At 55.1% G+C, this 56,103-nt stretch carries 57 protein-coding genes and 1 tRNA gene (2 of these 58 running past the window's edge); 23 read left to right on the top strand and 35 right to left on the bottom strand.

The features are described from left to right. On the top strand, positions 1-835 hold the 3' portion of the coding sequence (locus OC597_RS21940; protein ID WP_261425266.1) for a LysR family transcriptional regulator. Its footprint begins 89 nt before the window's first position; the window shows 835 of its 924 coding nt (coding positions 90-924); its start codon lies beyond the left edge, outside the window; its stop codon occupies positions 833-835. On the opposite strand, the gene OC597_RS21935 is transcribed toward OC597_RS21940, so the two are convergent. Both OC597_RS21935 and OC597_RS21930 read right to left on the bottom strand, forming a co-directional pair. After that, the gene (locus OC597_RS21935; protein WP_099063793.1) at positions 825-1,979 is read right to left on the bottom strand and encodes an MFS transporter; all 1,155 of its coding nucleotides are present in this window, start codon (positions 1,977-1,979) and stop codon (positions 825-827) included. The genes OC597_RS21940 and OC597_RS21935 overlap by 11 nt on opposite strands. A gap of 317 nt (positions 1,980-2,296) precedes the next feature. After that, positions 2,297-3,205, bottom strand: a complete 909-nt coding sequence (locus tag OC597_RS21930; RefSeq protein ID WP_261258613.1) for a LysR family transcriptional regulator — start codon at positions 3,203-3,205, stop codon at positions 2,297-2,299. A gap of 114 nt (positions 3,206-3,319) precedes the next feature. On the opposite strand from OC597_RS21930, the gene OC597_RS21925 reads away from it, so the two are divergent. Together OC597_RS21925 and OC597_RS21920 are read left to right on the top strand one after the other, a co-directional pair. Then, entirely contained in the window at positions 3,320-4,204 is an 885-nt protein-coding gene (locus OC597_RS21925; protein WP_261258615.1) for an MBL fold metallo-hydrolase, read from the top strand. A gap of 199 nt (positions 4,205-4,403) precedes the next feature. Further along, the gene (locus OC597_RS21920) at positions 4,404-5,054 is read left to right on the top strand and encodes a DsbA family protein (RefSeq protein WP_112347254.1); all 651 of its coding nucleotides are present in this window, start codon (positions 4,404-4,406) and stop codon (positions 5,052-5,054) included. A 48-nt stretch (positions 5,055-5,102) separates the two neighbouring features. On the opposite strand, the gene OC597_RS21915 is transcribed toward OC597_RS21920, so the two are convergent. Next, positions 5,103-5,810, bottom strand: coding sequence for a tetratricopeptide repeat protein (locus OC597_RS21915; RefSeq protein WP_262210475.1), 708 nt, complete (start codon positions 5,808-5,810; stop codon positions 5,103-5,105). Positions 5,811-6,001: 191 nt separating this feature from the next. Between OC597_RS21915 and OC597_RS21910 the strand changes: the two genes are divergently transcribed. After that, the gene (locus OC597_RS21910; protein WP_262210474.1) at positions 6,002-7,738 is read left to right on the top strand and encodes an ABC transporter ATP-binding protein/permease; all 1,737 of its coding nucleotides are present in this window, start codon (positions 6,002-6,004) and stop codon (positions 7,736-7,738) included. A 39-nt stretch (positions 7,739-7,777) separates the two neighbouring features. On the opposite strand, the gene agaF is transcribed toward OC597_RS21910, so the two are convergent. Genes agaF through agaR form a run of 6 tightly spaced genes read right to left on the bottom strand, consistent with a single transcriptional unit; the run spans position 7,778 to position 12,458 of the window. Continuing rightward, positions 7,778-8,212 carry a PTS galactosamine/N-acetylgalactosamine transporter subunit IIA gene (agaF, locus tag OC597_RS21905; RefSeq protein ID WP_261425269.1) on the bottom strand — a complete coding sequence of 145 codons (435 nt, stop codon included), beginning with the start codon at positions 8,210-8,212 and terminating at the stop codon, positions 7,778-7,780. 10 nt (positions 8,213-8,222) lie between these two features. After that, on the bottom strand, positions 8,223-9,116 hold the full coding sequence (locus OC597_RS21900; protein ID WP_262210473.1) for a PTS system mannose/fructose/sorbose family transporter subunit IID: 894 nt from the start codon (positions 9,114-9,116) through the stop codon (positions 8,223-8,225). After that, positions 9,106-9,885 (bottom strand): PTS N-acetylgalactosamine transporter subunit IIC, encoded by a 780-nt coding sequence (gene agaW / locus OC597_RS21895; RefSeq protein ID WP_085118640.1) that lies wholly within the window; start codon positions 9,883-9,885, stop codon positions 9,106-9,108. Before agaW ends, OC597_RS21900 begins: the two co-directional genes overlap by 11 nt. 14 nt (positions 9,886-9,899) lie before the next feature. Continuing rightward, on the bottom strand, positions 9,900-10,376 hold the full coding sequence (gene agaV / locus OC597_RS21890; protein ID WP_085118642.1) for a PTS N-acetylgalactosamine transporter subunit IIB: 477 nt from the start codon (positions 10,374-10,376) through the stop codon (positions 9,900-9,902). 1 nt (position 10,377) lies between these two features. Continuing rightward, positions 10,378-11,661 carry a D-tagatose-bisphosphate aldolase, class II, non-catalytic subunit gene (locus OC597_RS21885; protein WP_207979403.1) on the bottom strand — a complete coding sequence of 428 codons (1,284 nt, stop codon included), beginning with the start codon at positions 11,659-11,661 and terminating at the stop codon, positions 10,378-10,380. A gap of 23 nt (positions 11,662-11,684) precedes the next feature. Further along, the gene (gene agaR / locus OC597_RS21880; protein ID WP_112347259.1) at positions 11,685-12,458 is read right to left on the bottom strand and encodes a transcriptional repressor AgaR; all 774 of its coding nucleotides are present in this window, start codon (positions 12,456-12,458) and stop codon (positions 11,685-11,687) included. A gap of 514 nt (positions 12,459-12,972) precedes the next feature. Between agaR and OC597_RS21875 the strand changes: the two genes are divergently transcribed. Continuing rightward, on the top strand, positions 12,973-14,193 hold the full coding sequence (locus OC597_RS21875) for a CynX/NimT family MFS transporter (RefSeq protein WP_262210472.1): 1,221 nt from the start codon (positions 12,973-12,975) through the stop codon (positions 14,191-14,193). Here the strand turns inward: OC597_RS21875 and OC597_RS21870 are convergent. The 3 genes from OC597_RS21870 to OC597_RS21860 form a co-directional block, all read right to left on the bottom strand. After that, entirely contained in the window at positions 14,183-14,356 is a 174-nt protein-coding gene (locus OC597_RS21870) for a YciX family protein (RefSeq protein WP_262210470.1), read from the bottom strand. The genes OC597_RS21875 and OC597_RS21870 overlap by 11 nt on opposite strands. An 11-nt stretch (positions 14,357-14,367) precedes the next feature. Then, entirely contained in the window at positions 14,368-14,481 is a 114-nt protein-coding gene (locus OC597_RS21865; RefSeq protein ID WP_085118647.1) for a YmiA family putative membrane protein, read from the bottom strand. Positions 14,482-14,883: 402 nt separating this feature from the next. After that, on the bottom strand, positions 14,884-16,536 hold the full coding sequence (locus tag OC597_RS21860) for a multidrug ABC transporter permease/ATP-binding protein (protein WP_262210468.1): 1,653 nt from the start codon (positions 16,534-16,536) through the stop codon (positions 14,884-14,886). 153 nt (positions 16,537-16,689) lie between these two features. On the opposite strand from OC597_RS21860, the gene OC597_RS21855 reads away from it, so the two are divergent. The 3 genes from OC597_RS21855 to lldD all read left to right on the top strand — a co-directional run bounded on the left by OC597_RS21855 (position 16,690) and on the right by lldD (position 20,700). After that, positions 16,690-17,610: a LysR family transcriptional regulator gene (locus OC597_RS21855; RefSeq protein WP_261462010.1), complete on the top strand. Its 921-nt coding sequence runs from the start codon at positions 16,690-16,692 to the stop codon at positions 17,608-17,610. Positions 17,611-17,945: 335 nt separating this feature from the next. Next, positions 17,946-19,526, top strand: coding sequence for an L-lactate permease (locus OC597_RS21850; RefSeq protein ID WP_262210467.1), 1,581 nt, complete (start codon positions 17,946-17,948; stop codon positions 19,524-19,526). Between the two features lie 34 nt (positions 19,527-19,560). Beyond that, entirely contained in the window at positions 19,561-20,700 is a 1,140-nt protein-coding gene (gene lldD / locus OC597_RS21845; RefSeq protein ID WP_261462012.1) for an FMN-dependent L-lactate dehydrogenase LldD, read from the top strand. Here the strand turns inward: lldD and OC597_RS21840 are convergent, their stop codons facing one another. From OC597_RS21840 to OC597_RS21830, 3 genes are all read right to left on the bottom strand, one after another. Then, positions 20,701-21,510 carry a MoaF C-terminal domain-containing protein gene (locus tag OC597_RS21840; RefSeq protein WP_261425276.1) on the bottom strand — a complete coding sequence of 270 codons (810 nt, stop codon included), beginning with the start codon at positions 21,508-21,510 and terminating at the stop codon, positions 20,701-20,703. Between the two features lie 35 nt (positions 21,511-21,545). After that, positions 21,546-22,811, bottom strand: a complete 1,266-nt coding sequence (locus OC597_RS21835) for an MFS transporter (RefSeq protein ID WP_262210466.1) — start codon at positions 22,809-22,811, stop codon at positions 21,546-21,548. Between the two features lie 532 nt (positions 22,812-23,343). Then, on the bottom strand, positions 23,344-24,297 hold the full coding sequence (locus OC597_RS21830) for a LysR family transcriptional regulator (RefSeq protein WP_262210492.1): 954 nt from the start codon (positions 24,295-24,297) through the stop codon (positions 23,344-23,346). Positions 24,298-24,437: 140 nt separating this feature from the next. Between OC597_RS21830 and OC597_RS21825 the strand changes: the two genes are divergently transcribed. Continuing rightward, positions 24,438-24,827 carry a tautomerase family protein gene (locus tag OC597_RS21825; protein WP_261258643.1) on the top strand — a complete coding sequence of 130 codons (390 nt, stop codon included), beginning with the start codon at positions 24,438-24,440 and terminating at the stop codon, positions 24,825-24,827. A gap of 45 nt (positions 24,828-24,872) precedes the next feature. Here the strand turns inward: OC597_RS21825 and OC597_RS21820 are convergent, their stop codons facing one another. Continuing rightward, positions 24,873-26,639 (bottom strand): ABCB family ABC transporter ATP-binding protein/permease, encoded by a 1,767-nt coding sequence (locus OC597_RS21820; RefSeq protein WP_262210490.1) that lies wholly within the window; start codon positions 26,637-26,639, stop codon positions 24,873-24,875. A 214-nt stretch (positions 26,640-26,853) separates the two neighbouring features. Between OC597_RS21820 and OC597_RS21815 the strand changes: the two genes are divergently transcribed. The 4 genes from OC597_RS21815 (at position 26,854) to cspE (ending at position 30,176) form a co-directional block, all read left to right on the top strand. Continuing rightward, positions 26,854-27,423: an HdeD family acid-resistance protein gene (locus tag OC597_RS21815; RefSeq protein ID WP_261258645.1), complete on the top strand. Its 570-nt coding sequence runs from the start codon at positions 26,854-26,856 to the stop codon at positions 27,421-27,423. Positions 27,424-27,578: 155 nt separating this feature from the next. Beyond that, complete coding sequence (gene cbpA / locus OC597_RS21810) at positions 27,579-28,508, top strand: curved DNA-binding protein (protein WP_261285211.1); 930 nt, start codon at positions 27,579-27,581, stop codon at positions 28,506-28,508. Further along, positions 28,501-28,806 carry a chaperone modulator CbpM gene (cbpM, locus tag OC597_RS21805; RefSeq protein ID WP_085118661.1) on the top strand — a complete coding sequence of 102 codons (306 nt, stop codon included), beginning with the start codon at positions 28,501-28,503 and terminating at the stop codon, positions 28,804-28,806. Before cbpA ends, cbpM begins: the two co-directional genes overlap by 8 nt. A gap of 1,157 nt (positions 28,807-29,963) precedes the next feature. Then, positions 29,964-30,176, top strand: coding sequence for a transcription antiterminator/RNA stability regulator CspE (gene cspE / locus OC597_RS21800; RefSeq protein ID WP_085118662.1), 213 nt, complete (start codon positions 29,964-29,966; stop codon positions 30,174-30,176). Positions 30,177-30,342: 166 nt separating this feature from the next. Here the strand turns inward: cspE and OC597_RS21795 are convergent, their stop codons facing one another. Together OC597_RS21795 and OC597_RS21790 are read right to left on the bottom strand one after the other, a co-directional pair. Next, positions 30,343-31,683, bottom strand: a complete 1,341-nt coding sequence (locus OC597_RS21795) for an anaerobic C4-dicarboxylate transporter (RefSeq protein ID WP_112347272.1) — start codon at positions 31,681-31,683, stop codon at positions 30,343-30,345. 288 nt (positions 31,684-31,971) lie between these two features. Next, positions 31,972-32,913 (bottom strand): aromatic alcohol reductase, encoded by a 942-nt coding sequence (locus OC597_RS21790; protein WP_262210462.1) that lies wholly within the window; start codon positions 32,911-32,913, stop codon positions 31,972-31,974. An 87-nt stretch (positions 32,914-33,000) separates the two neighbouring features. Between OC597_RS21790 and OC597_RS21785 the strand changes: the two genes are divergently transcribed. Beyond that, entirely contained in the window at positions 33,001-33,438 is a 438-nt protein-coding gene (locus OC597_RS21785; RefSeq protein ID WP_261285213.1) for a winged helix-turn-helix transcriptional regulator, read from the top strand. 125 nt (positions 33,439-33,563) lie between these two features. After that, a complete protein-coding gene (locus OC597_RS21780) occupies positions 33,564-33,692 on the top strand; it encodes a hypothetical protein (RefSeq protein ID WP_255409002.1) in 129 nt (42 codons plus the stop codon). Positions 33,693-33,732: 40 nt separating this feature from the next. On the opposite strand, the gene OC597_RS21775 is transcribed toward OC597_RS21780, so the two are convergent. After that, the gene (locus OC597_RS21775) at positions 33,733-34,674 is read right to left on the bottom strand and encodes an AraC family transcriptional regulator (protein ID WP_261425413.1); all 942 of its coding nucleotides are present in this window, start codon (positions 34,672-34,674) and stop codon (positions 33,733-33,735) included. Between the two features lie 161 nt (positions 34,675-34,835). Between OC597_RS21775 and OC597_RS21770 the strand changes: the two genes are divergently transcribed. The 3 genes from OC597_RS21770 to OC597_RS21760 all read left to right on the top strand — a co-directional run bounded on the left by OC597_RS21770 (position 34,836) and on the right by OC597_RS21760 (position 37,688). Then, on the top strand, positions 34,836-35,669 hold the full coding sequence (locus OC597_RS21770; RefSeq protein WP_261285214.1) for an oxidoreductase: 834 nt from the start codon (positions 34,836-34,838) through the stop codon (positions 35,667-35,669). Positions 35,670-35,883: 214 nt separating this feature from the next. Next, positions 35,884-36,462, top strand: coding sequence for a 2OG-Fe dioxygenase family protein (locus OC597_RS21765; protein WP_261425419.1), 579 nt, complete (start codon positions 35,884-35,886; stop codon positions 36,460-36,462). Beyond that, entirely contained in the window at positions 36,459-37,688 is a 1,230-nt protein-coding gene (locus OC597_RS21760) for a cysteine desulfurase-like protein (RefSeq protein WP_262210459.1), read from the top strand. Before OC597_RS21765 ends, OC597_RS21760 begins: the two co-directional genes overlap by 4 nt. A 14-nt stretch (positions 37,689-37,702) precedes the next feature. Here OC597_RS21760 and OC597_RS21755 read toward each other — a convergent pair. The 3 genes from OC597_RS21755 to prfB form a co-directional block, all read right to left on the bottom strand. Beyond that, positions 37,703-37,776, bottom strand: a tRNA-Gly gene (locus tag OC597_RS21755). Positions 37,777-37,944: 168 nt separating this feature from the next. Next, the gene (lysS, locus tag OC597_RS21750; RefSeq protein ID WP_207979420.1) at positions 37,945-39,462 is read right to left on the bottom strand and encodes a lysine--tRNA ligase; all 1,518 of its coding nucleotides are present in this window, start codon (positions 39,460-39,462) and stop codon (positions 37,945-37,947) included. Positions 39,463-39,471: 9 nt separating this feature from the next. Continuing rightward, positions 39,472-40,570 (bottom strand): peptide chain release factor 2 gene (gene prfB, locus OC597_RS21745; protein WP_099063837.1). Its coding sequence is split into 2 segments (ribosomal slippage): positions 39,472-40,494 and positions 40,496-40,570, totalling 1,098 coding nucleotides; the frame shifts between segments, so codons are not numbered across the junction. Between the two features lie 254 nt (positions 40,571-40,824). Between prfB and OC597_RS21740 the strand changes: the two genes are divergently transcribed. Together OC597_RS21740 and OC597_RS21735 are read left to right on the top strand one after the other, a co-directional pair. Further along, positions 40,825-41,211 carry a type II toxin-antitoxin system RelE/ParE family toxin gene (locus OC597_RS21740; protein ID WP_262210457.1) on the top strand — a complete coding sequence of 129 codons (387 nt, stop codon included), beginning with the start codon at positions 40,825-40,827 and terminating at the stop codon, positions 41,209-41,211. Further along, complete coding sequence (locus OC597_RS21735) at positions 41,204-41,551, top strand: helix-turn-helix domain-containing protein (protein WP_085118688.1); 348 nt, start codon at positions 41,204-41,206, stop codon at positions 41,549-41,551. The genes OC597_RS21740 and OC597_RS21735 overlap by 8 nt, the downstream gene beginning before the upstream one ends. 45 nt (positions 41,552-41,596) lie before the next feature. Here OC597_RS21735 and recJ read toward each other — a convergent pair whose 3' ends face one another. From recJ to xerD, 3 genes are read right to left on the bottom strand one after another with little or no spacing between them, the layout of a single operon-like run. Further along, positions 41,597-43,330 (bottom strand): single-stranded-DNA-specific exonuclease RecJ, encoded by a 1,734-nt coding sequence (recJ, locus tag OC597_RS21730; RefSeq protein ID WP_261462023.1) that lies wholly within the window; start codon positions 43,328-43,330, stop codon positions 41,597-41,599. A 6-nt stretch (positions 43,331-43,336) separates the two neighbouring features. After that, positions 43,337-44,053 carry a bifunctional protein-disulfide isomerase/oxidoreductase DsbC gene (dsbC, locus tag OC597_RS21725; protein WP_099063839.1) on the bottom strand — a complete coding sequence of 239 codons (717 nt, stop codon included), beginning with the start codon at positions 44,051-44,053 and terminating at the stop codon, positions 43,337-43,339. Between the two features lie 27 nt (positions 44,054-44,080). Continuing rightward, positions 44,081-44,980, bottom strand: a complete 900-nt coding sequence (gene xerD / locus OC597_RS21720) for a site-specific tyrosine recombinase XerD (RefSeq protein WP_261258666.1) — start codon at positions 44,978-44,980, stop codon at positions 44,081-44,083. A gap of 107 nt (positions 44,981-45,087) precedes the next feature. Here xerD and fldB point away from each other — a divergent pair, with 107 nt between their 5' ends. Beyond that, positions 45,088-45,606 carry a flavodoxin FldB gene (gene fldB / locus OC597_RS21715; RefSeq protein ID WP_112347289.1) on the top strand — a complete coding sequence of 173 codons (519 nt, stop codon included), beginning with the start codon at positions 45,088-45,090 and terminating at the stop codon, positions 45,604-45,606. A gap of 40 nt (positions 45,607-45,646) precedes the next feature. Here the strand turns inward: fldB and creD are convergent, their stop codons facing one another. The 5 genes from creD to sdhE all read right to left on the bottom strand — a co-directional run bounded on the left by creD (position 45,647) and on the right by sdhE (position 49,873). After that, positions 45,647-47,011 carry a cell envelope integrity protein CreD gene (gene creD / locus OC597_RS21710; protein ID WP_262210456.1) on the bottom strand — a complete coding sequence of 455 codons (1,365 nt, stop codon included), beginning with the start codon at positions 47,009-47,011 and terminating at the stop codon, positions 45,647-45,649. Between the two features lie 82 nt (positions 47,012-47,093). Next, positions 47,094-48,512 (bottom strand): two-component system sensor histidine kinase CreC, encoded by a 1,419-nt coding sequence (creC, locus tag OC597_RS21705; protein ID WP_262210455.1) that lies wholly within the window; start codon positions 48,510-48,512, stop codon positions 47,094-47,096. Beyond that, entirely contained in the window at positions 48,509-49,204 is a 696-nt protein-coding gene (creB, locus tag OC597_RS21700; protein WP_261258674.1) for a two-component system response regulator CreB, read from the bottom strand. The genes creC and creB overlap by 4 nt, the downstream gene beginning before the upstream one ends. Next, positions 49,204-49,626, bottom strand: coding sequence for a protein YgfX (locus OC597_RS21695; RefSeq protein ID WP_099063843.1), 423 nt, complete (start codon positions 49,624-49,626; stop codon positions 49,204-49,206). Before OC597_RS21695 ends, creB begins: the two co-directional genes overlap by 1 nt. Next, positions 49,607-49,873 carry an FAD assembly factor SdhE gene (sdhE, locus tag OC597_RS21690; RefSeq protein ID WP_037418284.1) on the bottom strand — a complete coding sequence of 89 codons (267 nt, stop codon included), beginning with the start codon at positions 49,871-49,873 and terminating at the stop codon, positions 49,607-49,609. Before sdhE ends, OC597_RS21695 begins: the two co-directional genes overlap by 20 nt. Positions 49,874-50,196: 323 nt before the next feature. On the opposite strand from sdhE, the gene ygfZ reads away from it, so the two are divergent. Next, positions 50,197-51,189 (top strand): tRNA-modifying protein YgfZ, encoded by a 993-nt coding sequence (ygfZ, locus tag OC597_RS21685; protein ID WP_262210453.1) that lies wholly within the window; start codon positions 50,197-50,199, stop codon positions 51,187-51,189. 37 nt (positions 51,190-51,226) lie between these two features. Here the strand turns inward: ygfZ and OC597_RS21680 are convergent, their stop codons facing one another. Next, on the bottom strand, positions 51,227-51,724 hold the full coding sequence (locus OC597_RS21680; RefSeq protein WP_261258677.1) for a DUF2165 family protein: 498 nt from the start codon (positions 51,722-51,724) through the stop codon (positions 51,227-51,229). A 162-nt stretch (positions 51,725-51,886) separates the two neighbouring features. Further along, positions 51,887-52,561, bottom strand: coding sequence for a PAQR family membrane homeostasis protein TrhA (gene trhA / locus OC597_RS21675; protein ID WP_129937049.1), 675 nt, complete (start codon positions 52,559-52,561; stop codon positions 51,887-51,889). A gap of 183 nt (positions 52,562-52,744) precedes the next feature. Between trhA and OC597_RS21670 the strand changes: the two genes are divergently transcribed. Then, a complete protein-coding gene (locus OC597_RS21670) occupies positions 52,745-53,353 on the top strand; it encodes an HD domain-containing protein (RefSeq protein WP_261285219.1) in 609 nt (202 codons plus the stop codon). A 50-nt stretch (positions 53,354-53,403) separates the two neighbouring features. Here the strand turns inward: OC597_RS21670 and OC597_RS21665 are convergent, their stop codons facing one another. The 3 genes in view from OC597_RS21665 to OC597_RS21655 are tightly spaced (at most 51 nt apart) and all read right to left on the bottom strand, a layout consistent with a single transcriptional unit that may run on beyond the window. Continuing rightward, positions 53,404-54,729, bottom strand: coding sequence for an MFS transporter (locus OC597_RS21665; protein WP_261285220.1), 1,326 nt, complete (start codon positions 54,727-54,729; stop codon positions 53,404-53,406). After that, positions 54,726-55,379 (bottom strand): ABM domain-containing protein, encoded by a 654-nt coding sequence (locus OC597_RS21660; RefSeq protein WP_262210437.1) that lies wholly within the window; start codon positions 55,377-55,379, stop codon positions 54,726-54,728. Before OC597_RS21660 ends, OC597_RS21665 begins: the two co-directional genes overlap by 4 nt. Positions 55,380-55,430: 51 nt before the next feature. After that, on the bottom strand, positions 55,431-56,103 hold the end of the coding sequence (locus tag OC597_RS21655; RefSeq protein WP_262210436.1) for an amidase. 677 nt of this gene lie beyond the right edge of the window; 673 of the gene's 1,350 nt are visible here — the last part of the coding sequence; its start codon lies off the right edge, out of view — the gene reads right to left on this strand; the stop codon is at positions 55,431-55,433.

Raw genomic sequence — 56,103 nt, 5'->3', positions numbered from 1 at the left:
CTCGCAACCCACCGTCAGCCGTGAACTGGCGCGCTTCGAAAAGCTGATCCAACTGCAATTGTTCGAGCGGGTGCGTGGCCGGTTATCCCCGACGGTGCAGGGCCTGCGGCTGTTAGAGGAGGTGCAACGCTCCTATTACGGTCTGGATCGCATCGTCAATGCCGCCGCCGGTATCCGCCAGTTCCAACAGGCGCAGCTGTCAATTGCCTGCCTGCCGGTGTTCTCACAGTCACTGCTGCCCGCCGTGTGCAAACCCTTTATTGATCGCTATCCCGAAGTGAGTTTCAGCGTGATACCGCAGGAATCACCGCTGCTGGAGGAGTGGCTGTCGGCGCAGCGTCACGATTTGGGGCTGACGGAAAATACCCTGACCCCGGCGGGAACCGAGCGCATGACACTGATGACCTTGAACGAGGTCTGCGTGCTGCCGGCCGGGCATCCCTTGCTGGCAAAGGCGGTGCTGACACCGCAGGACTTTGCCGGGCAAAACTTTATCAGCCTGTCGAATACCGACAGTTACCGTCAACTGCTGGATTCGCTATTCAGTGAGGAAGGCGTTAACCGCCGTCTGGTGATGGAAACCCACAGCGCCGCGTCGGTCTGCGCCATGGTTAAAGCCGGTGTGGGTGTGTCTATCGTTAACCCGCTGACGGCGCTCGATTACGCCAGTGATGGCCTGCACGTGCGACCCTTCAGCGTTGAAGTGCCCTTTACCGTCAGTCTGATCCGGCCGCTGCACCGCCCATCGTCGGCGCTGGTCACGGCCTTTACTCAGCACTTGCAGCAGCAGGCGCAGACACTCCCCGCCCGCCTGGCTGCGGTAATTACACGCTAGCCGGGCGCTTGGCGCGGCTGAAGGTCACCATGCAGAGCAGCAGCCCCAGCAGCGCAATCCCCGCAGCGGCCAGCGGTACGCTGGTCAAGCCCAGCCCCTGCGCAATCACCACGCCACCGACCCAGGCACCAATGGCATTACCGACGTTAAAGGCGGCAATGTTCAGCGTAGAGACCAGGTTAGGGGCCTTTTTACCGTAGGTCACCACGTTGATCTGCAACGCCGGTACGGCGGCAAACGCGGCGGCGGCCCACAGGAACAGGGTGATCTCCGCCGGGACCATCGAATGGCTGGTCCAACTGAACAACGCAGCAAAGCAGGCGATCACCAGGAAAGTACAGGTCAGCGTCAGCGGCAAGCGCCAGTCTGCCAGACGACCGCCCAGGATATTCCCCAGCGTCAGACCTACCCCCATCAGCAGCAGCGTCCAGCTCACCCCATGCGAAGAAACGCCAGTTACTTCGGTCAGCAATGGCGCAATGTAGGTAAACAGGGCGAACATCGATGCGGCAAAGGCCACGGTCATCAGCAGCGAAAGCCAGATGCCAGCGCCACGCAGCGCCGCCAGTTCTTTTTTCAGGTCGGTCGGTGCCTCATCCTTCACCGTGGGCAGCTTGCTATACAGCGCCAGCAGGGAGAACACACCGATCACCGCCACCGCCCAGAACGTCGAGCGCCAGCCCAGTGCCTGTCCCAACGCGGTACCGAGCGGCACCCCCAGCACGTTAGCCAGCGTCAGGCCGGTGAACATCAGCGCCACGGCAGAGGCCCGACGGTTTGGCGGAACCAGATTGGCCGCCACCACGGCACCAATGCCAAAGAACGCACCGTGACACAGGGCGGTGATAATACGTGCCAGCATCAGGAAGTCGTAGCTGTAACCCAGGGCGCACATAATATTGCCGAAGATGAAAATCACCATCAGCAATAACAGGGTCTTTTTACGCGGTAGCTTCGCCGTCAACAGCGCCATGATCGGTGCGCCGATAGCCACGCCAAGCGCATAGCCGCTGATCAACCAGCCGGCAGAAGGAATAGAAACCTGCAGATCTCTGGCGACCTCAGGCAGCAACCCCATAATCACGAACTCGGTGGTGCCGATAGCAAATGCACTTAATGCCAGTGCGAGCAGAGAAACAGGCATGCGTAACGCTCCCAATTAACAAAGCCCCGGCGTCAGGCGCGTGAGGCCGATAAAAACACACGAAATTATCGGGCAACCTGACAGGCTGCCCGTGAAAAAGGTCAGAGAGGGTGTTCCAAGAGCTAGGAAAATGTATTTAACCCTATAATTATTAAGTCTTATTCACTCTTTTCACGTTACAGAAATTACACCTCGTCCCACGAGTTAACCAGTGAGAAAGCCAGAATAGCGCACAAAAAGCCCCCATGAGCCGGCTAACCGCTTGAATGCGCTACCGATGAAAAATGTGTGAAAATGTTACTGCTGTGTTAACGATATCAGCGCAGCGTCGCCCGCCAGTCAGCATCGGTGGCAAACCACTCAACCAAAAAGTCCAACATGGTTCTCAGGGTCGCCGGCATCTGTCGGCGTGAAGTATAAATGCCGTAAATGCCCATCGACTGAGGCCGATACTCCGGCATCAATTCAATCAGCTCACCACTGGCCAGCAGCGGTGCCGCCGAATAGTAAGGTTGCATCGAAATACCCGCCCCCTGCACCGTACCCGCCATCAACACCACCGACTCATTGGCACTCAGGTTGCCGCTGACCGCGACCGCCGACTTCACCCCCTGGTGATCAAAATGCCACAGGCTTTTACCGAAGTAGGAATAGGTCAGGCAGTTGTGTAACGCCAGATCCTGCGGATGACGTGGTGTGCCATGCACCGCCAGATAAGCCGGAGAAGCGCAGATCACCGAGGCGCAGGAGGACAAGGGGCGGGCGATCAGATTGGGATCCAGCTCATTGGTAATTCGCAGCGCCAGGTCGATACGCTCTTCCACCAGATTCACCGTGCGATTATTCATCTGCAGATCCACCGCGACCTGTGGATGGCGCTTTAGATATTGCGCTACCGCGCCCACCAATACCGTCTGGCCCAGGGATTGTGAGCAGGTGATACGCAGCAGGCCACGCAGTTCATCGCTCTGCTCCCCTTCGACCAAATCAATCTCGCCCGCCAGCGCCAGCATCTGCCGACAACGCTCCAGAGTACGCTCACCGGCGTCAGTCAGACTAAGCTTACGGGTAGTGCGATGCAGTAAACGTGCACCGGCCCATTGCTCCATCTGAGCCAGATAGCGCGTCACCATGGCTCGTGACATTTCCAACGTTTCCGCTGCCGCAATCATGCTGCCACGGTCAACGATGGTGATAAAAACCTCAGCTGCGGTAATGCGATCCATGATTCGTCCGATTTACGCAATGAATAATTGCTCATTATCCGGTTTTTCTATCGCTTTATGCAACCTAACATCTACTCAACATTTAATCTAATCGCTACCCAAGGACCTCTGCCCATGTTTAACAAATCATTACTGACCCTGGCCTTCGCCAGCATCACTACCTTTAGCGCTTACGCCACTGCGGCTAACACTCTTACCATGGAAGTGTACAACCCAGGTGAGAAAAGCGTTTTCCCGGTGTCCTCTGAAATCATCAGCGGCAAGCACGAAGTGGCACTGATCGACGCCCAGTTCCAGCGTAATGACGCTGAAGAGTTGGTGAAGAAGATCAAGGCGACCGGCAAAAAGCTGACCACCGTTTATATCAGCCATTCAGATCCGGATTTCTACTTCGGTCTGGACGTGATTAAAGCCGCTTTCCCACAGGCAAAAATCATCGCCTCCCCAGGCACCATCGAAGAAATCAACGCAACTAAAGACGGCAAAGTGGCCTACTGGGGTCCAATCCTGAAAGACAACGCACCGAAAGCGGTGGTGGTCCCACAGGCGTTGCAGGGTGACAGCTTTACCGTTGACGGCCAGAAAGTCGAAGTGAAAGGCCTGACCGGTCCAACTCCGGATCGCACCTATGTGTGGATCCCGGCGCTGAAAGCGGTAGTGGGCGGTGTTCCGGTCGCGGGCGACAATATCCATCCGTGGGTTGCCGATAACCAGACCGTTGAATCACGCGCACACTGGCAGCAAACGCTGGAAGGCATCAAGGCATTGAAACCGAAAGTCGTTGTCCCGGGCCATTTCCTGCCGGGTGCCGACCAGACGCTGAAATCCGTTACCTTTACCCAGAACTACCTGACCACGCTGGAGGCTGAATTGCCGAAGGCCAAAGATTCTGCGGCACTGGTGGCGGCAATGAAAAAGCACTACCCGAACCTGAAAGATGAATCCAGCCTGGAACTGAGCGCCAAAGTGCTGAAAGGCGAAATGAAGTGGCCGCAATAAGCCTGCCTATACCCTATGAATTTCAAGTTGCGGCTAGGCGCCCAGCTCGCTCACCCCAGGCGCTTACTTCAGTAAGTAACTGGGGTGAGCGAGTGCAGGTAACAACGCTGCAACTTGAAAGGCGACGGGTATAAACCCACAGATTAAAGCGTTACTGCCACCCGCCCTTGAAAGGGGGCGGGGTTAACGAGGAATAATGATGACCGGTACGACTCTGCATTACATTTTCGATCCGCTGTGTGGCTGGTGTTATGGCGCAGCCCCCTTGGTGAAGGCGGCCAAAACCATTCCAGGGCTGAACATCGCCCTGCACGCCGGTGGCATGATGACCGGTAACAACCGCCGCCAAATCACGGACGAATGGCGTAATTATGTTATCCCGCATGACAAGCGTATTGCGGAGTTAACCGGACAGACCTTTGGTGAAGCCTATTTCAATGGGCTGCTGCGTGATACCACGGCGATCATGGATTCTGAGCCGCCGATTACCGCGATTCTGGCCGCTCAGGCGCTGGCAGGACGTGGGCTGGATATGCTGCACCGCATTCAGGAAGCGCATTATCAGGAAGGTCGACGCATCGCCGATACGCCGGTGCTGGAAGCCCTGGCGAAAGAGCTGGGCCTGGCTTCTGCCCCGTTCATCGCCGAGATGCGCTTTAACGCCGGTGCACCGACCGCGCAGCACATCGCCCAAAGCCGGGCGCTGCTGGCCAAAGTTCAGGGCCAGGGCTTCCCGACCTTCGCACTGGAAGACAGTGAGGGCCAGCTGCGCCAGATCCCGGCGGGCAACTATCTGGGTAATGTTGAAGCCTGGAAAGAGTTATTGAGCGGTGCCGCCACCTGGGCGTAATACCTGTGACAGTACCCGGCATTCAGGATATTGAATGCCCGGGTCTGATTATTCTACCCGTACGAAACGCCCTTCCGCCCGCACGTTAAAACCAAAACCGCAGTCACCCTGGGTATGCATTTCCAACGCATCCGCGGTGAATTGCATCGTCACATCACAGGCCATCGCGTCCTCAGGCTCCCGTTGACGGTACAGCGCCTTGCCGTGTTCAATCGGTAACGCCTCGGCGAATTCGCCCATATTCGGCCCGTAATACAGCCCCATCTGCGGCATGTAATAGCCAGAGTATTGGATCAGCCAGCGGCCGTTTTGTGGCTTGACCTCCACTTCGCTCCAGACGCCGCGCCCGGCGTACTGCCAATAGACGCCAGCCGGTCCGTTCAACGGCGGCTGTTTCGCCAAACGCTGCCGCAACAGCTTCAGGTTATGCTGGGATTTACTGTCCTGCGGGGCCAGTTCCAGATAGGCACGCGCTTTAAGCAGTTCACCTGCACGCATCAGCGCCAGCGCCACGTTGTTATAGGCCGTGGCGGTCGCCTGACGCTCCAGGCCGCAGAACTCACTCCAGGCGGCCTGATCGCGGAAAATATCGGCGGCTCGCGGGTAATCGCCGCGCTGGTAGGCGCTTTTCCCGAGTTCGGCATAGCTCGCCACCTTGTGACAATCGGCATCAATATCCGGCTCATCAATCTGTGCCATCGCCTGGCCGCTGGCGAGCGCGCCATAGGCCAACAGCAGGGGAACACACGCCTTCATCACTCATCCTTTCCGCAGTAAACAAACCCAATTTCGGCGCCAGTATAACCGCCATCCCTCCCGGCTTCACCTCTGACGATCCAACCACAATATTTCAAACGGTTAGCCGCGTTAAAACTGCTTACAGTCAGGGTTTGTTTGTTACTTGTCCCCGGCCCATGCTGAAAAAAATGCAGAATTAACGAGAGCCCATGAACACAACCCCCACCCCCAAACACGCCGTCTGGCAGTTGATTAAGCCCTTCTGGGTTTCAGAAGAAAAACTGCGGGCCTGGTCGATGTTGATCGCCATCATCGCCCTGTCGCTCGGGCTGGTCTACATCAGCGTGCTGATCAACCAGTGGAACCAGGTGTTCTACGACGCGCTGCAAAACAAGAACTACCCGGTGTTCAAGGCGCAACTGTGGCGCTTTACCTACCTGGCGCTGATCTTTATCGTGCTGGCGGTGTATAAAATTTACCTGACACAGGGCCTGCAAATGCGCTGGCGGCGCTGGATGACCGAAAAATTTATGGGGAAATGGCTGGCTCATCAGGCCTATTACCATACCGAACAGCAACAGATCGTCGATAACCCGGACCAACGTATCGCCGAAGATCTCAACGTACTGACCCAGTACACCCTGTCGCTGTCACTCGGGCTGCTCTCCAGCCTGGTGACGCTGTTTTCGTTTATCACCATTCTCTGGCACGTCAGCGGGCCAATGACCTTTGTTATCCATCAGCATGCCGTCACCCTGCCCGGCTACATGGTGTGGTTTGCCCTGCTGTATGCAGTACTGGGGTCGCTGTTAATTTGGTGGGTCGGTAAGCCACTGGTTCAGCTCGGCTTTAATCAGGAACGCTACGAGGCGAACTTCCGTTTTGGCCTGATCCGCATCCGTGAAAATAACGATGCTATCGCGCTGTACCACGGTGAACCCCGCGAGGCGCAACAGTTGGGCGATCGTTTTGACAGCATTCGGACCAACTGGTGGTCGATCATGCGTATCACCCGTCGGCTTAACATTGCCTCCAACTTTTACAGCCAGTTCGCCATTGTCTTCCCGCTGTTGGTGGCGGCACCGCGCTACTTTTCCGGCGCTATACAGATGGGGGGCATGATGCAGATCGCCTCCGCCTTTGGCCAGGTGCAGGGGGCACTGTCGTGGTTTATCGATGCCTTTAGCGATTTAGCGACCTGGAAAGCCTGCGTTAACCGTCTGGCCGGATTCAACGCCGCCGTGGATCAGGTGCATCATCAGCAACGGGGTATTCAACTGCCGTCGGAGAACGGTCAGCCAGTGATCCTCGACCGCCTCAGTCTGCAACTGCCGGACGGCCAGTGCTTGCTTGAGCCGACTTCGATGACATTGAAACGCGGCGATCGCGTGCTGATCGTTGGCCCGTCCGGCTGTGGTAAATCAACGCTGCTGCGTGCTATCGCCGGTATCTGGCCCTACGGTTCCGGCGCTATCGGCCGGGATGCCGCCAGCAGCAGCTTATTCCTGCCGCAACGCAGCTATATTCCGATTGGCACCTTGCGGGAGGCGCTCAGTTATCCGCATCTCGCGGCGGAATACAGCGATGAACAACTGCTGAAAGTGCTGGAAAATTGCCGTCTGAAGCCTCTGCAACGTTGGCTGGATACCAGCGCCAACTGGAGCCACCGCCTGTCGCCGGGTGAACAACAGCGGCTGGCATTTGCCCGCGCTATTCTGACCCGTCCGGACATTTTGTTCCTCGACGAGGCCACCAGCGCGCTGGACGATGAAACCGAGCAACTGATGTACTGCCTGTTGGTGGATGAGCTGCCGCAGGTGACGCTGGTCAGCGTGGCACACCGCAACAGCGTGGCGAAACATCACCAGAGCTGCTGGCGCTTTAGCCGTACAGAAGAGAATCAACCGGCGCGTATGGCACTTAGCCCACTGCCGGTCGCAGGTTGATCAACCGGGCGCTGCTTCCCTGGCAGCGCCCACCTTCCCTCAAATGCCGTCCGTCTGCACGTCCTCACATTTTACCCGGCGTCTTTCGTGCCACAGACTGGTCAACCCACGCTTGCCGCACGCCAGTGCCACTTCGCGGAATTCATCCAGGCTCAGCCCATCCCGTTCCAGCATCATTTCCGCCGCCAACTGCATATTAACGCCCGTCAGCACCTCGCAATGCCCTTGCGCATCCGCCAACTCGCTGGCACAGCGAAACGGTGAACCGCCGAGCATATCGGTAAGAAACACCACGCCGTCCGGCTGTGCCACCTCGGCCAATGCCGAGATCAACGCGGCCTTTAACTCGGCGGTACTCATCTGTTCGGGAAAATTGACCGCAACGCAGTACGGCTGCGGCCCCACTACCTGTTCAACCGCCTGCAACAGCCCACTGGCGAAGCCGCCGTGGCCGGTAATCACAATGCCTGGCATAAGCCTTTCCTCACAGTAAACCGATAAACTTGCCCACCACCCCAATCACCACCGTCACGCCAATCAGTTTTACCGGTGAGAAGCCGCGCTTCATCAGGAAGAAAATCAGCAGCGTAAAGCACAGCGGCAACAGGTTGGGCATCAGTTTGTCCAGCACGTCGGTCTGTAGCGCCACGCTGGCCTTGCCGGCATGCATTACCAGCGGGGTAGAAAGATGAACATAAGAGGCCACCAGTGCGCCGATCACCGTCATACCGACAATCGAGGCGGCGTGGGATATTCGTCGGGTATGGGTTTTCAGCAGCGCCAGCGCGCTGGTCCCGGCCTGATAACCATAGTGAGCCAGCCCGAAGCGCAAACCGAAGTGAAACACGTTAAACAGCAGCAGGAAGACAATCGGCCCGAACAGGCTTCCCTCCAGCGCCAGCGAAGCACCAATCCCGGCGCAGATCGGTAACAGCGTCAGCCAAAACAACGCATCGCCGATGCCTCCCAGCGGGCCCATCAGCGCCACTTTTACTGCGCGGATGGTGGAGATCTTCTCTTTGTTTTGCTCCATCGCCAGCACCAACCCGGAAAGGAAGGTGACGTCAAACGGATGCACATTGATAAACTCCATGTGCATTTTCATCGAGTTGGACAGATCCTGCGGATTGCGGTGGATCTTGCGCAAAGCGGGGATCAACTGATACAGCCAGCCGCCGGCCTGCATGCGTTCATAGTTGAACGACGCCTGCAGCAGCAACGAGCGCCAGGCCATACGGTTGATATCACCGCGGGTCAAGGCCTCGGCGGGCTGGCTGTCGACGTAGTCGTCCTGCTGCACCTGACTGGTGGCCAGCGCCTGCGCCATACGTTTTTCCGCTTTTTGCGCCAGCAGGTCGTCGGAATCATCAAATGCCATCTTCAGCGTCCTCCTGAGGTACAGGTTGTTTGAGCGGGTCCGCACCGGCCCGTTGACTGTTAAAGAAATCGATCAGGGCGATCGCCAGCGCGCCCAGCGCCACGGCCAGGATCGGCAATTTCAGGAAGGTGACGGAAATAAAGCCGAGGATGAAATAGGCCACATAGGTTTTTTTCATCATCACTTTCATCAGCAGCGAGAAACCAATCGCCGGCATCATGCCACCCGCCACGGCCAGGCCGTCCAACAACCAGACCGGGGCCTTTTGCACCATGGCGCTGGCCGCGTCGGCACCGAAATAAATCGGCAGAAACGCCACCACAAAATAGAACGCGAACAGGATGGTGATACCGAGATAGTTCACCCGTTCGATACCGCGCCAGTTCAGCTCTTTCACCATGCGATCGCAGCGATGCATCATCGGTGAAAACAGGGTGAACAGCAGCGTAATACAGCCCTGCACCGCAATAGAAAACGGCACCGCCACACCAATCGCCACCTTGGGATCGGCCTTGGTCAGAATGGCGAACGCCGTGCCAATCACCCCGCCAATCACCACATTCGGCGGCTGAGCCCCCGCCAGCGGCACCATGCCCATCCACACCAGCTCCAGCGTGCCGCCCACCAGCAGTCCGGTGTAAACATCCCCCAGGATCAGGCCGACCAGCGGCCCCAGTACCACCGGACGGTGGAAGTGGGTCAGGCCGTCGAACAAGTCGACCCCCGCCAATCCGGCCAACAGTGCAATCAATAACGCATCAGTCAACATGGTTTCCCCCGAACTCAAAACAGCAGTTTGCCGATCGCCTCACCCGCTTCATCCGGCACCCGGCGCACCTCACATTCGACGCCCAGCGCCGCCAGCTCGCGAAAGGCAGCCACGTCACCGTCGTCCAGCGAGACCGTTTTATGCACCTGCCGCTTCCCCTCGGCAAAATGCATGTTGCCGACGTTGACGAAGCGGATCGGCACCCCGCCCTGCACCAGCCGCAAAACATCCTGCGGCGTTTTGCACACCAAAAAGATCTTCTGTCGATCCGCCGCCTTGTGGATCACATCGATGGTTTTCTGCAGCGTGAAGTAGCGCGTCTGCACCCCCTCCGCCACCACCATGTCCATCAGGTTTTGCTGTACCGGATCGGCCGCCGCTTCGTCATTGGCGACCACCACCAGATTGGCTCCCAGGGTGTTGGTCCAGGTGACGCCGACCTGGCCGTGCACCAGTCGGTTATCGATACGGGTCATCAAGATATTCGGCATTTCAATGCACCTCCGGATAGCAGGCGGCGTGATAATCATCGAGCACCTGCGTCACCTTGTGCATCACCCAATCTTGTGGGTCGTCGCTCAGTTCGCCGGCATTCATCGCCCGCGCCTGATCGGGCAGATATTGGCTTAGCAATGCCAGCGGCACCGGATTACGACGCAGGTTGTCGATCAGGCTCTCCACCGCCTGCTGGACCTGCGGCTGTGGCCAGTAGTAACGCACCCGGTCACTCAGGCTATAGTGGCGATCAAGATACTGTTGATGCGGGTTACCGTGGTAATAGCGGCTCCACTGCTGCGGTTGCTCGCGCATCACCTGTTCCAGCGTGGCACACAGCTGTGCCGACTGATGCTCGCCCAGCCATTCTCGTTCGATATGATCCAGGGCGAACAGGGCTTCACGCAGGGCAAAGGTCAGCGCCGGGCCGACTTTCAGGATAGCGAAATGGTCGCCCACCAGTTGTCGGTAGGCCTGTGGGGGTTGGTAATCCGTTGAGTGCGCTTCGTAGACCATTCCCGGTTGCCGTTCGATAAAACGACTCAGTTCATGGGCCCGCTGCGGTTGGTAGTGTTCCACGCTGTGATGATCAAACTCCACGCCCGGCTGTACCACCAGCGCAATGGTCCGCGTCCAGGCATCGACCAGCTCCGCCCGCTGCCAGGCCAGGCGATGCACCTCAAGGGTTTGCTGTACCGCCTGCGGTGTGGTGACCTGCATGCCTTCCAGCGCTTCCTGTGCGCCACCCGGTACCGGCACTTCGGTACCTATGACATACACCGGTGGCTCACCGCCGCTTGCCTGCCAGGCGCGCTCCGCCACGGCACATAACCGCGCAGCGCGAACGGCCACGGTTTCATCATTCAGTGGAAAGGGATCGCCGACGCAGGACATCGAGCAATCGAGGTGAATTTTGCGAAAGCCGGCGCGGACATAATCGTCGATCAGCGTTTCGGCCAGCTGCATCGCCTCTTCCGCCGGCCGATCCTGCCAGGCATTGGGGCCGAGATGGTCACCTCCCAGCCACAGACGATCGCGCGCCAGCCCCACTTCATCCGCCAGTTGCCACAGCGCATCGCGGAACTGCTGCGCCGTCTGGCCAGTGTAACCGCCAAACTGATTGACCTGATTCGAGGTGGCCTCAACCAGCACCGGTGTACCACGCGCCTTGGCCTGCCGCAGGGCCGCTTTCAGCACCCAGGGGTGAGCGGAACAAACGGAAAATACCCCAACCGGTTTTCCGGCCTTGTGCTGCTCAACAAGCTGTAACAACTGCTGCATGAATCCCCCACGCAGGCGCCGTACTACCGATCGGCGATGACAACCTCCACGCCCATCTCGGTTAACGCCCGCTCGTAATCGTCCGGAAGAAGGCTGTCGGTAATCAGCCGATGAATTTGTCCGGCTTCGCGAATCATGCAAAAGCTCTTGCGACCAAACTTGCTGGCATCCGCCACGGCGATAATCTCGCGCGCCACCTCGCACATCACGCGATTGAGGTGTGCCTCACCGGGGTGAGGCGTGGTGATACCGGCAACCAGATCGAAACCGTCGACACCCAAAAACAGTTTGTCGAAACGGTACTGGCGCAATTGCTGCTCGGCAGCCGGACCGTAGAGCGAGTAGGAGTTGCGGCGTACGCTGCCCCCCAGCACCATCACTTCTGCCCCATCGTTACCTGAAAGCTCATAAGCAATGTTCAGCGCATTGGTCATCACCACCAGATCGCGTCGTCCTTTGAGGAACGGCACTATCTGGGTGGTGGTGGAACCGGAATCGAGGATCAGCGCATCACCATCGCGTACATAGCTGGCCGCTACGCTTGCGATCTGCGACTTCACATCGCGGTTTAACCGCCCCTTGTCATGCAATGGGCGATCGAAGGCGAATTGCTGATTGAGCATCGCGCCGCCATAGGCTCGTAGCGCACACCCTTTTCGTTCCAGAAAGCGCAGATCGTTGCGGATCGTCACCGTGGATACTGCAAACTGTTTGCTGAGCTGCTCCACGCGCACGCTGCCGTGCTCGCATAACAGATCGATAATGTGTTCACGTCGCTTTGCGGTATTCACTGGCATGAGCTGCGGTCCTCAGGTTTCCGGCCGGGCCGGGGAGAAGATGGCTTTCGCTCTACTGCGCTGGCATTACAGCAAAGCGAAAGCAATGAAATTGTGATCGGGGTTACAGCGCTGTTTTAGCAGAAAAAGAGGTTAAAAACCTTTCGGATCGAAATGAAATGAAAATATTAAGAAGCAGTGAAAGGCAAAGTGAAATCTCAGCGCGGGCGCGCCTGCCGGGCTGAGGAGCCCGAAGTGCCGCTGAAAACGAAAGGGGTAGCGCAATGGCCCGGCAGGCTGACTTTTAGTTCATCAGGTGATCGGGATCACATAACAGCAATTATGCCTCTCCGGCATCCCGCCGCCGACGCCTGAATGACGCATGTTCCGCTTCACCGGCCTCTTGTCAGATCAGGGGTTCTTCCCTACACTTGCGCGCAGATATCGGCCCCCTGCCGGTACGTAAGCGTTAACGTCAATCAACGCATCATGCCGTGCAGTATTGATTGACTGCATGCCCTGGTGCGAGGAACTGATGCCCCAATCTGCTTTATCCCCAACGCCTGTCGCCAACAAGCGCAGCCGTTTACGCCATCCGCTGTTACTGATCACCGGCATTATGCTGGTTGCGGCCAATCTGCGCGCCGCACTGACCAGCGTGGGCCCGTTGCTGGAACAAATCCAGCAGCAGTTGTCGCTGTCTGCCACCTCGGCCGGCTTGCTTAATTCGCTGCCGCTGATCCTGTTTGCCGTGCTGTCACCGGTGACCCCCAGCCTGGCCAAACGTATGGGGATTGAACGTACGCTGGGTATGGCGCTGTTGCTGTTGGTGGGTGGCATTGTGCTGCGCTCTCTGCCGCAAACCAGCATGCTGTGGCTGGGCACCGTATTGATCGGCGCTGCCATTGCATTTGCCAACGTCGTATTGCCGACGCTGGTCAAACGCGACTTCCCAGGCCGTGCCGCCGCCATGATTGCCGGTTATGCGGCGGTGATGTCACTGGTGGCCGCCACGGCCTCCGGTCTGGCGGTGCCACTGGCAGCGCTGAACAATCTTGGCTGGCGTTTTTCCCTGCTGTGCTGGAGCCTGCCTGCCCTGTTGGCGCTGATAGTCTGGCTGCCGCAACTGCGCCGCCCTGTCGCCCCGGTGGCCAGTGATCACCAGGCAGTTCAGCCCGCACCCTCTCGTTCTCCCTGGAGTAGCGCACTCGGTTGGCAGGTGGCGTTATTTATGGGCTTACAGTCCATCACCTTCTACACCATTATCGGCTGGTTCAGTGCCTTTGCTGCCAGTCACGGCACCTCACCACAACAGGCGGGTTTTGAGCTGTTTATTTATCAGGTGGTGGCGATCGCCGCCAACTTTGTCATGGTGTTTATTTTGCCGCGCGCACGCGATCAGCGGGCTATCGCGTTGTGCAGTTCGTTGCTGATTTTTACCGGCGTCGCCGGTTTGCTGTTGATGCCGGCCAACTCGCTGGTGTGGTTGATTTTTGCCGGACTGGGAGCGGGAAGCTCCTTGGTACTGGCGCTGTCCTTCTTTGGCCTGCGCAGCAGTCACCATCATCAGGCCACGCAACTGTCAGGCATGGCGCAATCGGTAGGTTATTTGCTGGCGGCGTTGGGACCCACGCTGTTCGGTCTGTTACACGACCTGACTCAGGGCTGGCGGTTGCCGCTGGCCATTCTGTTGGGCCTGACGCTGCTGCAAATGTTGTTCGGCATCCTGGCCGGGCGTAATCGGATTATTCGGTAACTGCGGGGCGGGCGGGTCGCTCTGCGGCAAATTCTGCCGCGTCGTCTTGCCAGAGATCGTTAATAAAATCCTGCTGTTTAGGCGTCAACTGCCAGGAAGGGGGGATCTTGACCGGGCTGTCATCCCGGGCGCCCCCCATGTTCTTTACGCGCTTCTTGTCCATCAATAGGTTTCCTAAGTAAACAGCCAATAAATCACGGTGGCGACGGCCAGCCAAAACACTCCGCAGCCGATAAACACGCACAACCAAGCTTTACGTTTGATATCCACGTCATCCTTGCTTATCACAGCCGCCCCCACCAATAGATTAAACTAATCAAAATTAAATTATTGATCTATTTAAACGATCAATAAAGAAGTTTATTCCTATGGATATTTATAAAAATTCTGCTATCAGTGTACCTAAAGTCAGGTATACAGCTGAAAGACATCACTATTAGTCAGGTCTTTGGCGATGGTTACAGGCTCAATTGAAGGATTAGGGAGCAGTGTGTCACAAGCGGATTGATCAAAATTAAACCACCAGTAAATAAATGGAAATACAATTAATTGACTTTTCTTAAGCAAAATTGGCAATGAATCAGGCTGAGTGGATATGTAGAAATGAATGGATATGCTGGTGTCACAGGTAGCACCGTGCAAACAGGAGGTTTCACCCAGCCCCTTTTAGCGAGGCATGGGTGAGATTAATCAATCAATTTGCGAAACAGAGTCCTTGCTGGCACGTTCACGATCGCTGCCGGTCAATTCACTGAGCTGCCCATCACGCATTTGCAGCAGTCGATCGGCATGCGCGAAGTAATGGTCATCATGGCTGATGGCAAACACCGTTTTGCCCAATGCACGTAACTGCGGCAGCAGTTCACGGTAGAAGATTCGGCGAAATTGCGGGTCTTGATCCGCCGCCCATTCGTCCAACAGCAAAATATCCCGCTTCTCCGCCACCGCCAGCAGCAGTGCCAGGCGTTTGCGCTGCCCCTGCGACAGCTGTGGATTGGTGACCCGCAGGCCGTCAAATTGCAGTTTGCTTTTCATGTTCAAGCGGTTAAGCCAGCTTTCCACCATTTCGGCATCCGGCTGTTCACCCTCAGGTCCCTGCAAATGATGGAACGGGTGAAAGTCGGTAAAAATGGCGGAGAACAAACGGCGATAGTCAGGCATATCGATCGGCGCCTGCGGCACGCCATCCAGCAAGATCTGCCCGCTGACCGGCTGATACAACCCGGTCAGCAGCATCGCCAGCGTTGATTTACCGCTGCCATTGCCACCAATCAAAAATACCAGTTCGCCACGGCGCAGCGTCAGGTTGATCGGCCCGACGGCGAAGCCGGTTTTTTGCTCCATCGCACCATAGTGGAACACCACATCACGCAGTTCCAGGGTTTGCCAGGCGTTGACCGCCACCGCAGGGAACTCGGATTGATAATCAGCCAACCGCAGGGCTTTGACCTTGCCGAAGGCCACTTCGGCACCAATCAGCGTCGGGAACGCCCCCACCGCCTGCAGCAGCGGGGTTCGCAGGAACAATAACGTCAGTGAATAGGTTGCCGCAACGGAGATATCGGCCCAGCCCAGGCTGTTGGCCATATAGAACACCAGGCCAATAGCGCCCAACATCATGATATTCGACCAGTTCACCGCGCTGAGATGGTAGGTATCGGCACGGATAATATGGTGCCGATAATCTTCGGCATCCGGCTGATAGGCCTGCTGATACAGCGCTTTGGCACGATCGCGGTTCAGCGCCAGCTCTTTGCGGCCGTCAATCGCCGATTGGTAGTGTTCATAAAGGCGCTCTTCAGCCTCACGTACGCTGGTCAGATGACGATACACCCGCGATACCAGACACCCGCTGCCCAATACCGTCACCGCCACCCAAACGGCCGTCACCGCCAGCATCTGTGGCGACAACCAGCCCAGATAGGCTGCCGACCCCAGGGTCAGAACCACACCTTGCACCAGCTCCGGCAGACGAACAAAGGCAATGGTGATATTGCGAATATCACTGGCCAGGCTCGCCAACAGCGAAGCGCTGCCCAGTTGCTCTATCCGTTCGATATGAGTATCCAGGATCTGCTTCACCAGTTGGCCGCGCAGCCGGAACACAAAATGATGGCCGAGCGTCGTCAGTGCCAGCTGTGAGCCGAGCGTGACCGCCATCAGCAACGCCAGCAGCCCGAGGAACTCCGGCAGCACGGCCAGAGGGTTGCCCGCCACCGCCATCAGCCGCAAATTGATAAAGGCAATGATGCCTATGCCCAGTGCCGCGCTGGCCATGGTCAACGCCATGACCGCCAGAAACGGCCAGCGATACTGGCGGTAAACCACCCGTAGCAACTCCATGAAGAACCCTTAGCCTGAAATCTTGAGATGGCAGGCATTGTAAGCGGCCAAAAAGTGATATCAATAACAATTCTCATATTGTCGCCGGCGATTGATTCCTGAACCTGAGGATTTACACTGGCTGTTACTCCGGGACAAGGAACCCCCCCACCGATGTTGCCCACACATGAATACGCCAACGACCTGATCCTGTTCGCCCTGATTGTTGACTGCGGCTCTTTCAGCAAAGCCGCTGAAACCGCCGGCATCACCAGCTCGGTGGTCAGCAAACGTATCGGCCGCCTGGAGAAATCCCTCGGCGCGCGCCTGCTGTACCGCACTACCCGTAGCCTGACGCTGACCGAAAATGGCCAAAGCCTGTATCGTCAGGCCAAAGAAATAAGCGCAAAAACTCAGGAGGCCCTAAATGTCATCAGTGAAAATAGCGATGACCTGACCGGTGTGATCCGCATGTCGGTACCGACGATTTCGGGGGAATTGTTGCTAAGTGAAAGCGTGGCGGAATTCTGTGCTCGTCATCCCAACCTGAAGGTTGAAATGCGGCTGGAAAATCGCTTCGTCGATCTGGTTAACGAAGGAATAGATCTGGCGATCCGCACCGGCACCCTGCCGGACTCCAGCCTGATTGCCCGTCCGATCCTGAACTCCCGCTGGGTGATCGTTTGCTCGCCCGGTTATCTGCAACAATATTCTGAGCCGCAGTCCGCCGACGACCTGCTGAGGCATAACTGCCTGACCTATACCTATCAGGAGAGTGGCACCGACAACTGGCTGATGAAGCTGCCGGGCAGCAACGAGATTTATGAACTGCAGGTCAATGGCAACCTGTCCGCCAATAACGCCCGGGCGATCCGCAAGGCGGTGATCGGCGGTTATGGCATTGCCATGGTGCCACGCTGCATGGTGTACGAGGATTTACAGGATGGAAAGCTGGTGGAAATTTTGGCCGGCCACTGTGGCAAGGTATTAGGTATTTACGCCGTCTACCCTTACACCCGCAATTTACCGTTAAAAACCCGGCTGCTGATCGAACACATCATCACCTCCTACCAAAATATCAGCCATTATTTTTGAAGTGGGTCACCTAATCGTTCTGCGCGGGCTCGCCAGCGAGCCGCCGGGATTACCCTGTTTTTGAAGATAATCTATTGATAATTGTTGTGTAATCAATGTGACCCAGCACATTCATCACACAATAAAGTATTCTATCCATTTGATTTTTAATACAATAAAAACACCCCCAGTCATTAGAAATTGCTCCGCAGAGTCACTCTACCGCCCCACATTCCCCTACGGGAAAATTGCACAATAGAACATCAGCCAGCGTTGTGATTAGAATGAAAATGTTGCGGTAATTAACCTTTCGGCTACATACCTCCACAAATAACAATAATAACGCTGAGGCTCTTATGTCCCTATTTTTCAGTATTGCGCCCATCGTCCTGCTGATTTGGATGATGACCAAAAAGAACGGTGTTCCTTCTTATATCGCGCTGCCCTTAACGGCCGCCGCAGTCTATGCCATACAGATGTTTTGGTTCGACAACCTGCCCCTGCTGCTGCACGCCAATATCATTACCGCACTGGTGTCGGTTTTCACCCCGATAACCATCATCGCCGGTGCAATATTGCTGAATAAACTGATGCAAATTAGCGGTGCGGAAAACGTGGTTCGTCGTTGGCTGGAAAATATCAGCCCCAACCCTGTCGCTCAATTGATGATCATCGGCTGGGCATTTGCCTTTATGATTGAAGGGGCCAGCGGCTTTGGGACTCCAGCCGCCATTGCCGCCCCCATACTGGTCGGCCTGGGCTTTAACCCCCTGCGCGTGGCTCTGTTGACGCTGGTGATGAACTCGGTTCCCGTCTCATTCGGCGCCGTCGGCACCCCTACCTGGTTCGGCTTTGCCAATTTGGGGTTATCCGACGCCAACCTGCTGGAAATTGGTCGTCAGACAGCGTTGATCCACTTTGTCGCCGGATTTGTTATCCCATTACTGGCGCTGCGCTTTATCGTTTCCTGGCGTGATATTCGCCTCAACCTGCCGTTTATTTTACTCAGCGTCTTAAGTTGCACGGTGCCTTACCTGCTGCTGGCGCAGGTTAACTATGAATTCCCGGCACTGGTGGGTGGCGCCATTGGCCTGATGCTGTCGGTTCTGTTGGCACGTGCCGGCGTCGGTCTGACCCGCTGCGAAGGCAAAACTGCTCCTCAACCCGTGCCCTTCATTCAAGTGATTAAAGCCATGACCCCGACCCTGCTGCTGATTGCTATTTTAATAGTGACGCGCATTCATCAATTGGGGATTAAAGCCTTGCTCAACAGCACCGCACCTTTATGGCAAGCCAAACTCAGCGGGCTGGGCGAGTTACGCGTCAGCGATGCCCTGATCGTTGAATTGCAGCAGGTATTAGGCACTTCTGCCGCCGCCAGCTACAAAACGCTGTATGTACCGGCCCTGATCCCTTTCCTGCTGGTGGTCTTGCTGTGTATTCCCCTGTTCCGACTGAACTGCGGGCAGGTAAAACAGATGTTCGCAGAAACCGGCGGACGCGTGGCTAAACCCTTTATCGCGCTGTTTGGCGCTTTAGTGATGGTCAACCTGATGATGCTGGGCGGTGACAATGCGCCGGTGATCCTCATTGGCAAAACCCTGGCCGCACTCACCGGAGAAAGCTGGCTGTTGTTTTCCTCTTTCCTCGGGGCCCTGGGATCGTTCTTTTCAGGTTCCAACACCGTGTCTAATCTGACCTTCGGCGGCATTCAGCATTCGATCGCCCTCAGCAGCGGGCTAAACGTCAACCTGACTCTGGCACTGCAGTCCGTTGGCGGCGCCATGGGCAACATGATATGCCTGAACAATATTATCGCCGTCTGCTCAATTCTTGGGATCGGCAATGCCGAAGGCAAAATTATCAAAAAGACCGTATTGCCCATGTTGGTGTACGGGGGGATCGCCGCTGTGATGGCGCAGATCATGATTCTTTGAGCGTAAAAGCACGTTATCGAAATAAGGTAAAACTATGATTATCTCCGCTTCAACCGATTACCGGGCCGCAGCACAGGCTAAGCTCCCGCCTTTTCTGTTCCACTATATTGACGGCGGGGCCTACGCAGAACATACGCTGCGACGTAACACGGAAGACCTGGCGGGTATCGCACTACGCCAGCGCATACTGCGCAATATGTCGGATCTCAGCCTGGAGACCAGCCTGTTCGGTGAAAAACTGGCTATGCCGGTGATCCTCGGCCCGGTCGGGCTGACCGGCATGTATGCCCGTCGCGGTGAGGTGCAGGCTGCCAAAGCCGCCGCGCAAAAAGGCATTCCTTTCACCCTGTCAACGGTCTCGGTATGCCCGATTGAAGAAGTGGCACCGGCGATCGATCGGCCGATGTGGTTCCAACTGTACGTTTTGAAAGACCGTGGCTTTATGCGCAATGCACTGGAGCGCGCCAAAGCCGCCGGGGTGAAAACTCTGGTATTCACCGTCGATATGCCCGTGCCCGGCGCACGTTACCGTGATGCCCACTCCGGCATGAGCGGTCCCAATGCCGCCGCGCGCCGTATACTGCAGGCGGTGACCCATCCACAATGGGCCTGGGATGTCGGGCTGTGCGGTAAGCCACACGATCTGGGCAATGTCTCGGCCTATCGCGGCAAACCCACCAGCCTGGAAGACTATATCGGCTGGCTGGGGACCAACTTCGATCCCTCTATCTCCTGGAAGGATCTGGACTGGATCCGCGAATTCTGGCAAGGCCCAATGATCATCAAAGGCATTCTGGATCCGGAAGATGCCAAAGATGCGGTGCGTTTCGGCGCCGATGGCATCGTGGTTTCCAACCACGGCGGCCGCCAGCTCGACGGCGTGTTGTCTACCGCCCATGCGTTGCCGGCGATTGCCGAGGCGGTCAAGGGCGATATCACCCTGTTGGCCGATTCCGGGATTCGCAACGGGCTGGACGTGGTGCGTATGATTGCACTGGGCGCCGACGGGGTGTTGTTGGGCCGGGCTTTCGCCTATGCGTTAGCGGCAGCCGGGCAGGCCGGCGTCGCCAACCTGCTCGAGCTGATCGATAAAGAAATGCGCGTCGCCATGACGCTGATCGGCGCGAAGACCATCGCGGACATCAACGCCGATTCACTGGTTAACGGCCGCTGATTACAGCGGCTGCACCCCGTCGGGATAAGCGTTGTAACTCATCTTGTGAATAAAAGCGCCGGCGGGTGAGACCAGTACCTTGCCGGCGGCATCCAGCCCCAGGAATATCCCGGTGCAACGGCCGAGGGTAAAGTCAAAAAAGAACACCGAACAAACCGGGATGATCTTTTCCCGGAAGGTGAATAAATACCGATCTTCATCGAATTTATAATAAGTGGCGTAGTCCATATCGCCGTGACCAAACTGCTCGCCACGCAGATTCTGCCAGGCATAGCGCTCGGTATTGACATAGAAATGCTCGTAATAATGGTTGGGGCTGTAAATATTCAAGGTACGGTAGCCCAGCAGTTCACGGGTCAGATGCGGAGCGGCACCGACCGGTGCCATACCGGTGATCTGACCAACGTGAAAGCGTTGTCCCAAGCGGGAGCCGCTCGCTACCTGATGCTCCGGCAATAGCGTGCTGCGCACCATCAGCGCCCGGCCACTGTCAGTATTCAGCACCAGCGTCAGGCATTCATTACCCGGTGTCTGCAACGGAATATTCAAGAAATATTGTTCAGAGGAAGTGCGCACCTCCTCGTAAGTATCCTCACCGCTTTCGCCCTGCCAGGCCCAGCTCAGCCGCTGATGACCAGCACTGAAACTCAGCGTCATCTGCTCACCCTGTTCAAACGCCAACTGCAGCGTTTTTCCACGCCAATCCTGCGTCGCGGGTAGACGGTTGGTGTCTATACCCCGGGCAAAATCGTCATAGTTCTTCCACTCCGGTTCGGCGTTCTGGTTCAATACTGACGGGTTTAAAGACATGCTCGCTCTCCTTGAGGATAGGGGTAAAAACCGTTTCAGACGTCGGCAATACCCTGACTTTTCAATGCTCTTCGGCTGACCACGGCGGGTGCCGTTTCATCGAGAAAACAACTTAATACCACCGCACAGGCCGCACCGATGGCCGCCAGCCACATCACGCTGACCAGGCCGTAGCGATCGGCGAGCAAACCTGCCGTAAACGGCGCCAGGCAACCGCCGATCACTTCGCCAATCCCCATCACCAACCCCAGTGCGGTGGCGATACGGGCTTTCGATACGGTTTCGGACGGTATGGTGGCCATAAACAGAGTGAAGCAACCCAGGCCGGTATAGGACAGAAATACCAGTCCCCCCAATAACCACAGATTGTCGACATAGCTCAGAAACAGTGGGCAGCAAATCGCCAGCAACGAGAAGAAGATTAAGGTGGGCTTACGGCCAATACGGTCCGAGATCGCCGGAACCGCTACGCCCCAGAAAACCCAGGCAACGCCGATGGCGCTCATGATGCCGCCCATCGACTGCTCGCTGAAACCACGGGCGGTCACCAGGAAGCTGGGCGTGAAGGTAATAATGACCATAAACCAGGTGACGAATACGCAGGAAATCAGGATGCACAGCACCACATTTTTAATTTTGAATAACTCGGCGTAGGCGGCCTTTTCCGACTGATTTTTTACTGCCGGCTCGGCGGCGAAGGACGGATCCTTTTTGCCATTAACATATTTATAAATTAGCCAGGCCAGAATAATGCCCGGCAGGGCCGTCAGGTGAAAGGCCGTGCTCCAGCCCCACTTCTGTGCCAAATAAATAATCAACGGCGGAGCAATAATGCCGCCCAATAATCCCGGTGCCGCGCCCTGGATAAGCCCCATATTGAACCCGCGCCGCTGTGGCTGCGACTTTTCAACCATTAGCGACTGCGCAATCGGCAATACCGGCCCTTCGGCTATGCCCATCAATGCACGAAATATCAGCAGCATGGCAAAACCACTGATCCACCCAGATAATGCGGAGAATAAGGAGAACACGATAATTGAGACGATCAACATCGGCTTGCGGATATTAAAACGATCGGCAATGGCTCCCAGCCCGGCACCAGACAGCGCCCAGGTTAGCGCCAGTACCGCGGACAGCGTGCCAAGGTGCACATTGCTGAGCTGCAAATCGGCAGCAATCATCGGGAACAGGAAGGAGATGGTTAAACGATCAACAAAAACGCAGCCAAAGACAAAAAACAGAATCACCAGCAGTCTGTTTTCCTCACTCAATATCGAACCCCGCCCCACCGATTTTTTCATGGTGTGATCTGCCTGTTAGTAACTGATGAGTGACAATATCCCTGTTCACAACCCCTGTTCGGCAACCCGAATTCAGTGGACCCTTTGGTCTGACAGGATGTTATTAACATGTTAACGATTTAAATTTATCGCAAGTGGGCAGGCTGTCAACCGGGCGTGGGCGATGGCCAGAAAATCGATGGGTTAGGTACATTACAGGCGGGTTATTATTAACATCACTAATTTTATTACTTTGTTATTTATATATAAAACTTTATTATCAGGGACTCCTCACGCCCCAAAAAAGCCGTGATTAATCATTTTCATCAATATATTAACGTTTTACACTTCAGCTTTATTTATTATTCCAGCCGACAGTTCGGTATTCAGCGTAATTTTTATCTATTGAATTCATTTCATTTATCTGGCGGTGATTTTCTCCATTAACTCTATTGAGGGAACCCCTTCGCCAGCGCTTACATTACCGCCACTGAAGCGTAAAAAAACGCATATCGTGATGTGAATCACAGCAATCCTCCGGACCACAACGCAATCATCGCACTAACCCTATGGTAAACCCCTCGGCGAAAGCGCCGCGCAGATAGCGACTGAATTCGGTTACCGCTCGCGATACCTGAGGTGCATAGGGCCGTACCACATACAGGCTGTCGGCAAAGGCGTCGACCGGTCGCCAGGCCGGTAATACCTCGATCAACCTGCCGTCCGCCAATGCCTGCTGAGCGCTAAAATCTGGCAGCAGCGCAATACCTAACCCTTCCGCTGCAGCGTCGCGAATCGACTCGCTGTTGTTGGTGGCAAACGGACCACTGACCGGCACCCGGGTCTTTTCCGCCTTGCCTTGTGGCGCCTGTTTGGCAACAAAACTCCAGCCAGGCTGTTCATTGCCTCGGGGATAATAAAGACACTGATGCCGTTGCAGATCGGCCGGCGATGTCGGCAGGCCGTGCCGTTTCACGTAGTCTGCCGACGCCACGGTCAGCGTTTCGGTCGGACACAGCCGCCAGGCGACGTGGGTATCCGGCAGGCTGTCACTGTGGCGGATCGCCAAATCAAACCCTTCGGTGGTTAATGATACCAACCGGTCGGAAACCTCAAGTTGCACCCGTACCTCCGGGTTCGCACGCAGAAAACCGGTAATGCGCGGTACCAGTTGCTGGCGAGCAAACGCCACCGGCGCCGTCACCCGTACCGAACCGCGCAGTGGCCCGGCCGAATCGCAAATGCCAGAGAAGCTCTGTTTGATCTGCGCGAAAGGCTGGCGCAGTTCCTCCACCAGCCGCAGCCCAGCATCGGTCAGCCTGACGCTGCGAGTCGTCCGCTGCACCAACGGTACTCCGGCCAGGGTTTCGATCTCTTTGATTTTTTGACTCATCGCCGCTTTGCTGACGTCCAGCCGCTCCGCCGCACGGGTAAAGCTGCCCTGCTCGGCCAATACGGTAAGCCAGTGCAAATGGGTCCACAGGGTTTCTATTTTTGGGTTTTTCATCATTGACTGTTCATTTATATAAACAATGAGTTCAAGTATAGCGCTTCTTCCCGCCCCTGGGCTTGGCTAAGATGGGTTTTCCAGAGCGTAGATAAATCGTTGCCTCATATCGAGATTAACCCACTGACAGGATTATAAAAATGCCATTACTTATCTTTGACGTCATCGAGGGCCGCAGTGAAGCCGAACTGAAAACTTTGCTCGATGCCGCCCACCGCGCGGTGCTCAGCGCCTTTGAAGTACCACCACGCGATCGCTACCAGATTGTTCATGAAAATAAGGCTCAGCATATGGTGATTGAAGATACCGGGCTGAATCTGACTCGCACCCGCGATCTGGTGGTAGTCAGGGTGATAACCAGCCCGCGGGCCGAGGAGCAGAAACAGCGGTTTTATGCCGAGCTCAGCCGTGAGTTGAAGGAAAGCTGTGGGATTGAAAGCAGCGACCTGATGGTGTCAATCACCACCAACAGCAAGGGGGACTGGAGTTTCGGCAACGGTGTAGCGCAGTACCTGACCGGCGATCTTTAACCCGACTATCCCCCAGGCGCAGCATCGCGCCCGGGGTCAGAACCCTCAGGGCTGCTGTTCGTCGTTATATTGGCTTTGCCACATGGCGGCATAGCGGCCATTGCTGGCCAGCAAGGCGTCATGCCGCCCACGTTCAACGATTTCACCGGCTTCCAGCACGATGATTTCATCGGCTTCCACCACCGTCGACAGCCGGTGGGCAATCACCAGCGTGGTATGGTCACGGCTCACTTCGCGCAGGTGCGCCTGAATTTCGCGTTCGGTCTGAGTATCCAGTGCGCTGGTAGCCTCGTCAAAAACCAGGATCGCCGGGTTTTTCAGGATGGTACGAGCAATCGCCACCCGCTGCTTTTCGCCGCCCGACAGCTTCAGCCCACGCTCCCCCACCCGGGTTTCATAACCATCAGGCAGGCTGACAATAAATTCGTGAATGTGCGCCAACCTGGCCGCCCGCTCGATCTCTTCCTGGCTTGAACCGGTTTTGCCGTAGCCGATGTTGTAACCCAGCGTATCGTTGAACAACACAGTATCCTGCGGCACTATGCCGATCGCTGCGCGCAGGCTGGCCTGCTTCAGGTCACGAATATCCTGTCCGTCAATCGACACCGCCCCACTACTCACGTCATAGAAGCGAAACAGCAGTCGAGACAAGGTGGATTTACCGGCCCCCGAGGCACCGACAATCGCTACCGTATTACCGGCCGGGATGGTGAAGCTGACGTTTTTCAGGATCGGCCGACGCACATCATAGCCAAAGCTGACCGCGTCAAAACTCACTTCGCCCGCGCTAAGTTGCAGCGCCTTCGCATCCGGCTTATCGACAATCTCCTGCTCTTCCTGCAGTAAATCGAACATGTTTTCCATATCGATCAGCGCCTGCCTGACTTCGGCATAAATAAAACCGAAGAAATTCAGTGGCTGATAGAGTTGCAGCAGATAGGCATTCACCAGCACAAAGTCACCGACCGTCATCCGCCCTTGCACAATGCCCTGCGCCGCCATCGCCATCATCACTATCAGCCCAATGGAGATAATGGCGGTCTGCCCGAGGTTGATGGCGGTAAAACTGAACTGGTTCTTGATAGCGGCGTATTCGTACAGCCGGCGCGACATGTTGAAACGGTCGGCCTCAAAGTTTTCGTTACCGAAGTATTTAACCGTCTCGTAATTCAGCAGGCTATCGATCGACTTGCTGTTGGTATCGGCATTGGCCTGGTTGAGCTCACGCCTAAAGCGGGTTCGCCAACGCACGGCCATGACGGTGAACAGAATATAACAGCCGACCGTCGCCAGGATTGCCAGGGCAAACCAGCCGTTTAGCAGATGCCACATAATCACCGAGACCAGGGTGATTTCGAACAGGATAGGGAAAATGGAGAACAGCAGCCGCGAAAGCACCGTCGCTACCGCCTGGGTACCGCGTTCGATCGATAACGACAACCCGCCGGTCTGGCGCTCCAGATGAAAACGCAGGCTCAGCGCGTGCAACTGTCTGAAGACCCGCAGCCCCAGTAATCGGGTGGCATTCTGGCTGACGTGCACAAACATCACGTTGCGCAGCTCTTCAAATAACGCCCCACCGATGCGCGCGACGCCATAGGCCAGGATCAAACCCATGGGAATGGCCAGCATCCTGGCGGTTTCGCCGCTCAGGGCGTCGATCATCGCTTTGTAGGCCAGCGGTACCAGCGTGATGCTGACCTTCGAAATCACCATAAAGACGAAGGCGATAACCAGGTAATAACGCAGTTTAGGGTTATCTTTGGGCCACAGGTAAGGCAGCAAAAATTTCAGTAAGCGGGAAGGATCCATCATCGGCTATCTATCATCTCGGTCAGCAGCGCAGTATTGGCTTATGATCTATTCTGGCACGTATGCCATGAAAAACCTTAGGTAATCCACCGCGGTGGCTCTTTTTGGTACGCTGAGCAATACACCGCAGCCAGGCCTCATCCTCAAGGTGGCGTGTTCCACTATAATAGTCAGTGGGACAGTACAGGACATTCAAAACTAAGGGAGTTACATCATGCTAAATATGAACCATCTTCATTCGTTGAAAATCGACGAGCAGAGTCTAAAGAAACAACGTACTCCGCTGTTAATCATCTCGATATTGCTGCTATTGGGCGGTCTTTTCTGCCTGTTCAGCCCCTTTGCCTCCGGCGCGGCAATCAGTATGGTGGTGGGGATTTTCTTACTGCTAAGCGGTTTCGGTCTGATTTTCGGCATGGTCGCCAACCGGGTGCAAAATACCTGGCCGATGATCGGCGGAATCCTGCTCGGGGTGGCTTACCTTATTATCGGCTACGTTTTTATTACCAACCCGGCCGTAGGTATTTTCGCCATGGCGATTTATCTCGCCGCCTTGTTTGCACTGGGCGGTATTGTGCGGTTGGTTGCCGGCTATAAGCTGCGTGAAGTCAAAGGAAGCTGGCTGCAGCTGGTGATTGGCGTCTTGGATCTGGCGATTGCCTGGCTCCTGCTCAGCGCCGATCCGGCGACGTCCGTGGTGCTGGTCACCACCATTGTCGGTATTGAAATGCTGTTCAGCTCATTCAGCCTGTTCCAGGTTGCCCGACAACTGAAACGCGCGTGATCCCATTGCGGGGCCATCCGGCTCCGCTTTTTGGCACTAAACCCGCCGATGACGCCGGGACCTTAACGACAAACTGCCCGACTAAGAGTAAAGTTTCACCCAATACAGGCTCAACCATCCCCCCTGACCAAAGATTGAAGTGAGATGATAACGCTATGGAATTCAAGGATTACTACGCCATTTTAGGGGTTAAGCCAGCGGACGATCTCAAGGCAATCAAAACTGCCTATCGCCGACTGGCGCGAAAGTATCACCCCGACGTCAGCACCGAATCGAACGCCGAAGAGCAGTTCAAACTGGTTGCCGAAGCCTATGAGGTGCTGAAAGACGAAGAGCGCCGCGCCGAATACGATCAACTGCGCCAGCACCGTAACGACCCCAATTTTGGCCGCCAGACGCAGCACGGCAATACCCATAACGCCGAAGATTTTTCCGATATCTTTTCCTCTATGTTCGGCGAACATGCCCGAGCTCAGCAGCATCGCCAACGACGCCAGGGCATGCGCGGTCAGGATATTGAGATGGAAGTGGCGATCTTCCTGGAAGAAACTCAGACCGAGCAAACTCGTACCATTCGTTATAGCCTGCCGGTGTATAACGCCTTCGGCATGGTAGAGCAGGAAGTTCCCAAAACCCTTAATGTGAAAATCCCCGCCGGGGTGGGCGATGGCGAGCGTATTCGCCTGAAAGGCCAGGGCGCGGCAGGAACTGACGGCGGCGCTAACGGCGATCTCTATCTGATTATCCGCATTGCACCGCACCCGCTGTTCGACATTGTCGGCCACAATCTGGAGATCGTCCTGCCAGTCGCCCCGTGGGAAGCCGCACTGGGCGCCAAGGTGCCGGTCCCCACGCTGAAAGACAGCATTCTGCTGACCATTCCTGCCGGCTGCCAAACCGGGCAGCGCTTGCGCATCAAAGGGAAAGGCCTGGTCGGCAAAAAAGAAACCGGGGATTTGTATGCGGTGATCAAAGTCATGATGCCACCGAAGCCGGACGAAAAAAGCGCCGCGCTGTGGCAGCAGTTGGCAGAAGCCCAGCAGACCTTTGATCCGCGCAAAGAGTGGAGTAAGCAAAATGGCTAACGTAAAAGTAACTTTCACCATTACTGAGTTTTGCCTGCATACCGGCGTTTCACAGGATGAACTAACCGAAATTGTCGGGTTGGGGATGATTCAACCGCGCGATCCCGCGACGGAAGACTGGATCTTTGACGATCGCGCATTAATCACTTTCCATCGTGCAGAACAGTTGCATCGTGAACTGGCGTTGGACTGGCCTGGCATTGCGGTCACGCTGACACTGCTGGAGGAAATTGAGCATCTGCGCAAAGAAAACAGCCAGTTACACCAACGGCTGGCACGGTTTGTTACCAAACCCTGATGGCGTGAAATAGCCCGTTGCCCTGGCAGCGGGCTGCATCAGTACGGTTATCATCCTGTTTTTTCTCGGCTAATAAAAAGGTAAATATTCCCTCTCCACTCCAACTCCCTTCATAAACAAAATCCCGACAGAAAAAATCCAAAAAAAATGAAGCCGCATCGCTTAAAACAGCTTCTGGATAAGGCTTAATGGATGATTTTTATCAATACTGTCAATAAAGACATGTTATTAAAAACATGATATTAAAAACAGTATTGACACCCCGTTAAAAACCAGTAGATTGGTATTCATCAGCAGCGAAACAATAGCCAGCTGATAATAGTTAAAGTGTTAGAAATAAGTTATCAAAGTTTTTTTTGCGATAAAGGCCACGAGGTATCTGTTGTATGGGCCATCATATTGAGGAAAAGTAAATCCTCATTGGATGAAGCTTTAAGGCCAGGTAGTCAGTACTACAATCGCAGGGTGTGTACCAAAACGCGATGATGTAAGGCCATGATTTAACTGTTCTTTGTTTGCGATTTGTTTTTACCAAGTTAGTGCACCAAAATCGCAACGGAAGTGAGGCTACGCATCAAAGAGTCTATATCGCGAGGGGAGATGTACTGTTTAAGATGCCCAATCTTCGAATGTTTATTTAGATTGGTGTGAAATATAAACTGGTAAATATAGGGGAGGTTTTAGTTCGCCCAATATTATCTGTGTTAAACCTGTACATTTAATGTTAGTACCTTAGCAGTAAGAAATTAGTAAGTTCATTAATGTTAAATTTGAAGTCGATAGTACCTTAAAAGCCCTGGCAATCCTTGTCAGGGCTTTTATCTTTTATGCATCAGCCACATGACGATAAAAAGATGCCCGCTATACAGCCTAAGCCCCGCCATCCCCCCTCATACGGCACCAGGGAAATATTCACCTGCCAATGACATTAAAAAAATTAATCCTTGCTTAATAAATCAAACCAAGCCTACTATATCGGCATCGGTTTGGAACACAGACCTTATGAAAGCAGTTTTAGTAAAGCAGTTCTCAGTTCAAGCGTTATCTCTAGATACCCTTCTTCATGAGCCTCCTCCTAAGTGCCCCATAAGTAAAAATCTGCAAAACAGGCCATGTTCGCCACATTGAGTGGCTCAAAAAATGAAAAGGATATATCTATGTCTAACAAAATGACTGGTTTAGTAAAATGGTTTAACGCTGACAAAGGCTTCGGCTTTATCACTCCACAAGATGGCAGCAAAGATGTCTTCGTACATTTCTCCGCTATCCAGAGCAGCGATTTTAAAACCTTAGATGAAGGTCAGAAAGTGGAGTTCTCTATTGAGGACGGCGCTAAAGGCCCATCTGCTGTTAATGTTATCGCGCTTTAATCGCCGATAATCTCGCTAAAACTTACGATAGCGATGAAGGCATCAGCCTGAGCAGTTAAGCATTAGTGATAAAAAAACCCGCTTTTAGCGGGTTTTTTGCATTTCTCGTCTAAGAAAAATAGTGACTCAGCAGCAAACCGTATTATCCACTGCAACCCCCACCCCGTTACAAGAAGCCGTATGCCGCGGCCAGGACCCACCCCATCACGCAGGAGACGGAAACCCCAATCAAACCGACCAGGATAAAGCTGTGGTTGATCACAAATCTTCCAATATTGGTTGTCCCTGAACGGTCGAACTGAATGGCAGCCAGATCGCTTGGGTAGGTAGGCAAAATATAGTAGCCGTAGCAGGCCGGTGCAGAAGCAACGATATAGGCAGGATCAACACCGATGGCCAATGCCACAGGAACAATCGCGGCCAGTGCAGCAGCCTGGGAGTTTACAAACTTGGAAACGATCAGCAAAACGATGGCGTACGCCCAAGGGTATTCTTTAACAATGGTGCCCAGTACCGATTTTATCTCTTCCAGATGGGCACCAAACATTGTTTCGGCCATCCAGGCGATGCCATAAACCGCCACTATCGCAATCATGCCTGAACGGAAAACTTCGTTTTTAGAGATATTAGCCGGGTTGGTTTTGGTCGCGATAATAATGACCGCGCCTGCACATAACATAAACATCTGGATAACCAGCACCATCGACAGCGGTTTCCCATTAATTAATGGGCGCAGTTCGGAAAAGGCTCCCAGCAGCGCAACGATAGCGATGGTCCCCAGGAAAATCCACATAGCCACCCAATTGCTGGTAGGTAATTTTTTATCCAGCAATGTTGCCGTGTCGCCATAGACGTACTTATAGTTTTCCGGATCTGAAATGAAGCTTTGGAATTTTTCATCTTTATCCAGATCTTTACCCCGGAACCAACTGAAGATGCCAATAGCAAGAATACCGCACAGAGTGGATGGAATAGTGATGGCCAGTAGATCCAAAAACTCTAGATGCTTACCATTAAAAGTAAAATTACCCAGCATGGCGACCAGTGACACCACCGCGACTGACACCGGGCTGGCAATAATGCCCATCTGCGCCCCGATAGAACTGGCTGCCATAGGTCTTTCCGGACGAATGTTATTCTTGATTGCTACGTCATAGATTATCGGCAAGATGGTGTACACCACATGCCCGGTACCACAGAGAATGGTCAATATACAGGTCACGAAGGGCGCGACGATGGAGACATATTTAGGGTTGCGTCGCAGTAAACGCTCTGCAATTTGCAACATCACATCAAGCCCGCCGGAGGCCTGAAGCGTTGCTGACGCAGCCACCACGGCGATGATAACCAGCATGACATCAACCGGCGGTTTACCGGGTTGTAGATGAAAAACGAAAACCAATATGATTAATCCAATACCGCCAAGTAGCCCCAGTGCAATACCACCTTTTCTGGCTCCATAAAAGAGACAAATCAGTATGACAATAAGTTGAATAGTAAATAACATGCTAACCTCATTATTCTTTTTAAGAAGGCTAATAATTAACTTCTTTTCATTTTCATTGAGGGATAGCGATCACAAACGGATGGTTTTTATAGTTAAAAAACCATCAAATATTCGCATTGGAATTGGTTTGTTTAAATACGGTTATTTTTATGTTTATTTTGTAATGAATGAAAGTTAATTATAATAAAAACCTGTAAACTAATACGCTATATAATAGTCAGCAGAAAACACCTCCTGCTTTAAATTGAAAATGATTCTATCACTGCCAGCAAGGCTGGCAGTGATAGATTAAAAACCTGTTCGTTGTTGTTTCAACCATTCCCTGACGTCGATCACCGGGATACCCTGGCGGACATTGTAGGTCATCGTTTTATCCCAAGAGACGCCATCTGCACGAGCAAACGCCAGCCGGTAGGCGGCCGTCAGACTCTCCGGTGACGCAGCCACCGCATCCTGCAGTGCCTGGTGATCCTCGACCACCAGAGCATAAAGACATCGGTCATGTTCACTGAGCAGTTCAGCGAGCTGGCGGTAAGTAATGCTATCCCCTGCGATATAAATAATTTCGTTGTCGAACTGCGGCCGATGGAAAAAAATCTTTGCCGTCAGCAGACCGATATCTTCAGGGGTGGTCAGGGTGACAGAGTAGTCTGCGTTACCGGGCGCATTAACCCGGCGACTCTTTCTTTCAACCACGCCGAAGCTGGGTTCGAAAAGATAGCTGGTGAACATTCCCGTGGATACGATGACCCAACTGGTCCTTTGTTGTGCGCGCAGCAGGCCCCGTACAGTAAGCTGCTCATCCCATACCGGTTGACCGCTCCCCATACCGATACGATCGTAATCAACCCCAAACTGCCAGGGAAAATAACGGGCAACCTCAGCCAGCAGTACGGCACGCGTAATTTTAAGCTGTGTTCCTTTACCACCGACAAAGCCACTGCAGTTAATTACGGCATCATAGTGGGAAAAAATCGTTGCCAATTCCTGCTCCGATTGCCGACTAAAATCTGCGGTAACGATATCGACATCCCAGGCTTCAAGCTGTCTTTGGCGCGACTGGCTTTCCGGTGAAGTCTTGCCTGGTGATGAGGGCCGCAGCAGCACCGTCAGCTTGACTTCGGGCCGCCGTTCTTTTTCCTTCACGAATCCGTTCAACATGGCCATGCCAAGTTCGCCGGCCCCCAGGATCAGAATATTAGATATTTGACGATTATTTGAGATGCTCATACTCTCTCCTGCTGTATTGGTCGGCATATCCTGTCAGCCTGATAACAGGGGAGCAATCAGGTACACCGTTGATACTGCGAGGATGAAATGACACTCAGTGACGAACAAAAGGCCAAACTTGCCAAAATATGCAGCGCACTCAGCGATGATGACGACGGCTTAAAACGTGAAGTGCTCACGCATACCGGCAACCGTTGGTCTCTGAGCATCATCTATGCACTGGGCACCCGCGGACCCTTGCGTCATGCCGAGCTGGGCCGTGCCATCACCGGGGTGACTCAACGCATGCTGACGCGAACACTGCGTCATCTGGAGCGTGACGGGTTGATCAGTCGCCATGACTTTCAACAAAAATATCCGCACCCTCACGTGGAATATCGGCTGACACCAACTGGCGAAGGCATTCTGGTTAATATGTTGCCGATGTGGGAATGGATCCTGACTAACATTGCCACGATCCGTGATTCCCGCAGCAAATTTATGGTCGGGGTTAGTGATGATGAAAATGCAAAGACGGCGAAATAACCAAGGTGTCCCCCCCTCTCAATAGTTAGGATTTTTACCCAAAAAACAGGTTTAAGTTCAATAGCATTAGGATTCATCTTAAAGTAGCCACAGAATATATATGGATATGGACTCCAGGGAACAGGATGAATCAAAAGGATCGCAAACCCGATTATCGGGTTGAATATGGTGAAGAATGGAAACCGGAAAAAACCTCTAAATGGTTTTGGATCCTACTGATCGCCATCATCGGTGCTCTAGTGGCCATTTCGTGACGTGCGGTAATACTGAAGCCGGGCCCGCGGGTTCCCCCCGTCAGTGAGAGGAAATAAAATCTGAAGGGGTCACGGGTGCAGGCAGCGAAAAGTTCTGCCTCATACGTTCAACTTCATTGAGCGGTGTCAGCCCGAATAAACGTTTAAACTCACGGCTGAACTGGGAAACGCTTTCATAGCCCACCCGCGCACAGGCTGCCGAAGCAGTGAGATTATTTCTCAGCATCAACAATCGAGCCTGATGCAACCGCGTAGATTTAAGATATTGCATCGGGGACGTATTGGTCACGGTTTTGAAGTGACTGTGGAATGTCGGCAGGCTCATACCCGCCTCTTTCGCCAGCGCCTTCACGTCCAGATACGAGTCATACTCGGCGTGCAGTTTTCGTAACGCTTTCGTCACTTTGCCAAATTGCCCCTGCGTAGTCAGTGCGCTTCGCAGTATTTGCCCCTGAGCCCCGGTCATTACGCGGTAATAAATTTCCCGCACCATCGCCAGCCCCAGTATTTCGGCATCCAGCGGTGAGGCCATCACCTGCAGAAAACGCAAAACCGAGTGGCTCATAGCGTCATCCATCGGACTCGACACCATACTTCGTGGAGGCTCACTGAGCGTCGGACCGCGATCAGCGAGTTGCAACATCAACTCCGCCGCCAAACTGAAATCCAGCCGCATATAAATCGCCAACATCGGCTCTGAAGCACTGGCATCCGTTTCCATGGTAAATGGCACAGGAACTGACACCATCAGATAATGCTGCGCATCATACAAATAGACATCACTCCCCAAAAATCCGCGTTTACTCCCCTGCACCACAATGACAATCCCAGGCTCATATAAAACCGGCGTGCGCAGCAATGGGCGGTTGGAACGTAAAAAGCGCACGTCCGCCAAAGCCGTAAGATTGTAGCCTTCATCCGGTGTTAGCCGATCCAAAATCTCAATCATCTGGTCAGTAACCGTTGGCATGAAAAGAGTCATAGGTGCCTGCAAAGAGAAGCGGAAAGTCATTGAAGTGTGGCAGTAAGCGACGGGGTCGTCCAGACAGCTCAGAGGAATAGGCAAACATCAGAGAGGATCTGGGCTACAGGTTTTATCCTGTCCGCCCTATTCTGCCTGCCCACCTTACTGAGGAGAGCGTCATGAACCAATCAAAATTACTTTTCATTACCGGAGTTAGTAGCGGTTTAGGTCGTGCACTGGCAGAAGAAGCACTGAAAGCGGGTCACCGCGTGGTCGGAACACTCCGTAATCAACAGGCCAAAGATGAATTCGAAGCCCTGGCACCAGGCCGCAGCTTTGGTCGTATTCTTGATGTCACCCATTTTGCCGCGGTTGCCCCGCTGGTCGATGCCGTAGAGCAGGAACTGGGGGCGGTAGACGTACTGGTCAATAATGCCGGTTATGGCCACGAAGGGATCATGGAAGAGTCGCCGCTGAGTGAAGCGATCCATCAGTTTGAGGTCAATGTGTTTGGTGCCGTGGCCGTGATTAAAGCCTTCCTGCCTTATTTTCGGACTCGCCGGGCTGGCCATATTCTCAATGTGACCTCCATGGGCGGTTTCATTACCCTGCCAGGGATCAGCTACTATTGCGGCAGCAAATTTGCCTTGCAGGGCATTTCCGAAACGCTGACCAAAGAACTAAAGCCTTTTAATATTGCGGTCACCGCCATTCAGCCCGGGTCTTTTCGAACCGACTGGGCCGGACGTTCGATGGTGCGTTCACCCCGTAGCATCAGCGATTACGATCAGAGCTTCGGGCCGATCCGTGAAACACGCGAAAAACGCAGCGGCCAGCAACCCGGTGACCCGGTTAAGGCCGCCAAAGCCATTCTGCAACTCATCAACAGCCCTGAGCCCCCGGCATTACTGCTGCTGGGCAGCGATGCCCTCACATACGTCAGAGAGAAACTAAATCAAATGAACAGCGATATCGATACCTGGGAAGCTGTCAGCCGCTCAACCGATGGTTAATACCGTCCTACGTTCATTCTTGTTTACAGCAACATAAAGCTTGAAGGTAGTCGGCGCCGGCTAAAAATTGCGTTGGCAATAGTGTCGACTACAATTCAATCGAAATACCTCCCTACAAAATCAATATTGATTCATATTTGAGGTGATTATGTTACAGAAACACGAAAACGTAATAAGTATGACTGCACTTAGCCACCAGGCCACCCAACAATTAATGCCGTCGTTTTCTGGATTGCCCCATACACAACACGCCGACGGCAAGTACCGCTTGCGTCGCTATTCGGTTGTCAAACATCTCAATGGCCATGTGGTAGAGATTGGCCCACGCAACTTCGTTCAGTCCGATGAGATCAACCATTTCCAGGGGAATGTGGTGCGCCATTTCGAACCCATTGACGACGCCGTGTTGCAAAGCGCCGGCATGGAGGAAATGTGCAATCTGTTTGCAGAAAGCAATGACCTGCCAGAGGGAACGGAGATAGAGATTCATCAGATGCGCGTCGTCGCCATTCATCATGAGACTCAGGTAGCTCCGGAAGGGATCCATCAGGATGGTTTTGATCATATCGCGATGATTGGTATCCATCGGCAAAATATTGTCGGCGGCGAAATCATGTTATACGCCGACAATCACCAGCCCCCTTTCTTTAAAAAAGTGTTGGCGGACGGTGAGGCCGTTTTGCTTGCAGACAGCAAGCTATGGCATAACGCCACGCCGATCAGCCCCATTGTCCCGGAACAAGAAGGACACCTTGATCTGTTTGTTCTGACCGCGCGGGGAGAAAAAGCATGACCTTCACCCCCGAACTCGCCCGAGCCCAATTTAGCGCGCTAACCCAGCAATATAATGATAAACCGGTTATTTTCTTCGATGGCCCCGGTGGTTCTCAGGTATCACAAGCGGTGTTGGGAAAAATGACCGACTATCTGGGGAAATATAACGCCAACCTGGGCGGGCACTATTTTTCCAGTCATAAGACAACCGAGGTGATGGATCATGCGAGGGAATCGGTGCGCGCCTTCTTGAATGCGCCCTCGCCCGATAATATCGTTTTTGGCATGAATATGACCTCGCTGACGTTCCACCTCAGCCGGATCATTAGTCGCAACTGGCAAGCCGGCGATGAAATTATCGTCACCGAGCTGGATCACTACGCCAACGTATCCAGCTGGCAACAGGCGGCCAACGATAAACACGTCACCGTGCACCAAATCCCTCTACATCAATCGGATTGTTCTTTGGATGTTGCCCGGCTGTGCGAGCAGATCACTGCCAAAACCCGGCTGGTCGCGGTCACCTATGCCTCTAATGTCACAGGCAGCGTCGTCGATATTAAAACCATCACCGAAGCCGCTCACCGCGTCGGCGCACTGGTTTACGTCGACGCCGTGCATTATGCCCCGCACAACCTGATCGATGTGCAGACGCTGGGTTGCGACTTTCTGGTGTGTTCTGCTTATAAGTTTTTTGGCCCGCATATCGGTATGGCCTATATCGCGCCACAATGGTTGCAACGGCTGCAGCCTTACAAGGTCGAACCGGCCACCGACGTCGGGCCAGGGCGTTTTGAGACGGGCACGCAAAGTTTTGAAGGGTTGGTCGGTGTCACGGCGGCCATTGACTACCTGGCACAGTGGGGAACATCTGGCGCCTCTTTAAGGCAGCGTTTACAGGAAAGTTTTGCCGACTATCACCGGCATGAAGAAACCCTGTGTCGGTATTTTTTACAACGCTTACAGCAAATCGACGAGGTACAGCTCTACGGTTCTCCCGTGGCGGACACCCAACGCCGCACACCCACCTTTGCATTGACCTTTAAGCAGCACTCCCCCGAACAAATCGCCCGCCGGTTAGGCGAACAGAATATCTGCGTCGGCAGCGGACATTTCTATGCACTGGGGTTAATTCGTCGGTTGAACCTGCAGGACAGCGGCGGCGTACTGCGCGTCGGGATGATGCATTACAATACCCTACAGGAAATCGACACTCTGTTTGAGATACTGGCTAACGAAAGGTAGTGACAGGAAGTTTTTGGAGCGGGTGAAGGGAATCGAACCCTCGTATGCAGCTTGGGAAGCTGCCGTTCTACCATTGAACTACACCCGCATCGGTGTGCGGCTGCCATTATAACCGGTTATCCCCGCCGGGCAAGCGGAGATAACGCGTAACTGCTGGTGTTTTAAGCAGTTAGCCGCGTTCCCCTCGGTTATCACTCATCAGACGAAAAAAAACCGGCGCAGTCACCTGCGCCGGTTGATATTCATTACTACGAAGTTATTTCTGCGGGCGCATTGCCGGGAACAGGATCACGTCGCGGATGGTGTGGCTGTTGGTGAACAGCATAACCATACGGTCGATACCGATGCCCAGACCTGCGGTTGGCGGCAGACCGTGCTCCAGCGCGGTAACGTAGTCTTCGTCGTAGAACATCGCTTCGTCATCGCCGGCGTCTTTCGCATTAGCCTGGTCAGCAAAACGCTGCGCCTGGTCTTCTGCGTCATTCAGCTCGGAGAAGCCGTTGCCGATTTCACGGCCGCCGATGAAGAACTCGAAGCGGTCAGTGATTTCCGGGTTGTTATCATTACGACGCGCCAGCGGGGACACTTCTGCCGGGTACTCGGTAATGAAGGTCGGCTGAATCAGATGGCTTTCCGCCACTTCTTCGAAGATCTCCGTTACAACACGGCCCAGACCCCAGCTCTTCTCAATCTTGATGCCGATGGATTCAGCGATAGCCACCGCTTTGCCCATATCAGCCAGATCGGCCAGATCGGTTTCCGGACGGTATTTTTTGATCGCCTCGGTCATGGTCAACTTCACAAACGGCTTGCCGAAGTCGAACACTTCATCACCATACTGCACCTGAGTATTGCCCAGCACGTTCTGGGTCAGGGTGCGGAACAGCGACTCGGTCAGTTCGATCAGATCTTTGTAATCCGCATAAGCCATATAGAGTTCCATCATGGTGAACTCTGGGTTATGACGCGGAGAAACGCCTTCGTTACGGAAGTTACGGTTGATTTCGAACACACGTTCGAAGCCACCCACAACCAGACGCTTCAGGTACAGCTCAGGGGCAATACGCAGGTACATATCGATGTCCAGCGCATTGTGGTGAGTCACGAATGGACGAGCAGAAGCCCCACCCGGGATCACCTGCATCATAGGGGTTTCGACTTCCATGAAGCCGCGTTCCACCATGAAGTTACGCATCGCCGCCATGATCTGAGAACGCACCTTGAAGGTCTTGCGCGATTCTTCGTTGGCGATCAGATCCAGGTAACGCTGACGGTAACGGGTTTCCTGATCGGCCAGGCCGTGGAACTTGTCCGGCAGCGGACGCAGTGCCTTGGTCAGCAGACGCAGTTCGGTGCAGTGGATAGACAGCTCACCGGTCTTGGTTTTGAACAGCTTACCGCGTGCGCCAAGGATATCGCCAAGGTCCCACTTCTTGAATTCTTCGTTGTAAACGCCTTCCGCCAGGTCGTCGCGTGCGACGTACAACTGGATGCGGCCGCCAACGTCTTGCAGCGTGACAAAGGATGCCTTGCCCATGATACGGCGGGTCATCATACGGCCGGCAACGGTGACTTCTACACCCAGTGCTTCCAGCTCTTCGTTGTCTTTATCGCCGTACGCAGCGTGCAGCTTGTCGGACGTGGTGTCGCGACGAAAATCATTCGGGAACGCAATGCCGTTCTCGCGCAGCGCAGCCAGTTTTTCACGGCGTGACTGCAACTCGTTATTGAGATCCAGCGCCTGTTCGGCGCCTTGTGGTTGTTGCTCAGACATTTCTGTTCCTTATAACCCGGCTTTCAAACTTGCCTCAATGAATTTATCCAGGTCGCCATCTAATACGGCCTGCGTGTTGCGCGTTTCAACGTTAGTGCGCAAATCCTTGATACGGGCGTCATCCAGCACGTAAGAGCGGATTTGGCTGCCCCAACCGATGTCGGACTTGTTGTCTTCCAGCATCTGTTTATCAGCATTTTTCTTTTGCATCTCAAACTCGTACAGCTTGGCTCGCAGCTGTTTAAACGCTTGATCCTTGTTCTTATGCTGAGAACGGTCGTTCTGACACTGCACTACGATGTTGGTCGGTAAGTGGGTAATACGCACCGCCGACTCAGTTTTGTTCACGTGCTGACCACCCGCACCCGAGGCGCGGTAAACGTCGATACGCAGGTCCGCCGGGTTGATGTCGATATCAATATCGTCGTCCACTTCCGGGTAGATAAACACCGAACTGAACGAGGTATGACGACGACCGCCGGAGTCGAACGGGCTCTTGCGCACCAGGCGATGTACGCCAGTTTCAGTACGCAACCAGCCGAACGCGTAGTCACCGATGATCTTGATGGTGGCGGACTTCAGCCCTGCGACGTCACCGTCGGACTCTTCAATCACTTCGGTCTTGAAGCCTTTGGCCTCGGCCCAGCGCAGGTACATGCGCAGCAACATGCTGGCCCAGTCCTGAGCTTCTGTGCCGCCGGAACCGGCCTGGATATCCAGGTAGCAATCAGCACTGTCGTATTCACCAGAGAACATACGACGAAATTCTAATTGCTCCAGCTTGGCAGACAGTTGATCAAGCTCAACGACGGCTTCGTTAAAGGTTTCTTCATCGTCGGCTTCAATCGCCAGTTCCAGCAGGCCGGTAACGTCTTCACCCCCCTGCTCGAGTTGATCGATGGTCTCAACGATGGCTTCGAGCGCCGCGCGCTCTTTACCCAGCGCCTGTGCGCGCTCGGGTTCGTTCCAGACGTCAGGCTGTTCCAGCTCTGCGTTAACTTCTTCTAGGCGTTCTTTCTTGGCATCATAGTCAAAGATACCCCCGAAGAACGGCAGTCCGCACGGACAGGTCCTGAATTCGGTTTTTTACCGGGTTAATTTCAAACATGTTTTTTGCGTTCTTTTACGTTGATGTCGTCGATGGCGAAATGCCATTGGAACCGGTAATTCTAGCGGATCCAGACGTCAGTTTATAGCGAGTTGGTTAGTTTTTGTGGGGATCCCGTTTAGCGTCCAGATAGCATGCCCGGCCAGGATTCTATTGGTAGCAAAAAACAGGTCATCAGATCGATCAAATATTGAACACGGTAGTCATCAAGACTATAGTCATTATGACTATTCAACAGGGACAGGTGGTTCAATATGGATATCTTCGTCACCGATGACTTCGACAAGTTTATGAGGAAAAACCGCATATTTGACCAAAAGATATGCGTAGCAGCCCAAGAGATCATGCATGACAGGCACGACGGCGATCTGGGCGGTGGCGTATACAAGAAACGTATTCCAATCAACCAGGGCAAACGCGGCGGCGCACGCTCGGTGGTGGCATTTAAAAGAGGCCATCATCAGTATTTTGTTGATGGATGGCTTAAAAATACCGTGAAACAAACCGGTGCCAAAGAAATTAGCGATGATGAACTGGAAACCTATCGAGAACTCGCCAAAGACTTTCTTGCCATGTCGCCGGAGATTATTCAGCGGGCAGTCGATAGCGGCTATTTGCGAGAGGTAAAATGTAATGAATGATAACCGTCTGCTCAGGCTGCAAAAAATGGCACAGCGGTTTAACGCAATCGGTGCTGTTTCAGATGAAACCGTCCGCAATATTGAGGCTCGTGTGCAGGAAAGGGAAAGCAATGTCCGCCGTGAGCAGGCGCAGATGATGGACGGCGCGCGCATCAAAATGCTACGCGAGCGTCTGGGACTGAGTCAGGCCGATCTGGCTGCCGTAGTCAATATGTCGACCACCAGCGTGCAAAAATGGGAACGCAACGCCGTCAAACCTCAGGGTTCTGCGCTAAGAATGCTGGAAATTATCGAGCAGAAAGGGGTGGCCAGCGTCATTATTTCGCCACTGGACCGGTAGCAGACAGGTACCTGTGATTCACAGGTACCTGTCATCAGCCACAAATTAACGCGGCCAGAGGTGCTGGATCAGTAACTGCACGTTGCGGTTGCCGCGGAACTCGTTGACGTCCAGCTTGTAGGCCAGCTCCACTTCACGCACGCTGCTGTCGGGCCACAGAGTGGTGTCGACATTAAAAGCGATGCCGTCCAGCAGCGGGCCACCGCCGAGCGGCTCCACCATCAACTTCAGGTGTTTCTCACCCACCAGCCGCTGCTGCAGGATACGGAAGGTGCCGTCGAAGGTCGGTTCCGGGAAGGCTTGCCCCCAGGGGCCCCCTTCGCGTAACAGCTCCGCCGTTTCCAGCGAAAGCTCCTGCATCGCCAGTTCGCCGTCAGACCAGATAACCCCTTCCAGCATCGCCGGATCAAGCCATTCCCCCACCAGTTCGCCAAAGCGCTGGCGGAACTCGTCGAATTTGGCCTCTTCCAGCGACAGCCCGGCCGCCATCGCGTGGCCACCGAACTTCATCATCAGCCCTGGGTTCAAGGTATCCAGCCGCTCCAGCGCATCGCGCATGTGCAGACCGGCTATCGAACGCCCCGAGCCTTTCAGAATGCCTTCGCCTGCCGGTGCAAAAGCGATCACCGGGCGATGGAAGCGTTCTTTAATCCGCGAAGCCAAGATACCCACCACGCCCTGATGCCATTCCGGATGGTACATCGCCAGCCCGTAAGGCAAGGCGGTGCTGCTGCGCTCCAGTTCGTCGCACAGTTGCAAAGCTTCAACCTGCATGCCCTGCTCAATCTCACGCCGCGTCAGGTTAAGCGCGTCCAGATCGTTGGCCAGCATACGCGCCTGTGCGATGTCGTCACTCAGCAACAACGCCACGCCGATCGACATATCATCCAGTCGCCCGGCGGCATTGAGCCGCGGCCCCAGCGCAAAGCCGAGATCGTTGGCTGCCAGCTGGCGTGCGTCACGATTAGCCACTTCCAGCAACGCTTTAATGCCCGGCCGACATTTGCCGGCACGAATGCGGTTCAGACCCTGATACACCAGAATACGGTTATTGGCGTCGAGCGGTACCACGTCGGCCACCGTACCGAGCGCGACCAAATCCAGCAGTTCCGCCAGGTTTGGCATCGCCAATGCCCGTTGTTCGAACCAGCCGTCGTCACGCAGCCGGGCACGCAGCGCCAGCATCAGATAGAAAGCTACGCCGACACCGGCCAGAGATTTAGACGGGAACTCACAGCCACGCAGATTCGGATTGACGATCGCCTCCGCCGCCGGCAGGGTTTCCCCCGGCAGGTGGTGGTCGGTCACCAGCACCTGCATGCCTTTGGCGTGGGCCACGTCTACACCGGCATGGGAAGAGATGCCGTTATCCACAGTGAGGATCAATTCTGCACCGCGCGTTGCCGCCTGCTCTACCACTTCGGGGCTCAGGCCGTAGCCGTCCTCGAAGCGATTCGGCACCAGATAGTCGATCGCACTGCCACCCATGCTGCGCAGCGCCAGCACCGTCAACGCGGTACTGGTGGCGCCATCGGCGTCGAAATCGCCCACCACGATAATGCGACGACTCGCGGCCAGCGCCTGTTGCAGAATGCCAACGGCGGTGTCAATGCCGTCCAACTGCTGCCAGGGCAGCATGCCTTTGACGCTTCGCTCTAATTCCTGCTCAGCCTGGACGCCGCGCAGCGCGTATAAGCGACGCAGCAACGGGTGCAGGCTGGCTGGCAAATGGCTGTCGTCCGTCGCCGCACGGCGGCGTAGTTGTGTTTTGATGCTCACCGGCGATTAACCACCGGTTTTGGTTGCGGTCTGATGCGCGTCCAGCATGGCGGCCATCTCTTTCGGCCCCTGATAGCCAGGGATCATCATGCCGTTTTCCAGAATGATGGCCGGAGTGCCCTGAATACCGAACTGCACGCCGAGCGCGTAGTGTTTGCTAATGTCGGTTTTACAGGTCGCCGGGGAAACCGCATCGCCTTTCATGGCGGTATCGAAAGCCTTGGCCTTGTCGGCGGTACACCAGATTGACTGCATGTCTTTCTCGGCCTGGGAATTCAGCCCCTGACGCGGGAACGCCAGATAGCGGACGGTAATGCCCAGATCGTTATATTCTTTCATCTGCTGGTGCAGCTTGTGGCAGTAGCCACAGGTGATGTCGGTAAACACGGTGATCACGTGTTTTTGCTTTGGCGCTTTGTAGACGATCATCTGATCTTTCAGCGCTTCCAGCTTGCCGGTCAGCAGTTGGTTGGTCACGTTAACCGGCTCTTTGCCACTGACGTCGTACAGCGGGCCTTGCAGAATGTGTTTTCCGTCTTCGGTCACATACAGCACACCGTTATCGGTCAACACGGTTTTCAGGCCGGTCACCGGTGAAGGCTGCACGTCCGCCTGTTGAATGCCCAGGCTGCCAAGCGCTTTTTGGATTGCCGCGTCGTCGGCATGGGCCGCGCCGGTCACAGAAGCCACCAGCAGGGAGAGCAGCATTAAACCTTTCTTCATTCTTCCAATCCTTTTGAACCCGGCGTGTCAGGCACGCGGGTGGTGCTGTTGATGTAGCTGTTTAAGTCTTTCGGTCGCTACATGCGTGTAAATTTGTGTGGTCGAGAGGTCGCTATGCCCCAATAACATCTGTACGACACGGAGATCGGCCCCATGGTTCAGCAAATGGGTGGCAAAGGCGTGGCGCAACACGTGCGGCGACAGCCTCTCGCTGTCAATGCCCGCTAGGATCGCATAGTGTTTGATGCGATGCCAGAATGTCTGTCGGGTCATTTGCTGACTGCGGTTGCTGGGAAACAACACATCCAGCGCCTGGCCGTTGAGCATCCACGGGCGGCCGTGCTCCAGATAGTTTTCGATCCAGTACACCGCTTCTTCGCCCAGCGGCACCAGCCGTTCCTTATTGCCTTTGCCGATCACCCGCACCACGCCCTGGCGCAGACTGACGTCGCTGATGGTCAGCCCGACCAGTTCGGAGACCCGCAGCCCGGTAGCGTACAGCACTTCCAGCATGGCCTTGTCACGCAGCTCCAATGGCTGATCGACACAGGGCGCCTGCAGCAGTGCATCGACCTGCGCCTCGCTCAAATCTTTCGGTAACCGCTGCGGCAGCTTCGGCGAGGCCAGCAGCGCGGTAGGGTCGTCGGCGCGCATATTTTCGCGGTACAGATACTGGAACAGGCGACGCATGGCGCTCAGCAAACGCGCGGAGCTGGTGGCCTTGTAACCGCCCTCCACACGCTTGGCGAGGAAAGCCTGCAGATCCAGCGCCTGCGCCTGTAACAATGAAGTATTTTGCTGGTTCAGCCAGGCGGCCAGCGCCTGCAAATCCAGCCGATAAGAGGCCAGCGTATTTTCTGCCAGATTGCGTTCGAGCCATAGCGCATCCAGGAATTGCTCAATCAACGCACTCTCTTGCTGTTGCACGCGGTCCTCTCTTTGTTACGTTTATGCCACAGGCATTATGCCTTAAGCCGGGACAAATCGGGTATACTCGCTGCAATTCTACCTACGGCAATATAAACGGTTTAAACATGAAGATTGGTCTGTTTTACGGCTCCAGCACCTGCTACACCGAGATGGCAGCAGAAAAAATCCGTGAGATTCTGGGTGAAGACCTGGTCGACCTGCACAACCTGAAAGACGTCTCCCCCAAGCTGATGGAAGAGTATTCCATCCTGATCCTCGGCATGCCAACCTGGGACTTTGGTGAGTTGCAAGAAGACTGGGAAGCGATTTGGCCGCAGCTGACCACGCTGGATTTGCAGGGGAAAATCGTCGCCATGTATGGCATGGGCGATCAACTCGGTTACGGCGAATGGTTCCTCGATGCGCTCGGCATGCTGCACGATCACATTGCCCCGCTCGGGGTGCAGTTTATCGGCTTCTGGCCAATTGAAGGCTTCGAATTTACCAGCCCGAAACCGCTGAGCGCCGACGGCAAACACTTTGTCGGCCTGGCGCTGGATGATGTGAATCAATACGACATGAGCGAAGACCGTCTGCAACAGTGGTGCGAACAGATCCTGCTGGAGATGGAACCGCTGCTGTAATGCCCATGGGCGCGGCAATGAACCGCGCCCAATCTGGTACTTATTTCCACAACCGGAAGCGATTCTCACCCTCACCGGTCGGTGTTTCGCCGTTCAAGCGTGCCGGATCGGCCACCTGATACCAGTCCAGCTTACGCGTCAGCAGCATAATTCCTGCCAAAATAGCAAACAACAACCCTGCCCCCAGTACCAGCGCGTTATCTTCCGATTGCAGCAACAGATACAGCACGCCATACAACATCAACAGGCTGGCGGCGAACAGCGCCCCCCGCAACCTGCCGCGCAGTACCGCGCTGAGGTAAAAGGCGATCAGTCCGCTGCAGGCAATGCTGGCCAGCAGATAGGCGGTAGCAAAGCCAAAATGCTCGGAGAATGCCAGCAGGATCAGGTAGAACAGCACCAGTGCAGCGCCAACCAGCAGGTACTGAATCGGATGCACCCGCAGACCGGTCAGGGTCTCGAACAGGAAGAACGCCATAAACGTCAGGCCGATAAACAACACCGCATATTTCACCGCGCGCTCGGTCAGTTGGTAGTGATCCACCGGTTCAATCAGACTGGTGCTGAAGGTGGGTAATTTGTCTTCGCCAAGAATTTCATCGTCGTAATGGAAAGCGCTGTTGATGTTGTTGGCAAACCAGGTGCTTCGCCAGCGGGCACTGAAGCCTTTTTCCGTCACTTTGCGTTCGTCCGGCAAGAAATTGCCGAGGAAGTTCGGATGTGGCCAGTTGCTCTGCAAGGTCAATTCACTGCTACGGCCGAGCGGTACCAGTGACAGGCTGCTGGTGCCCGCCAGCGTCAGGGTGAACTCGGCATCCAACCCCGCTTTTTGCAATGCGGCCAGCGTCAGCGGCGCATGGATCCCCTGATGCAACACATTGACCTGAGTGCCCGGCTCAAAGGTCGTTTGAGACTCTGTGCTGGTCAGTGGCGAGATGCTCTTGATGCCGCGTGAGTCGCTCAGCGAAATCAGCAAGAACGGCTGCCCCACTGTTACGTTGCTGCGCTGCAAGTCCGTCAAATCCGGCTGGCCAAACTTCACCTTAAACTGCAGCGGCCCCTGATACACCTGAGTCTGGTAGATGCCCAGCTTGCGCACTTCCACGTTCGGCTTGCCGTTAACCTGTAAAGTCTCCGGCAGCAGATAACGATGATGGCGAACCATTTGCACCACCTTCTGCCCCTTGTCATCCGTCTTCTCTTCCCGCTCGCTGTAAGGGATGACAATCAACGGCCCCAAAATGCGTTGCGCCCGACTGGTGCTTTCGCTGACCTGCCCGACCACGCTCTGGCGATAGCCGCTGCGCTCATCAATCACATTCATTAACTGCGTTACCGGGATGATCATTAAAATCATCAATCCCAGCAGAGTGGTTATTTTCCAAAACAGTACCGATTTCATCATCGCCGCGCTCCATGTAGGTAATAGCGCTACGATAAAAGCCTCAGGTGAAAGCCGGATGTGGTTATGTGAAGGGACGGTGAAGTCAGAGCGATAAGGTGAAAATAGCCGTCACACCCTGCGGTTGACGGTTGTTCAACTGGATGCTGCCACGGTGCAAGCGCGCCACTTCCTGCACAAAGTTCAGCCCCAGGCCGCTGCTTTTCGGCTTGTCCGATCGGGCCAGCGAATAGAAACGTTCAAACACTTTGTCCAGCGCGTAATCCGGAATGCCACTGCCGTCGTCACTGACGGTGACCTGATAGTGACCCTCGCGGCGTTCGCCACGGACACTGATGCTGCCGCCCGGTGGCGAAAAATCCAGCGCATTGTCGAGCAGGTTAGTCAGCGCCTGGCTGATCAGCAATCCATCTCCGCTCAGCGTGATCTCTTCTGCCACATTCACCTGCAGCGAAACACTGCGTCGCTCTGCCTGCGCCTCTTTGCTTGCCACCGCCTGACGCACCAGCGTCGCCATCGCCAGCGGAGCCAGCTCCAATCCAGGCCGGCTCTCCAGCCGCGCCTGCACCAGCAATTTATCCACCAGTTGCTGAATGCGCGCGCTTTGCTGTTCGATATTGGTCAGGAAACGCTGGGCGGTGGCCGCTGGCGGCTGTTCCTGCAACAGCTCGGCTGCGCCACGGATGGCAGCCAGCGGGCTTTTCAGCTCGTGGGTCAGGGTATGCACATATTGTTCGATGTGTGCCTTGCCCTCCAGCTTCACCCGCATGCTGTCCAGCGCCTGCGCCAGCTGTGTCAGCTCATGGCCGCCCATTTTTGGCAGCGGTGCGCTTTCACCCTTCGCCACGCCGTCAGCATAATGCACCAGCCGGCCAATTGAGCGGTTGATCCACCAGACAAAACCCAGCCCGATCAGCAAGGCAATGCCCAACAGCAGCGCACCGGCCCACAGAATTCTTCGCTCGCTGCGCTTGATCACCGGTGCCATGGTGCTGTTCGGTTTACCGACGCTGAGCACGCCGATAATTTTGCCCTGATCCATTACCGGCGCGGCGACGTACATCACCGAGCTGTTTTCATCCTGCGGATCGCTGCGCGTACTGCGCGCGCCGTACTGGCCGAGCAGCGTCAGATAAACATCATTCCAGCGCGAGTAGTCCTGGCCGAGCGCCTTGCCGCTGGAATCAAAAATGACCTTGCCGTGTTGATCGGTGAGATAGACATGGTATTCGCTGCGATCCTTGCGGATGCCGGCAATATTGGCACCAATCGGTCGTTGATTGAGTTGAGCAAACGCCTGCGCCAGTTGCCCGTGCGCCACGTCGGCGTGCTGCATGTCCAAACGCGCGATCTGCGCCAGCAGGTTGGCGGTATCCACCAGCGTGCCTTCGGTCGCACGCCGCACGCCAGGTTTCACTTCCTGCACAAAAATGCTCAGCACGAAATAGCCCGCTACCGCCACAATCAGGAAATACCCCAACAGCAGCCGCAGGCCTATTCTCATGACTGGCGGCTCACGCTGTAGCCGAGACCGCGGTGGGTGTGGATCGGCGGTTCAGCCGGATCGATGGCTCGCAGCTTGGCGCGCAGCGTTTTGATATGGGTGTCGACGGTGCGGTCCAGGCTCTCTTCGGCCAGTGCCCAGACGCTTTCCATCAATTGTTGGCGTGAGAATACCCGGCCGGGGGCCAGCAACAGGGTTTTCAACAGCAGAAATTCGTAACGGGTCAGCGGCAGCGGCTGCTGATGGTAATAGATGGCCGCGGCTTGTTCATCCAGGCCAAAAGGACCGAAGCTGTACAGAGCAGGCTGCTGCAGGCGCTGCTGTTTTTGCAGACGACGCAGAATGGTGCGCACCCGGGCGCTGACCTCTCGTGGAGAGAAGGGTTTGGCAACGTAATCGTCAGCGCCGATTTCCAGCCCAATCAGGCGATCGACCTCATCGCTGCGGGCGGTGAGAAACAAAATCGGTAAATCCGCCGACTGTGATAACAGCCGACGGCAGAGTTCAAAACCATTGATGTCCGGCAGGCCAACATCGAGGATCGCCAGCGCAGGTGCCCCTTGCGCCAACGCCTGTAATACCGGTTCACCACGTTCGAACCAACGCACCTGAAAGCCTTCGCTTTCCAGGGTATAAATCAGCGTATCGGCAATGCTGGGTTCATCTTCCACCAGCCAGAGCGTCGGCTTCATCAGGGTTCCTCGTCATCACTGGCCGGCGGATAGAGCAACTGCTGGCGCAGATGCCGCCAATCGGCTTTGGCCATGGCATCGGATGCCAGCCACAGTCGACGGCGCTTTTTGCCCCCCACGGGCTGCAAAGTCAGCAAAATACCGTAACGCGGCATCCAGGGCTGCTTCACCAGTTGCCATTCCTGGCCGTGCCAACCCAGGCGTTGGTTTTCCAGCAGGCGTAGTTCGCCCTGCCGCGACGCGATACGCTTTTGGCTGCGAATGCACTCAAACACCACCAGCGTCAGCAACACCAGCCAGATCGGCCCGTAGCCTTCCGGCCAGGGTGAAATCAGGATCAGCAGGATCAGTGCGCCGTGTGTCAGCAGGGAAAGTAACTGGGTGCGCCAGGAAATACGGACGTCACATCGCCACTGGGCCACGGTCTTTATTTCGCGTCTGGATCAGTGTCACCATTCTCTGCAGTTCACTGTCCTGCGGAGCGCCATGATTCATCAGCCAATTGAAAAGATCGGGATCGTCGGACTCCAGCAGGCGGATAAACAGCGCTTTATCTGTGTCATTCAACTGGTCGTATTCATACTCGAAGAACGGCATGATGGAGATGTCCAGCTCGCGCATACCACGGCGACAAGCCCAGTGGATACGTGCTTTGTTATTAATATCCATGTTGTTATGACTAACCTCTTTTCAGCGTGGCAACGCCATCGCAGGGTTCAACTGACACACTGTATGGCAACACCGGCGCGATATAATTCCATCAGCCAAAGATCTGTCTGCAAGGGTTACCCTTGGCCGCAAGCCTATAGAGTAACAATTTGACATACTCGCCGGGAAGGACGTTCTCTGTGTAAAGCGTAATAAAGCGCTAAATGTCAAAAAAAGCGCTGCCAGTGAAGCAAGCGTGAATAACAGTTTGCAAAGCCCGCCGCCTCTTTTACCATGGGGTCAACACACCTTCAGGTAAGCTAAACGTTAAGCAGGATCTTACTATGGCGTATAAAATTCCATTTCCACCCCGTCAGCCCTCCGCTTCTTCCCATCTGCCCCTGACCCTGATCTCGCTGGAAGATTGGGCAATGGTGACGCTGAACGGACCGGACACGGTGAAATACCTTCAAGGCCAGGTGACCGCCGATATCGAAGCGCTGCCGGTCGATAGTCATGTGTTGTGTGGTCACTGCGACGCCAAAGGCAAAATGTGGAGCAATCTGCGTTTGTTCCATCGTGGTGAAGGCTTTGCCTATCTGGAACGCCGCAGCGTGCTGGACAGCCAACTGGCAGAAATCAAGAAGTACGCGGTATTTTCCAAACTCACCATTGCCGCCGACAACGAAGCCGTCTTATTGGGCGTCGCCGGTTTTCAGGCACGCGCAGCGCTGGCGGGGGTGTTCAACAGCCTGCCGGATGCTGAACATCAGGTGGTGCAGGACGGTGAAACCACGCTGTTGCACTTCTCTCTGCCGGCGGAACGTTTTCTGCTGGTTACCACCGCTGCCATTGCCGAACAGTTGGCTGACAAGCTGCATGAACAGGCAGAACTGAACGACAGCCAACAGTGGCTGACGCTGGATATCGAAGCCGGTTACCCGGTGATCGACACCGCCAACAGCGGGCAATTGATCCCTCAGGCCACTAACCTGCAGGCGCTGGAAGGCATCAGTTTCAGCAAGGGTTGCTACACCGGTCAGGAAATGGTGGCTCGCGCCAAGTTCCGCGGTGCCAACAAGCGTGCGTTGTACTGGCTGGAAGGCAAAGCCGGGCGAGTGCCACAGGCCGCTGAAGACGTGGAGTTGCAACTGGGTGAGAACTGGCGCCGTACCGGTACGGTGCTGACTGCTGCCAAGCTGGCCGACGGCACGCTGTGGGTACAGGTAGTGTTGAATAACGATCTAGATGCCAACAGCAAGCTACGGGTTCGCGATGATGCCGCCAGCCAACTGGCCATCAAACCGCTGCCATATTCGTTGACGGAAGAAAAATAATACCCAGGCAGCAGGCTCACGCCTGCTGCCTGATTCCTTACTCGTCCAATTCGCCGTCGCGCTGCACCAGATAGATCAGCACCAAAATGAGGGTGACGAAGAATCGGAAAGCATCAGGCACCCCGTTCCATTGTTTCGACATCCACATACCGAACCACTCACCTCCCACCGACATAAACCCGACCTGCCAGGTCAGAAAACCGAGCGTCAGGCCGGCCACCGCTAGCGTTTTCTTTCTGTTGAAGGCCACCGCAGGCAATTTCAAGCCGCACAGCAGACGCAGTCCGCCTATCCAGCACAGCAGTGCGGTCAGGCTTTCCAGCGCAATGATGCCAATGTAACCGGCATGATGCAGCCACGGAGTCTGTATTGAACGGTAGGTGATGGTGGCGTCAGGGAAAATGGTGTCCATCATAAAGACATGACGTACAAAGGCGAAGTTGGAGCCGTAGTCCGTGATATTGCCAAATGCCACCAGCGTGGCGAACAGCGCCATCGCGCACACCAGCAACGCTTTGGATAAGCGAACGATCATATTGATGAGTCCTGAAAAGGTTAACGTAAACACCGAAGGTGTAGTTCGCGGGCTCAGGAATGAAGAAATGGGCTTGCTGGATACCCGAAAGAAACAAGCGCTTCTTTTCTAACTGAAAAGAAACGCTTAATCAACATGATATTAACGCTCTACTGGCGGAGATCAGACGTACAGATAAATCGCCATAAAATGGCACAGGCTGCCGCCGAGCACGAAACCATGCCAAATGGCGTGACCGAAGCGGAAACGCTTCGATGCATAGAAAATCACCCCCAGGGTATAAACCACGCCCCCTACCGCCAGCAGCGTCACACCGCCCACCGCCAGACGGGTCGCCAACTGATAAATCACGATCAGCGACAGCCAGCCCATGGTCAGATAGGTCACCAGCGACAGCGCTTCAAAACGGTGAGCGAAGGCCAGTTTGAACAATACGCCCAGCAGTGCCAATCCCCAGATTACCGCCATCAGCCCTTTCGCCAGCGGCGAGTTCAGCCCCACCAACAAAAACGGTGTGTAGGTACCGGCTATCAAAAGATAAATGGCGCAGTGGTCAAATTTTTTCAGCCAGTGCTTGGCCTTTTGATGGGGAATGGCATGGTAGAGCGTGGAGGCAAGGAACAGCAGGATCATGCTGCCACCATAAAGACTGTAGCTGGCGATGGCCGTCACGTCAGCGCCGGTATCGACCGCCTGAACTAACAGCAAAACCAGGCCGACAATGCCGAAAACCAGGCCGATGCCATGGCTGATGCTATTAGCGATCTCTTCCGCCCACGGATAGGCCGCAGCGGCAATTTTTTCGCTACCGGCTTTTACTACGCCCGTTTTTCCCATAAAGCACAACCCCTCAAAACAGCCAACATTGTTCGAAATTACCGCAAAGCAGCTTAACTGAGAATAATTTCAGTGTACACGTGTACGCTAAAATAAAACTGTGTGCGCGTGTAACCATCGAAATCCCTCGCCCGCTGGTCTACAATCGTTCGGCTTCAACCCATCTACCTTGAGGTTTACACCATGTCATCCGCTGTACCCGCGTTAGATTTCGGCTCCATGACCCAGGTCATCCAGTTCCTGATGGAAATCGACAAGTTGAAAAGCGTGCAACGCCGCACCAAAGTGCTGGGCACTCAACGCCAGGAAAACTCCGCCGAACACAGCTGGCACTTTGCTATTGGCGCCCTGAGCCTGGCCCCCTACGCCGGGGAAGGCGTGGATATCCAACGGGTGATCCAGATGGCACTGCTGCATGACATCGTTGAGATCGATGCCGGTGACGTGCTGGTCTACGATCTGGCGGCCCGCGCAGCGATCCATGATAAAGAAGTGGCGGCAGCCCGCCGGTTGTTCGGTATGCTGCCAGACACCCAGCGCGAGTATTTCACCGCTTTATGGCAGGAGTATGAAGATGGTGAGAGCGCTGACGCGCGTTTCGCGCTGGTGCTGGATCGCACCATGCCAATGCTGATGAACCTGCATAACGAAGGCCAAAGCTGGGTCGAAAATGGCATCAGCCTGGAGCAGGTACTTTCGCGCAACGCCACCATCGCCGACGTTCAGCCGGAGCTGTGGAAATACCTGTTGCAGCACCTGCACGACGCTCAGCGCAAAGGCTGGCTGAAATAACGCTGTTGCTGTTGCGACATGCCGGGTGATCCCTTCACCCGGCAAGCTATTCACAACGGCTTGTGGGCCGTTTCCTTTGCGGCAATCACCGCCCACAGCGTGATCAACAACGCCACCACCACATAGACCGAGATCGCCAGCGTGCTGTCGTAAGACTTGAATAGCGATGCGATAATCAAGGGTGCAAAACCACCACCGATAATACCTGCCAGCGTATAGGCCAACGACGATCCGGCATAGCGCACCCGGGTCGGGAACTGTTCGGTGATAAAGGCCGCCTGCGGGCCGTACATCGCCGCATGGATCAACAACCCCACCACCACTGCCAGGCAGATCAGCACCGGCTGGCTGCTGTCGAGCAACATAAAGAACACAAATGCCCAAACCATCGCCGCCAGCGCCCCGCCGATATACACCGGTCGACGGCCAAAACGATCGGACAGTGCACCAAACATCGGTACGGTAATCGCGTTACCGATCGCCCCCAACATGGTAGCGGCCAACGCCAGCGGGCGCGGCAGGTTCAGTACCGTGGTGACATAGGTCAGGGTAAAGACCACCACCAGCGCATACAGCACGTCGGAACCGATACGTGAGCCACCGGCAATCAACAATGGACGCCGATGCTGGGTGAAGACCTCGCGGATCGGCGAATGGGTAACGTCTTTGGACGCCTCCAGTTTCAGAAACGCCGGCGTTTCCCCCACCCCACGGCGCAGCCACAGGCCAAATACCACCAACACCAGGCTAAGCAGGAAAGGAATACGCCAACCCCACTGCTGGAAATCTTCTGCCGACATCGCTACCGTCACCAGCGTGATCAAACCGGTGCCGATCAGGGTCCCACAGGAAGGGCCGACCTGAGCAAAGGAGGCGTTACGCCCACGCTGATGAGGTTTACCGTGTTCCATCGACAGCAATACTGCCCCCGCCCATTCGCCTCCCAACGCAATCCCCTGAATAAAGCGCAGCGTGACCAACAGCAGCGGACTCCAAATGCCCCAACTGGCATAACCCGGCAGCAGCCCCATCAGTGCGGTAGTCACGCCCATGATCACCAGCGTGGTCACCAGGACAAAACGGCGCCCCAGCACGTCGCCGAGATGACCAAACACGATGCCGCCAATCGGCCGTGAAACATAACCGACCGCGTAGGTGGAAAACGCCAAAATGGTGCCCACCAGCGGATCGAAAGACGGGAAAAACACGTGGTTGAAAATCAGTGCCGCCATGATGTTGTAAACGGTGAAGTCATACCATTCCAGTGCGGTGCCGATCGAACTGGCCGCGGCCAGCTTGCCGGTATTCGGTGGATGAGCGGCAGTATCGTCGGCAGATAAATTCGCGGTCGGTGTTTCCGTGGTTGAAGTGCTCATGATGACAGCTCCTGCGTGGTCAGTTGCCAGCCAAGGACATAGTGCACCGCATCGGTGGCAGGGATTTTCAAGTGGTGACAAGCCAGCTCATTCAGCCGCTGACCGGCTTCGGCACTGCTGCTTTCGATCAACAGCATCGGCAACAACTGGCGATTTTCCCGCGACTCTTTCGGCAGCGGCGAGCTGAGTTCAACATCCGGCGACAGCAGGCTGCTGCGCACAAAACCGGGTTGCTCGGCCAGCATCGCCCCCAAATGATGGATACCGGCCTTCAGGACTTCCGGTGCCGCCGGCCCCAGGGTAACAATAACCAAATGGCTGCCGCAGCCCTGTCCGGTCACCGCCTCTACCGCACAGACCCGGCGCATTGGGTCGCGCATTTTGTCGAGGCTCGCCACCGACCAGGGGGTCTGTTGGTTAAACGCGGCGCGGTAAGCCGCCGAGGTAAAACTGGCCAGGGATTCGGTTTTATACAGCCCCAGGTATTTACGCCCGCCTTGTAGCGCCTGATAACGCGTGCCCGACAAAAAACCGGGCACCCGTACCCGCTCTTCCACGTGCTCACGGTCGTACCACTGATTGAAATCCGCCTCGTCCTGCGCGGCGACATCTGTTGCGACAAACAGCATTCCGTTCGGGGAACCGGTCATGGGTACTCTCCTGTTAGCTCAAAGTAAGGCGGGGTCGACCCCACCGGAAAATCACACCTCGGTGAGGCAGCGTTCGATCGCCAGCGCCCAACCCAGCAGCGCCTCGTCCTGCAAGGGCAACCCGGCCACCATCAGGCCAACCGGCGCCGCACCGGGCGATTGGCAGGGCAGTGATAGTGCGCAACCATCGAGGAAGTTGATCACCGAAGGGTTACGCAGCGCAGCGCCGTTGATACGAAAATAAGCGTCTTCATCCGCTTCCAACTCGGCAATGGTTGGCGCAACCATAGGCACCGTCGGCATCAAGAGTGCGTCAAACCCTTTCACTGCAGCCGTCACCCGCCGTTGCCAATCGGCACGCAGCAACTGCAATTGCTGTAGATCCTGCTCATTCAGCCATTGGCCGCGACGAATACGCGATAACACCCTTGGGTCATAGCCATCGGCATGTTCGGCAATCAGCGGTTGATGCCAGCGCCAGGACTCCAGCGCGCTGAAACCACCGGCAGCGTTGATCGTCGCCAGTTCGCCAAACTCCTGGCAGGGAATAAATTCAATCTTTGCTCCGGCCTGCGTCAGCCGCTGCAGGCTGAGATGAAACGCGGCAGTGACCTCATCGTCCAGGCCATCCAGCACCAGCGTTTGGGGCACGGCAAAGCGCGCCTGACTCAAGGTTTTCTGCTGCGGATGCAGCGGCAGATCGGCTATCGCCGCATCCAGCGCG

The organism is Serratia proteamaculans (assembly GCF_946227095.1).
GTDB classification, from domain to species: Bacteria; Pseudomonadota; Gammaproteobacteria; order Enterobacterales; family Enterobacteriaceae; genus Serratia; species Serratia proteamaculans_E.
The sequence above is the reverse complement of the archived record's forward strand: the minus strand, read 5'-3'. Positions and strand labels throughout refer to the sequence as shown.

Excerpts from the sequence above, each read along its gene's own strand:
- OC597_RS21935 (WP_099063793.1), bottom strand. The coding sequence starts at position 1,979 with ATGCCTGTTTCTCTGCTCGCACTGGCATTAAGTGCATTTGCTATCGGC.
- OC597_RS21930 (WP_261258613.1), bottom strand. The coding sequence starts at position 3,205 with ATGGATCGCATTACCGCAGCTGAGGTTTTTATCACCATCGTTGACCGT.
- OC597_RS21925 (WP_261258615.1), top strand. The coding sequence starts at position 3,320 with ATGTTTAACAAATCATTACTGACCCTGGCCTTCGCCAGCATCACTACC.
- OC597_RS21920 (WP_112347254.1), top strand. The coding sequence starts at position 4,404 with ATGACCGGTACGACTCTGCATTACATTTTCGATCCGCTGTGTGGCTGG.
- OC597_RS21915 (WP_262210475.1), bottom strand. The coding sequence starts at position 5,810 with ATGAAGGCGTGTGTTCCCCTGCTGTTGGCCTATGGCGCGCTCGCCAGC.
- OC597_RS21910 (WP_262210474.1), top strand. The coding sequence starts at position 6,002 with ATGAACACAACCCCCACCCCCAAACACGCCGTCTGGCAGTTGATTAAG.
- agaF (WP_261425269.1), bottom strand. The coding sequence starts at position 8,212 with ATGCCAGGCATTGTGATTACCGGCCACGGCGGCTTCGCCAGTGGGCTG.
- OC597_RS21900 (WP_262210473.1), bottom strand. The coding sequence starts at position 9,116 with ATGGCATTTGATGATTCCGACGACCTGCTGGCGCAAAAAGCGGAAAAA.
- agaW (WP_085118640.1), bottom strand. The coding sequence starts at position 9,885 with ATGTTGACTGATGCGTTATTGATTGCACTGTTGGCCGGATTGGCGGGG.
- agaV (WP_085118642.1), bottom strand. The coding sequence starts at position 10,376 with ATGCCGAATATCTTGATGACCCGTATCGATAACCGACTGGTGCACGGC.
- OC597_RS21885 (WP_207979403.1), bottom strand. The coding sequence starts at position 11,661 with ATGCAGCAGTTGTTACAGCTTGTTGAGCAGCACAAGGCCGGAAAACCG.
- agaR (WP_112347259.1), bottom strand. The coding sequence starts at position 12,458 with ATGCCAGTGAATACCGCAAAGCGACGTGAACACATTATCGATCTGTTA.
- OC597_RS21875 (WP_262210472.1), top strand. The coding sequence starts at position 12,973 with ATGCCCCAATCTGCTTTATCCCCAACGCCTGTCGCCAACAAGCGCAGC.
- OC597_RS21870 (WP_262210470.1), bottom strand. The coding sequence starts at position 14,356 with ATGGACAAGAAGCGCGTAAAGAACATGGGGGGCGCCCGGGATGACAGC.
- OC597_RS21860 (WP_262210468.1), bottom strand. The coding sequence starts at position 16,536 with ATGGAGTTGCTACGGGTGGTTTACCGCCAGTATCGCTGGCCGTTTCTG.
- OC597_RS21855 (WP_261462010.1), top strand. The coding sequence starts at position 16,690 with ATGTTGCCCACACATGAATACGCCAACGACCTGATCCTGTTCGCCCTG.
- OC597_RS21850 (WP_262210467.1), top strand. The coding sequence starts at position 17,946 with ATGTCCCTATTTTTCAGTATTGCGCCCATCGTCCTGCTGATTTGGATG.
- lldD (WP_261462012.1), top strand. The coding sequence starts at position 19,561 with ATGATTATCTCCGCTTCAACCGATTACCGGGCCGCAGCACAGGCTAAG.
- OC597_RS21840 (WP_261425276.1), bottom strand. The coding sequence starts at position 21,510 with ATGTCTTTAAACCCGTCAGTATTGAACCAGAACGCCGAACCGGAGTGG.
- OC597_RS21835 (WP_262210466.1), bottom strand. The coding sequence starts at position 22,811 with ATGAAAAAATCGGTGGGGCGGGGTTCGATATTGAGTGAGGAAAACAGA.
- OC597_RS21830 (WP_262210492.1), bottom strand. The coding sequence starts at position 24,297 with ATGAAAAACCCAAAAATAGAAACCCTGTGGACCCATTTGCACTGGCTT.
- OC597_RS21825 (WP_261258643.1), top strand. The coding sequence starts at position 24,438 with ATGCCATTACTTATCTTTGACGTCATCGAGGGCCGCAGTGAAGCCGAA.
- OC597_RS21820 (WP_262210490.1), bottom strand. The coding sequence starts at position 26,639 with ATGGATCCTTCCCGCTTACTGAAATTTTTGCTGCCTTACCTGTGGCCC.
- OC597_RS21815 (WP_261258645.1), top strand. The coding sequence starts at position 26,854 with ATGCTAAATATGAACCATCTTCATTCGTTGAAAATCGACGAGCAGAGT.
- cbpA (WP_261285211.1), top strand. The coding sequence starts at position 27,579 with ATGGAATTCAAGGATTACTACGCCATTTTAGGGGTTAAGCCAGCGGAC.
- cbpM (WP_085118661.1), top strand. The coding sequence starts at position 28,501 with ATGGCTAACGTAAAAGTAACTTTCACCATTACTGAGTTTTGCCTGCAT.
- cspE (WP_085118662.1), top strand. The coding sequence starts at position 29,964 with ATGTCTAACAAAATGACTGGTTTAGTAAAATGGTTTAACGCTGACAAA.
- OC597_RS21795 (WP_112347272.1), bottom strand. The coding sequence starts at position 31,683 with ATGTTATTTACTATTCAACTTATTGTCATACTGATTTGTCTCTTTTAT.
- OC597_RS21790 (WP_262210462.1), bottom strand. The coding sequence starts at position 32,913 with ATGAGCATCTCAAATAATCGTCAAATATCTAATATTCTGATCCTGGGG.
- OC597_RS21785 (WP_261285213.1), top strand. The coding sequence starts at position 33,001 with ATGACACTCAGTGACGAACAAAAGGCCAAACTTGCCAAAATATGCAGC.
- OC597_RS21780 (WP_255409002.1), top strand. The coding sequence starts at position 33,564 with ATGAATCAAAAGGATCGCAAACCCGATTATCGGGTTGAATATGGTGAA.
- OC597_RS21775 (WP_261425413.1), bottom strand. The coding sequence starts at position 34,674 with ATGACTCTTTTCATGCCAACGGTTACTGACCAGATGATTGAGATTTTG.
- OC597_RS21770 (WP_261285214.1), top strand. The coding sequence starts at position 34,836 with ATGAACCAATCAAAATTACTTTTCATTACCGGAGTTAGTAGCGGTTTA.
- OC597_RS21765 (WP_261425419.1), top strand. The coding sequence starts at position 35,884 with ATGCCGTCGTTTTCTGGATTGCCCCATACACAACACGCCGACGGCAAG.
- OC597_RS21760 (WP_262210459.1), top strand. The coding sequence starts at position 36,459 with ATGACCTTCACCCCCGAACTCGCCCGAGCCCAATTTAGCGCGCTAACC.
- lysS (WP_207979420.1), bottom strand. The coding sequence starts at position 39,462 with ATGTCTGAGCAACAACCACAAGGCGCCGAACAGGCGCTGGATCTCAAT.
- OC597_RS21740 (WP_262210457.1), top strand. The coding sequence starts at position 40,825 with ATGGATATCTTCGTCACCGATGACTTCGACAAGTTTATGAGGAAAAAC.
- OC597_RS21735 (WP_085118688.1), top strand. The coding sequence starts at position 41,204 with ATGAATGATAACCGTCTGCTCAGGCTGCAAAAAATGGCACAGCGGTTT.
- dsbC (WP_099063839.1), bottom strand. The coding sequence starts at position 44,053 with ATGAAGAAAGGTTTAATGCTGCTCTCCCTGCTGGTGGCTTCTGTGACC.
- fldB (WP_112347289.1), top strand. The coding sequence starts at position 45,088 with ATGAAGATTGGTCTGTTTTACGGCTCCAGCACCTGCTACACCGAGATG.
- creD (WP_262210456.1), bottom strand. The coding sequence starts at position 47,011 with ATGATGAAATCGGTACTGTTTTGGAAAATAACCACTCTGCTGGGATTG.
- creC (WP_262210455.1), bottom strand. The coding sequence starts at position 48,512 with ATGAGAATAGGCCTGCGGCTGCTGTTGGGGTATTTCCTGATTGTGGCG.
- creB (WP_261258674.1), bottom strand. The coding sequence starts at position 49,204 with ATGAAGCCGACGCTCTGGCTGGTGGAAGATGAACCCAGCATTGCCGAT.
- sdhE (WP_037418284.1), bottom strand. The coding sequence starts at position 49,873 with ATGGATATTAATAACAAAGCACGTATCCACTGGGCTTGTCGCCGTGGT.
- ygfZ (WP_262210453.1), top strand. The coding sequence starts at position 50,197 with ATGGCGTATAAAATTCCATTTCCACCCCGTCAGCCCTCCGCTTCTTCC.
- OC597_RS21680 (WP_261258677.1), bottom strand. The coding sequence starts at position 51,724 with ATGATCGTTCGCTTATCCAAAGCGTTGCTGGTGTGCGCGATGGCGCTG.
- trhA (WP_129937049.1), bottom strand. The coding sequence starts at position 52,561 with ATGGGAAAAACGGGCGTAGTAAAAGCCGGTAGCGAAAAAATTGCCGCT.
- OC597_RS21670 (WP_261285219.1), top strand. The coding sequence starts at position 52,745 with ATGTCATCCGCTGTACCCGCGTTAGATTTCGGCTCCATGACCCAGGTC.
- OC597_RS21665 (WP_261285220.1), bottom strand. The coding sequence starts at position 54,729 with ATGAGCACTTCAACCACGGAAACACCGACCGCGAATTTATCTGCCGAC.
- OC597_RS21660 (WP_262210437.1), bottom strand. The coding sequence starts at position 55,379 with ATGACCGGTTCCCCGAACGGAATGCTGTTTGTCGCAACAGATGTCGCC.